Below are 57,671 nucleotides of genomic sequence, written 5' to 3'. Positions count from 1 at the left end.
GCCTTTTCCCTTGAAATTAAGTTGTACTTACGTTGAAGAGTTAATGCCTCAAGCCTTGAAGCACGAGAATTTCCTCCTCCCCCCTCATCAAAAGTTGCCAGAATCTTCTCAATGAAATAAAACTTTTTGTTTGCCTTTTTATACCTTAGCATAAGATCATAGTCTGCAACATAAGTATATTTCTCGTCAAATGCTCCTAGCTCCTCATATGTTTTTTTGCGCACAAAGCATGTCGGATGCTCTATCATTCCTTTATAAAGATTCTCAGAGGAAGTTCCCGTAATGCGTGTAGTTTTTTGATTTGAGATATGCTTTAGTAATCCATGGTAAATATCATAGTCTGGATATTTAATGGATATCTGGCTTATCGTTTCTATTGTCCATGGAAAGTATTGGTCATCGCTGTTGAGAATACCGATAATATTCCCAGAGGCCTTTTTAATTCCTTTATTCATAGCATTGTAAATTCCATGGTCTGGTTCGCTGACCCATTGGAGTCTTATATTAGCATCCTTGAATTTCGGCAGATACCTTTTGATAATATCTATCGTTCCGTCTGTAGAAGCTCCGTCTATGACAATGTATTCAAAGTCTTTGTTACTTTGATTAAGTAAAGACTCAAATGTTCTGGAAATTGTCTTGCTGCTATTATAGCAGACAGTGATAACTGATATCATTATATTTTTTGTTTTTTCAATACAGTCATGAACATATTTTCATATTGTGAGCATGATGCTTTTATTGAGAAGTCCATGCTTCGTCTGAGAATATCTTTTGCTTTATTGTTATTATATGTTTCTATGGAATATTTTATTCCTTTCGCAACGGATTCGGCGTCCCTCATTTTTACAAGTTCACCATATCGCCCATTGTCAAGAATTTCTCTTGGACCGACAGGACAATCGGTTGAGACAACCGGCATGCCAGTGTTCATTGCCTCTACCAGAACATTCCCAAACGATTCATAATCAGAGGTCAAAACAAAGATGTCATATTGCATAAATGCAGGAATAAGATGCTTTATAAAGCCAGGGAAGCGGACTTGTTCTCTCATACCAAGTTCCTCTGAATAGCGTTTCAGGTCGCCTAACAAGGTTCCTTTGCCATAAAAGGTTATATCAACATCTACTCCTTCATCCTTTAATTTCTTTGCCGCAGCAATTAATAATTTCTGTCTTTTTTCTTTTTCCAGTCTTCCCGCAGTGACAATTGAAACTTTATTCTGTTTTAGAATCCTAAAAAGAAAGTGGGAATCGTCTGCTGTAATAGGATTGTAAATGACTCGTTCTATGGTTTTTACCTTTTTAAATTCTCTCCTGAAATCGTCCCGTACTCCCTCAGAAACATATATCAAGCCGTCCAGCTTACTATAAATATTTGTAATATGGGGCAGCCATTTGTTAAAGACTCTTCCTTTAAATCCTGTATTGTAGACAGTAGACCATACCGTGTGTTGGGCATATAGTAGTTTACATCTTCGGTTATAAAGCTTCTTATAAAGGAGACAGACGAAAGCTTCGTCCAATATAGAGCAAAGAATGATGTCTGGCTGAATCCTTCTAAGCGTAATGATGATTTTTAGACATGAGCGCTTTATGGATGTTCTATTGAGAGAAACACATTTATAAGATGGATTTATTTCAGTAAGATCTTTGGGGATTGAATGAACAGATAATACAGTAACATCAAAAAACTCTTGATTTATGTTTTGTGCAAGTGTTGTATTTACAGATTCGACACCCCCACCAGTAAGTTCCGAAATGACAACTAACCTGATCATCCTCGTCTGCTTAAACCTTCAAAATAGGCCTTAGCCATCCCTTTTATACTATATTGCTGTATGACCGATAGACAATTGTTAGCCATACGATACCGCAGTTCTTCGTTATAGAGAACTTTCTCTAAAGAACATCTTAGTCCTTCGCCATCTCCTACTTTAAAGAGGATGCCACATTCTTTTTGTTTTAGAAGTTCCAGACTTGCTGTACATTTATCGGTTGATACAATAGGCAAGCCATTTGCCATTGCTTCATTTATGACAAGTCCCCATACGTCCCCCGAGGTTGGCATGGCGAGAACATCTGCTGCCTGATAATATTTAAAAAGAATTTCTTTTGTCTTAAAATCAATGAAATGGAAATTATTTGGCAAGTTTGGAAGATATTTCTCGTAACAACTGCCGTACGGATTTCCGCCGACAAGGAAAAAACCGACACCGGGCATTCGCCTTGATACCTCTATCAGTAACCCCCATTTTTTAAATCCCACGAGTCGTCCTACTCCTAATACTACCTTGTCATATGTTATTCCCAATTCATTTTTCAATCTGTTCTTTTCTACAGAAGATGGAATGTTGCGAAGAATATCGTCGTCATTTAATGACGTAAAAGGGTATCTGTATAGTTTGTTTTCATTTACTCCATAGTGTTTTAATATATCATCAGAGTGTGCGCTTGGCGAGAAATAAGTCTTTCCTCCACTCTTTAAATGTTTTTTTATCAGGTATTTAAATTTACATTCTTCTTTTAGTAATCCGCCATCTTCACTGAACATAAATGGAATACGTTTCAGTTTCATGTATTCTGTAGCTAAGATTCCTGTCGGTGAATAATATGCTCCAATAATTATATCATCAAAATTACCTCTCTTTATTATTCTGATTATCTCTGTTGCTATTGAGAGGTCATCTCCTATTTGTATACCTTTTAGGAAGATTCCTTTGAAGTTCAGGAAAGAATTGTCAAGCCATTCTTGTTTTCTGGTTTTTGCGTTAGAACGTTCGAATGTAACGGTAAGATCGACATACTTTCCAAGTTCATTGAAAAAACAGACTCTGTAGGGAACAGGAATGTTCGTTGTAAAGAGAACTTTTTTCTTATGTGTTGATGATTCTGCCATAGAGTTCCTTATATTTAGAGAAAACTGTGAATTTATCAAATTGCATTGCACGCTCTCTGCATGCTTTGATTGTTAATTCATTTTTGACATGACATCTTATTACCTGAAGTATACCTTTAACATCCCCTTGTTCTAATACGTAGCCTGTTTCTAATGTCAAAGACTCCGGGCTTCCCCCGGTGTTGTAGGTTATCACACTGGTGCCGCATGCCATTGCCTCTATATTGGTTGTCGGAAAGTTGTCTTCATAGGTGGGATTGATAAACACGAAAGCATTGTTATACAAGTCTACCAGCTGTTCTGCGTTTTCTGTATGTGTTATTCCCACAACGTTACCGGGTAGTTTTTTTATTAAAGACTTTGTGAGACCGACCAACACGATGACATACTCATCGCTTAAAGATTGAGATAGCTTAAGAAAATCCCCCAGTCCTTTCCTGTCAGACCATGTGGAAGCCAGGCCAAGGATAATCTTTCTGTTTCCAACTTTTATTCTTGAATAATTGCTTTTTACCCTGAACAACTTTAAATCTATACCGTTATTAATGACAATGGACGGATACTTTCGTAAGAAAGACGCCTCAACCAAGCCTTGCAGCCACTTGCTCGGAGTCACAATTGTCAGATTCCGTAGCGAACAATAATATTTCTTCTTTAGGAAATAGTTTCTTGTTGAATAATCAAAATAGGATATGGGATATTTTCCAAGTTGTGGGCAATGGTAGCACATGTCTTTCCATTTATGACATTGTATAAGGCTGAAGTGTGTACAATGTCCAGTGAAGTTCCAACAGTCATGGAAAGTCCATACAACTGGGATATTTGTTTTAGCAAGATATTTGAACAATACAGGGATATTTATATAATAGCCATGTAAGTTATGTAAGTGTATTATATCCGGCTTTATATGACGAAGCCACTTGACGAGACGGCGAGTGCCTACATACGACCCCAACCCGGTCCCATCTGCTATTCTGGACAAGATGGCATGAACATAAATATCCAGCTTATGGTCGAATTTATAATCATACTTCTTTCGGACCAAATCTCCGCGTCCATACGCAATAAAAGCCTTATATTCGCTTACTGGCAACGTATCGCATATATCTCTTGTCAGGCGCCCAATCCCTCCGGTCGAGGCCGAGGTAATTTGTACAAGTACCTTCATTATGATCTGATAACTTTCCTTAGAGCGAGTCTGATTCTATAATATATCTTATAAACAGGATTGATCCACTTGTATATACGAGTGAATGGTATTCGTCCTTCCGCATATTTTATTATAAGCCTTGTAATCCAGTATTGCCTGTCATAATTCTCCAGTGATATAACATCAAAGCTTTTTGCAAGCCAGCTCTTTTCTGGTTCTGTCAGTTGAGTTCCAAAATAAAATCTGCCGTTTCGAAGATTTTTCCATTTTCTTTCAATATAGCAATCTGGATTCTTATTTAAGATGAAAGCTGAATATGTCTCGAATTCACTGAAAGCACTAAGATTAAAAGCCTTAGTATTGATAGAGTGCAGAATCTTTTCGTAGAATACCCTCCCGGAAAGATGTTCTTTGGATTCTATTTGTGATATGATGGTCTTGACAATATCACATTTAAATATCATGTGTTCAGTAATATATGATTTATCGGTACGTGACGTGAATTCGGGAAATAGCTTTTGTATGGTTACTTGGTAATCTTCATCTCCATATTCTTTGGGAAGGTAATCGAGAAAAGGCTTTCCGTAAGAATTAAAAAAAGATAGATTTCTAAGAGGCAAGGTGTCACTGTCCCAAGAAAGGTAATAATCTGTCCCACAACGGAAAGCATAAGCAAGTTTCAGAAATTGCTGAAAATACCAGCCAGTCCTTCTGCTTGCCTTGGGATAAATACTTTCTATATCCTGCCTTACCTTATCGAACGTAAGTCCGGAAACAACCTCATTTTCATCCATAAAAGAAAGGAAATCAATACTTTCAATCTCTTTTCTGACAGACTCTGGACCAATTACAACATATTTATCAGCATGAATATGCCGGTGTATCTCGTGTATATTTTGTATTAAATCGGCAATGTCATTGGCCGCAATAGGGATAATTACTTCAAAATTCATTGTGCTTTCACAAGGTGGAGTATAATCTTTACTAATATTTTTATGTTATCCTTATTTAGAATGGATAACTTTAATCTTCTCCTGTAAAGTACCATTGCCTTTTGGATGTCATCCAATAAAAGATAAGCATATATATCTTGCTTGAGACGGGAAAGTTGTATCTGTCTGACTTTCTCTTTTGGCATGTTTTTATAAAACTGCCTTATGATTTCTGTCAACTTTAGAGTGCCTAACGGTTTATGCTTGTTTGTCGAGACTCTTGTTCCGGCGTGCCAGTTGATATCCAACAAAATCTCATGTACATAAGCAAAGGTTGGCATGATTTTGAATAAGTTGATGAAGAAAAGATGTTCTTGGGAGGACTCTATTGTTTGCCAACCTCCACTTTTTACACATGCTTCTTTTCTGACCAACGCAACACTTGTGGTGCAGATGTTACAATTTAATTCAGAGAAGAAAATATCGTGAGGATTATACTCGGGCTTCTCTATTCTCAGTATTTTCCCGTCCGCATCTTTTATTGCGGCCAAACATCCCACGCATGCCAACGTTTCTCTTGTTTTCTCAAGAATGGCAACTTGCTTCTCTATCTTTGTCGGATACAAACAGTCGTCATCATCCAGAAAGTTAACGTATTCGCCCTTAGCTTCCCTTAATCCCCTGTTTCTGGTATAACTTCCACCATGATTACCGATAGTAGGCAGATAATGTATCTTTCCTTTGTAAGATTCAATTACCTGTAGGGTCTCCATTTCTTCATTACTGTCTATATCATTGTCACTGACAACAATAATTTCGACATCCTTATAGGTCTGTGCCAGACAGCTGTCAATAGCTTTGGATAGTAAATGAGGTCTTTTATAGGTTGGTATGATGATGCTGATGAGCATGGAATTTGTGAGATTTATTTTTTCTTGGTTTTCTTGTTTCCTGTTTGTCCATTAGGCTGAAACAGAAGACTAATAGGATAAGTTGGTCAGAGAAGTTTGTTAAAGCGTTGAATGGAGCTAATATGACGATAATTGTGAGTATAGCAAAAAATAAGGGCTTTGGATTATGCTTTAGTATGCTACCATATTTAGCTATAAGGTAGCTGTATACAATAATCCCCAGAATACCAAAGGAAGCAACAAATCCGACGACGCCGACATCTGCGATGTATAACCGGTTCTGTATCCCATCATAAGAGAGTATATTCAGACTTCCTTCTTGTAGACCAATTCCCACAAAAGGATGTTGTAGAAAGAGTGTCCAGTAATAATGATAGGCGTATAGTCGCTGAATGGAGGATGCTTCATTGGCAGACAAACTGGTTGAAACGGTATTATATATGTAGTCGTACAGTTGGATGACAGAATAGGGAATGGAGATTATGACAATAAAAATAACGATGGCATTTGTCCATTTCCTCCTATTCTGATAAATTCTAACTATTAAATAAACAGATAAGCAAATGATGATAGAACTGTTGATGGAACGTGTCTGGCACACGAAGATTATGGCAGATAATACTATCAGAAACTGTATATATTTAAGAATTCTGTTTTTTTTCTCCTTGTGGAAAAGTCTGTCAAATTGTAATATCGCAGAGAACACTAACAAATGTAATCCTACCAAGGCTCTCATTCCATAATACCTTTCATTGGTTTCTATGTTTAACCAATGGAAGTTAAGAAAAGATTGTCCTAATAGTATAATGGAAAGAATAGTAGCCATTATATTTATAGGATTCTTGATAATGCTATCACCATATCTCTGCCTGAGTTTAGTAAGAGGAAAATATAACAAGAAGGTGCTTAGCAATAACATATAGCCCTTTAAAATATTACTTAGGGGCATCACGTTGTATATCATCTGATAGAGCATTGAAATGATATAACAAAGCATGAACAGTAAGATGGGACTGTTAAAAGCAAATTTGCATTTCTTTTTCCTTTGCGATAATACAATGAAAAGTACCAAGAATATGTATATAACTACTGAATATGGACTGATAATAATATAAAAGAAATTATTAACACACCATAATATCAAGCACAGTATTAACGTGTATATAAGCTTGCTCATATTACAAACCGATCGTAGACTTTATGCAAGGATTTTTCTATTTGGCCCATAGTCCACGGTCTTTCTTTTCCAAGATTTTGGAAAGTTGTATCTTCCCAAATATTGCTTGTATGATATATACAATGGTTGGCAACAGGATTATTCCGTTTATTCCCCAATGCTTACTTGCATATACCATGGTAGACCAAGAAGAAATTGCGAATATAACGTATATTATTGTTTGTATTCTGATTTTCCCTATTCCATTGATGAGATACATATAGATTGTTCCAATACTTTGCGAAGAAATGAACAAGCAAACAGATACAGATATCAAGAAGGGGACGTGTACGGATTTGCCTATCCAGATATGATACACGAAAGGGGATATGGCAAGTAGAATAAATTCTGCAAGGATACTGATAAGCCAAACCCTTTCCAGTTTCTTTACCGCAGATCTCATCCATTTGTAGTCTTGTTTGGTAAATGCATCTGTAAAAGCAGACCAAAAAGGGGTTATGACTATAATAATCAACATATATAGAATATTGAAATATCGCGACGCAATGTTATATTGGGTTACACCAATAGGACCGATCTCTTTGGCTATCACGATATTTATAATCTGGAAAATTGCTATTAAGCAGATGTAGATGAGAAAAAATTGAATTCCTAAACTTAAAATGTCTTTAATAAGGGAAAATCTTATCAAAGAAAGTCTTGGACGAATATTATGGTATCGAGAATACTTAAAAGCAAGAATAGAGGTTATCAGCATTAGTATACAAGGAACTCCCGAATAGAATAAGGCAAGGTTCAGTAGGCTTCCGGAAGAAACCTTGGTCAATATAAAGATTACCAAGAGAGATAAAAGTTGTCCTCCTCCCTGTATCATCGAGTTTAAGCCAGGCTTTTGATCAGCTATCAGCATGGTTCCAAAAATATTCGTAACCATATTCAAGCAAAAGAAAAAACACAAAATAGAGAATATTGAATGAAGTTCTTTCTGATAAACTTGACTGATTCTTAGGAAGGATGCCCAGTTCACAAAATTATTTAGTACAAGTACAACAAAGAATACACATACTAAAATAGCGGTTATACAAAAGTAAGTTGTGCTTAAATATTTTGTTGCAAGTAAATCGTCGCCATCAGCTCTTGCTTTTGTGAACCTATTTCGGAAGCCATTCCCCAGACCAAGGTCAAAATAACTTATCCACCCTATGACCGACGACAAAGTAAGCCATACACCATATTGAGTCGGATTGACATAATTGATAGTAAGTGGGATTATAAGTAAAGAACTTAAAATACTGATGGCTTTTGCCGCAAAAGAGAGGAGAATATTCTTTAAAGCCTCCTTCGACCTTGAAGACTTGTCATTTAGTATTTCCTTAAACTTTAATGGTATCTGCTCAGAATCTTTTATTTTAAACATAAATAAGCTTTACTTTATTCTTCGTTTTTTACTCTACCCACAAAAAATGAAGAACGCCACCTTATTCCACAAAACTTTAAATCGGGTAATTGACATGATGAATATACAAATAAACTCTAAGAGCCTCAATTCTTTTGGAGATTAATTTACCCGTCATTTTACTTAGCATGAATGTCCTACCTTCACCTGTCTTTATTGTTGCAATGCCCTGTGTATGATTTGAACAACTCTTCTGGCTTTCTTCTCCTGTGTCATACCAATTCCCCCTGTTTTCCCACGAGGCGCAAGGCCTTGGGTGGAATATACGTAGTGCATACGGCAGCGACGTTTTCAATCAATACTACCACACACTTATCTTTGAAAGGACGGGCATAATAGCCTTGGACGCCGGCAAATGGGCCTGACACGATTTCGACGAGATCGCCTTTCTTGATGTCGGCTTGCTTGTCGTAACCAACGAATTTGCAGTGTTGATTTTGACAGACGGTGATAAAGTCTTCCATCAATCGGTCGCTGATAACAATCGGTTGGTGATGACTCATCGTGTCCATACGAAACTTAAACGGCATGTCAAGCTGCTCAAGCGTTTGTTTCTCGGCTTTAAGCCGGTCATACGTGGACTTTACAAATAAATAGTTGGAGATGACGGGAACTGTTACCAGACGCTTCTTGCCTGCAATAATACGGTAGGTGTGTTGCATGGGAACGAAACACGCGATTCCTTTTGACTCAAAGTATTGCTTGATCTTTAGCTCTCTACGATAATTAGGAGAGAGCAGGAACCAATGTATCTCGTTGTTGGAAAATAGCACGAAGTATTTGTGTAATAGGTAATTCCGGGGTAAATCGATAGTTAACTCTATTCTTAACTTCCGATCTCACGGGTCGCCTCTTGGCAATGATCTCATCTTTCGCAGCCGCAGTATGCATTGAACGGTGATTCATTCTATAACTTACTTTTCAAAAGTATGACGATTTCATCGCTTACTTTCTGCAAAGGTAGTTAATATTCTGGAAATGGCAACCGTATATGTGATTAATTTGTTTAACTTTGCATACAAAACCTAATCATTATGAACTGTAAATTAATTATTTCAATGTTATTTGTTGCTTGTTTGGGAGGGGCTTGTCCGGCCTTATCGTATGCCCAGCAAGCGACCGCTAATGAAGTTATCGTTTTTAATAATGCCGAGAGTCCCATACCTTATCGTATTCCGGCTATTGCGCAGACCCGTCGGGGTACGCTCTTAGCCGCGTGCGACTACCGTGTCAGCAAGACAGATATTGGCTGGGGTAATCAGAATGGCTTGTTTCAAGTTAATGTTGTGATGCGCTCCAGCGATGATCATGGACTTACTTGGTCGGACACGGTATGCGTGGCCAGGGGCAATGAGCATGCTGTCGAGCGGCGTCGCATCGCTTATGGCGATCCGAGCTTAGTGGCCGACCGCACGTCAGACGAGGTGTTGCTACATTGTGTGGCAGGCAATGTCGGCTATCAGCGTGCCACTCGTCGTGATCCGCAGCACGCTGTGTTTTTCCGCAGTATGGATGGTGGCAAGACATGGGACGATGGTACCGATCTGACAGAGATGATCTATGGTTTCTACGATGGTAAACTGCCTGGTAGTGGACAGGCCGATGGCATATTTCTCACGTCGGGGCGTATCATGCAAAGTCGCTATGTTAAAGTGGGAAAATACTACCGCCTCTACATTGCTCACCCGTTGCGGCAGCAGGGTAGGGATCGTATCGGCACGTATGTTATCTATTCCGACGACTTTGGTCGTTCGTGGCAGGTGTTGGGCGGAGCAACGATGGTGGCTCCTTCAACGGCCCAAGACGAGTCGAAAGTAGAAGAACTGCCTAATGGTGATGTACTGTTGAGTTGTCGTGAACTCACGGGCGGCCGCAAATTCAATGTCTTCAGTTATACGAATGCTCGCAAAGCGATTGGGCGCTGGGGACAGGAAGTCATGCCTGATAATATGACGGCGCATGAGGTGAATGCTTGTAATGGTGAGATTCTAATGTTGCAGGTCCGGAAAGTAGCTACGGGAAAGCGGGTATGGCTGGCCTTGCAGTCAGTACCTCTCAGTGCCAATCGTGACAGCGTAGGTTTCTTTTATAAAGAGGTTCCAAGTGGCAAACGCATGTCCGACACGCAGACTTGGAAACACGGTTGGCAAAGAGGCCTTCGTCTTACTGATCGGTCCTCGTGTTATTCTACGATGGTCAGAATGGATAATGGGCGTCTCGCCTTCCTTTATGAGCGCGATGGCCGGAACGGTGGTTACGATATCGTCTACCGAAGTCTATCAGTAAGTGAAATAACAGGAGGAAAGTATGAATGAACGCAAAATGCGTAATGCTTATTTCACATTCAACGTCATGACAAACGGATTCTGACGCGTGAAGGCGTGCCACGTTTCACGGCCTTCCCCGTTGGGATTTCCGTTCTTGCAAAAGTTAGTCCAGTAGTCCATTATTTCGTCTGCTAGCCGATAGTCGGCACTCGTGAAGGGGCGCCAGCAACGGTTGAGCGTGTGGAACATGTACCAAAGTTCGGCCGAGTGGAAGGCTCCATCGGTCGAGCCGGGTAGCTTTCGGGCAAAAAGATACTGGTAGATGTTATGGGTATGAATGGAGTCTCGAGCATAGCAGAAGGCGTCTACGGCCTTGTTCATTGGTACGATGTCGTCTACGGTACACCCTATCATGTAGTCGATGTCGGCCACATGGCCTTGTTTCACAGCCGAGTCGAAGTTTTCGGGCAGTGCCACGCCATCGGTATGCGGCGATGCCACACCCCAGGCCGCTATTTTTAGCAGTTCTTCGGGACGGGCGGCACGCAGCTGTCCGATAGTGGTGTAGCCGTGTTTCTCCATGAGCAGCCGTCCACGTTCGTCCACAATCTTATTGTCTCCGTCAGGCTCGATGAATTTGCCCATTCCCCCGCCGCTCTGAATAATGCAACGGCGAATCAGTCGGCGCGACATAGGCGAAATGACCAGATTCTTTACGCTGGCGGCACCTGCGCTTTGTCCCATCACCGTAATGTTGTCGGGGTCGCCGCCAAACTGAGCAATGTTATCGTGCACCCACCGTAGAGCCATGATTTGGTCGTATGTGCCGTAATTGCCCGAAGTTCCGTCAGCGCTTTCGGCCGAAAGTGCCGGATGGGCCAAGAACCCTAAGAGTCCCAGTCGGTAGTTGATTGTGACGAGAATGACACCCCGCATGGCCCAGGCGTCGCCGTCCATCGTGATTTCGTGGCCGTAACCGTTGATGTAACCTCCTCCGTGCACCCAAAAGGCTACGGGCAATTTGGCGTCCGGCTTCCCGGCTGTGGCTGCTGGTGCCCATACGTTGAGATAGAGGCAATCCTCACTCATGGGGTCCTGTCCGTTTTGATAAAACTCTTTCCAGTAAAATGAACCGTGTTGCTGGCCGCTCTGCCACGAGATATTGCCAAAATGGTCGGCAATCTTTATTCCTTTCCAGGGTTTGACCGGTTGCGGCCGGCGCCAGCGAAGTACGCCCACGGGGGGCGTAGCATAGGGAATGCCCTTGTACACATTGATTCCCGGTGCGGCCGAAGCCACTCCTTGAAGTTTTCCACCGGTTACGCTCAACACCGGATTTTGGGCCTGCATGGAGGCCGTCGCGAAAAGAAAGAGCGTCATGAGCAAATGCGATATTTTCACCATTCTGAATTTTATTTGGATGCGGTTTGGATAGATTTTCATATTGTTAGAAATGGGCCGCTCCCTCCAGGAGAGATAAAGGCCGCGGCCCGTTGACACAATGAAGCCGTAAAGACAATTATAGTCTGACGCAGCTCAATAACCCTTGTTTTGCTTCATGTTCTTGTTGAGTTTAATCTCTTGGTCGGGGATGGGCAGCATTTCGTTCTTGTCACTCTTGAAACCGGCGTCGGGATTGGCATATTCTACTATTTTTCGGCCGTTGAAGCCCGGCATTTCCTTACCCTTACCGTTTAATCTGCCTGCCGCGTCGCCCCAGCGCACGAGGTCCATCCACCGTGTTCCCAGCCCCCAGAGTTCCAATCGCTTTTCGGTTTTTATGTCATCCATGGTCAAGTCGGTCTTTACCGGCAGCTTGGCACGTTGACGAATAGCATTGAGTGCTTTTAGGGCCTCGGGTTTGTCGCCCGCTTGCAGGTTGGCCTCGGCGGCCAGCAGCAAAACTTCGGCATACGACATCCACAAACGGTTGACCGTGGGGAAGAGCCCAAAGATAATGAAGTCTGTGTTGAGCATACGCTGCTTCCAGTTGAAATAGCCCTCGTTGCCGTGCAGCGTCTTACCCAATGCCAGGGTGATGCCCATGTCCGCGATTTGCCTTACGGTCTTGATCGACTGATTCAAGCGGTAGCCGTCTGTTCCTTCCTCCTTGACAAAAGCGTTGTAGAGGTCTTCCGTAGGATTGAAAAATCCGTAAGAGGAATTAGAGACATTGGTTATTTGCGAATCGGTAGCGTTCCAATTGAAGAACTCACCGCGGAAACCGCGATAGATGTAATAGAGCGATAGTATCTGTGTGTAGTTTGCGTAGTCGGCTACGGCATTCCATTCCAACACATGTTCGGCGTCGAAGTCGGCACCAGCATGCAGTAAGTTTTCATAAGGCATGGTGGTGTTGAGGCGATAGAGTCCGGAGTTGATCACCTCGTTGAGGTTTTGTGCCGCTTCCGTGTAGTTCTCCGCGAACACCAGAACCTTGCCCAAGAAAGCTTGCGCAGCTTCTTTCGAAATGCGCGCCAGCTTGGTGTCGAGAGCCGTTTTTCGACTTAAGGATTCGGAACCGATGGCAGCTTTCAAGTCGGCGGCCGCCTGTGTGTAGAGTTGCTCACGCGTACTGTTGGTTTTGGCATATTCCGAAGGTTCGAGCAGGTGGTCGACTACGGGCGCTGTTCCGAAGTAAGCACCGAGATAGAAATGCGCCAGACCACGGAAGAAATAGGCTTCGGCCTGGTCGCGTTTCTTCACGGGCGTATCGTAACGCTCGAATTTTTGCAACATGAGGTTGGCATGGTAAATCATGGTGTAGAGCCCTTCGTAGGTCTGCTGGATCAGTTCATTGGTACTGCCGAAAGTATAGTCGCCGATCGTTTCACGTTGGGCGTTGTCATTGCGGTTGCCACCGCCGCACCATACGTCGTCGGAAAGCAGGTCGTCGATAGCCTTTATGGGCTCGAAGATGGTTCCCAGGTCGGTGTAGCAGGCGGTGATGGCCTGCTCGGCGTCGTTGTCCGTCTTGTAGAAGTCGTCTGTCGATCCGAGGTTGCCCAGCTTTTCTATATTGAGATCGTCACTGCATGCCGAGAAAGTGAGACAAGTGAGCAGTGCGAGGGCACAAACAAATATCTTTTTCATTGTCGTATGTCTTTTAGAATGTTAGGTTTACGCCAAGAACTACTTTCTTGGACACAGGGTAAGTGCAAACGTCTACGCCCTGCCCCGGGCCTGTACCGGCTGAACTTGCTTCAGGGTCGAAGCCCGAATACTTGGTAAAGGTAAAGAAGTCTTCCAACGAAACGTACAGGCGAAGGTTGTCTACGAAAGCCTTCTTGGTGAGATTCTTTGGTAAGGTGTAGCCCAGCTGAATTTGTTTGATCTTGAAATAAGAGCCGTCTTTGACCATGGCGCTGGAGAGGGTGTATTTCGAGATGTTGGCATTGGCGGCCGGCCGTGTCGCTGTTGTGTTTGTCGGAGTCCAGCGGTCGTCATACCATTCGCTCTTGATGCGGTTTCCGCTGGTGCGATCGGAGGAGAACAAGCTCTGGTAAATGTCGTTGCCGGCTACGCCCGAGCCGAAGATAATCGCGTCGAAACCTTTCCATGAAGCGTCGAGCGTAATACCGTAGGTGACGGTAGGGATGGCCGAACCGATATTGGTACGGTCTTCTGTCGTAATCTGGCCGTCGTTAGTAAGGTCTTCAAACATAGGCTCGCCGTTGGCAGGATCGACACCCTTGAATTTATAACCGTAGAAATGCCATACCTCGGAGCCTTCCTCAAAGATTGTCAACGGGTCGTTCAGACGAGTATAACCGGAGATATAGTCGATTCCCTTGCTCAGATAAGTCACCTTATTTTTCAGCGTAGAGAAATTGCCGCGCACTCCATACCTGAGCTTACCTACATGATCGCGCCATCCAAGTTCTACTTCAAGTCCTTTGTTGGATACGGCCCCCGCGTTCATTGGCGAGAAAGTTCCTCCCGCAATCAATGAAGGCTTGAGACCGGTGACAAGCAAATCGTCGGTCTTCTTGGAGTACCAGTCTACGGTGAGAGACAGACGTCCCTTGAAGAAGCGGGCGTCCAGACCCAGGTCGAACTGCGTCGAAGTTTCCCAGGTGAGTTTATCGTTACCCATGGAGGTGGGAACGGAGCCGGTAACGTACTGCGGATTGGTGTCATCTCCGAAGGCATACTTGTTGCCGCCGGCCATTGTCGTGGCGTAAAGATAATTATTCAGAGCGCCGATGGAGCCGTTCTTGCCCCAGCTGACGCGTATTTTCAGATACTCGAACCACGCCGGTATACGCTTCCAGAAGTTTTCCTGCGAGGCCACCCAGGCCAAGGAGGTTGCCGGAAAATATCCCCAGCGGTTGGTCATGGGAAGTTTGGAGAGGTCGAAAGCGTCGGCACGGAGCGAGAACTGGAAGAGGTATTTGTTGTCGTAGCCATAGGTAACGCGGCCGAAATACGACTCGCTTGTATTGACGGCGCGTACGCCGCCGTTGGTCCTTTGGGCTGAGGCGCTGGCAAAATCGAGCCATCCGAAGAGTGAGGGATCGTCTTTCATCAAAACTCCCTCTCCGCTGTTCTTGTCAGCCTGTAGGCCACCGGTAGTAAAGGTCGACGTGTTTCGGGTGAAGGAGTGACCGACCATAGCGGTGATGTCGTGCCTACGGTCGATGTTAAGCACATAATTCAAGTAGTTGTCCCACTGATAATCGGTGCCGTCGCGGTTGGTCTGCGAGAAGCTGGACTGTAAGGCGTAACGCTGCGCGCTGGCGTAATAAGGATAACTGTACTGCGTGCTGTTACCGGAACTGAGAAAGTAGCCGAACTTACTTGTAAAGACGAGTCCTTTCACGGGTGTGAATTCCAAGGCGAAGTTGCCGTTCACGCGGTTAAAACGGCGGTTTTGGACATTCGAGGCATTATAAGCCAACGGATTGGAGAAGGTGTAGAAGTTGGATACGGAGTAGTAGTTGCCTTTTCCGTCGCGCATGATGTTTTTGCCACTGTCAATCAATGCCTTCATGCTTGAAGGAAGATTGTCAGGCGAATACGAAACGGGGGTGAGCGGATCCATAAGGAAAGCGTCGTTTAATGCCTCTGAGACGACACCGCGCATCTTGCTTTTGCTGAGGTTGGCGTTACCCATTATTTTCAGCCAAGGCTTGATTTTATAGTCTACTTTTATCTGTCCGTTCAAGCGAGAGAACGTGTCGGAATTACCTTTCAGCATGCCGTCGTTGGTTAGATAACCGGCTGAGACATATATGGAGCCGCGATCGCCGGCATTCGAAAAAGAGAGATTGTGTTTCAGCATCGTCGTAGGCTCATACACTTCACCGAGCCAGTCTGTATTGGTCTTGCCGTCCCAAAACGCGTCTACCGTCGCTTGAGAGAAACTTCCCGCTTCAACCATAAATTCGGCATACTCTCTGGCATTCATCATTTTGGGCTTGTGAGCCAGCGAGTTGCTGGAATATTGAAAGTCATAGCTGACGTGTCCCCAATTGTCGCTACTCCTTATGCCGCTCTTGGTCGTTATCAAAACGACACCATTACCGGCCTGGGCACCGTAAATGGCCGCACTGGCCGCGTCTTTGAGTACTTCCATGGAAGCGATGTCGTTGATGTCGATGCTGCTGATATCACCCATGATGATGCCGTCCACCACATATAGAGGTGACATGTCTGAATTGGACGAATAACCGCGGACACGAATTGAGGGAACAGAACCGGGCATTCCCGAAGTCGTTACGACCTGAACGCCGGAAGTCTTGCCTTGCAGCGCCTCTTCGGCACTGGTCAGCGTGCGGTTGGCTACATCCTCATCTTTTACTTTTGAGATAGCTCCCGTTACGTTGCTTTTCTTTTGTACGCCGTAACCGACCACGACAACGTCATCGAGCGTTTTGGCGTCTTCCGCCATTTTGACGTTCATAGTACCATTGTTGGCGGTCAACGCCTTCGTCAGAAAGCCGACATAAGAAAACTCAATGACGGCACCTTTGCGTGTGTTGAGTGTATAATTTCCGTCCAGGTCCGTGATAGTGCCGTTGTTCGTCCCCTTTTCGACGACACTGACGCCTATCATCGGCTCATTGTCTGTGTCGACAACTTTGCCCGTAACCTTAAAATTACCTTGGGCTAACATGCCGGTCGTGCTCATTATCAAGAATAGCAGCAGGGCCGGAAACCTACATTTTTTAGATTGTTCCATAAAAATAAGCGGATAGAAGTATTAATAAAATGGTATGTAAGATAATCAAAAGCATGGCTTACTTTGGCTTTTGCGGACACTGACGCGCAATCTTGATGAGTTTTGTATCGTGGTTGTAGCGCATCGCGCAGGTGTTGTCAAACAAAAGGGTTGCTCCCTTCGTGCCGGTATAGGGCTCCCAGGCGGGAAGATCATGTGCCGTGGGTTTCCCTGTCTTGGCAAAGTTGATCCAGGCCCGACTCATTTTCTTGGCCAAAGCCCGTGCCTGTAAGCCGTTGCCGGTCATTCCGGCTTGCAATGCCGTGTTATCGAACACGAACGGAATTTCCATGCAGTGAGTGGCACGCCAAATACCGTTCATGGCGGGCGACTGCCACGTAAAGAGATACATGTAGACTGGCGCTCCGTGTTGTGCCTCCTTCAGCCGTGCCTGTTCTATCGCCATCGGGCGGAATGTCAAATCGATATCCAGCAGATCGTTGGGTTTATAGCCGGGATAGGCTTCGCCAAATGCTTTTAGGTAATCGTCGGTGAGATTGCCGTAGCGTTGTCTCACCTGTTTCATGACGGCTTCTTCCGGTAAGTTGCGCAACGCCGGCACATAAGCGCTGGCACAGAATTCATTCAGTGTCGTTCCTATAATAATAGGTATGTCCTTGCTCTGTGCGGGAGCAGCGGGCGAGAACGGGTGCTGAGGCAGTATGTCGCCGTCAACGACAGGGCCCCAGCCGAAGATGAAGCCTTTCCATCCTCTTTTCAAGGCTTCGGCTTTCTCTTCCTTTATTGCCTCTTCTCCGGCGGCGAGAAGCCTTTCGTAGGGAATTTCGGCAATGCGGCCGATATTCGATGCGTTGAGTTCCAGTTTCTTTACCACGTCAATACCTATTCTACGCGAGTATTCCCGATCCATACACTTCAGTTGCGATCCGCTTTCAATGATGGCTTTGTGAAACAGTCCTTTGGCCGCAGGCATTGCCAGTAATGTCGAAACCTTACCGCCGCCGCCCGACTGTCCGAAGATAGTCACGTTGTCAGGGTCGCCTCCGAAGCTCCGGATATTATCTTTTATCCATCGTAGCGATTCGACGAGGTCAAGCAGCCCGGCGTTTCCCGACTTTCCGTACTTCTCACCGAACGCCGACAGGTCGAGAAAACCTAACACGTTGAGTCGATGATTGACCGTTACGACAACCACGTCGCCCTCCCGAGCGAGATTCGTACCGTCGTATGCGGGCAATTCCTGCCCCGAGCCGGCGGCAAAACCACCGCCATGCAGCCAAACCATGACGGGGCGCTTCTTGTGGTCGCCCAGTCCGCGTGTCCATATATTCAGCCGCAGACAGTCCTCTCCGGCATGTCCGTCGTTCCAGTTGAAAGCGAAGGCGGCCTCGTCACTTTGCCATCCTGTGCGTATAGCCTGCGGGCACGTGGGACCATAAGCCCTGCAACTGCGTATGCCCGTCCAGACATCAGGCGCCTCGGGTGCCATAAAGCGCCGAGCCTTGGCATAAGGAATGCCTTTGAATATGTTGACGCCTGCGGTCCGATAGCCTGCCAGTCTGCCTTGTTTCACGGTAGCGACAACGGTCGTTGAGTCGGCAACTACTTCTTCGTTCATGCAGTCGGCGGCGAACCGTCTTTCTTTTGCAAGGCGGTTGCAGGCACATAGACAGGGCAACACGGCCAGTGCCGCAAAAATAATTACTTTGGTTTTCATAAGAAGGAGATTGATGGTTTATTTCTTGTCGGCAAAGTTAGCGTGATTAAAGCTCCGGGGCTTGCACCCGCATTCTTTTCATTTTCGTTTTTATTCATCTTGACTTTCGCAGGTGTACAAAGATTTGTCGATTTGTTCAAAACATGCTCCGCGGCAAGCGATTTGTCTGAAATATGCTTACCTTTGACTTTATATAATCCATCATCAGCATGAAAATCTCTTCTCACAGCTTTCGCGATTCTCTGTTTTTCGTGTGTTTTTTAACTTTGTTGTATGCCTGTCGCAGCCAACACCAGCAAGACGACAGGAAAAAGAAACGCAATCCCCTGATAGCTGATAACATCTCCAACCACCATATCAACGCCTTTGCGGAAGATGGCAAAGGTCACGTCTGGATAGCAACTTTCCGTGGACTCAACAAGTTTGACGGTCATCAGTATCAGCAATATTTCTGCAACGACGACAGCATGGGGCTACCCGACAATCAGGTTCGCGACCTGTTGGTCGATCGTCAGAATCGGTTGTGGGTGGCTTGTCTCAACGGCGTATGTCGTCGTACCGACCAAGACAACTTCGTCCGGATACCTTTCGGAGGCGAGGCCGGCAACTGCAACAACCTGGCGCAGGACAGCCGTGGCCGCATTTTTATATGTAACTCGTGCGGCGTGATGGTTTTCAATGCTGAAAGGCAGTGTTTTGAGATGGTCATCGACGCCAATCGGGTGAAAGGCGCTTTCATGCGGCTTGTCATTGATAAGAACGACAACCTATGGGTGGCCGCCGAAAGCGGACTTTACGGCTTCGACGGCGACTTTCGCAACATTGCTTTCGAAAGGCTGTCGTTCTACAGTTCCGACTCCAACGTCCACTATCTCGACGACTCCGGCATCCTCTGGCTTTGTCTCCGCCAGGGAATCGCTCTCTACAACACTCGCGCCCGCCGTCTGGAGCAGTTGCCCTCTGTATTGCGGACCAACATTGACATCAGTCGTAGCCGTACGCTCTGCGTCTATCCCTACGACGTCGCCGGCATTCTGATATCGACCGGGGCGGGCAAGACGTATCTGTATCATAGGAGGAAAGACACGCTGATAGCTCCGGATAGCCCCGATTTTCCTGTCAAGGTAGGCCGGTTCTGGCCCACTTGTATGTTTCGCGACTCACGCGACAACCTTTGGATGGGGTCGACAGACGAAGGGTATATCGTCAACTACCGCGATCACAAACTCTTCAATAGCAACAGTCATCTGCACGACTACATCGGTCAGCAGCCCGTACTGTCCTTGGCCACCGACGGTCAGCGCCATCTGTGGGTGTTGGCCAAACACAGCGGACTCGTTCATTACGATATTCAGACCAAGAAAGCAAGTCCCGTGAACCTTCTTTCCCTGCACGATGACAGTCCCTACTTCCTTTTCGCCGACCGTCAGGACAATCTTTGGATTACCACCGGCAAGGGCGTCTTGAAGTGTAAGGTCAATGGTAGTTCGGTCAGTGTCGTCCGCGAATATCCAGGTGGGCTGCAGCTTGACATGACACAGGATGGTCACGGCGACGTGTGGAGCGTCGGTCTGGGCAATCGGGTTACGCGATACGACTCCGGCAGCGCAGCTTTCGACCGACTGACTGTCGGCACGGCCTTATTCTCGCCCGCCATTTTGACCCAGAGCGACGGCCGTGTGCTCGTGGCCGGTTTCATGGGCGACATCAAGGCTATCTGTCCGGACGATATGGCCGTAACCGATTTTCCCATTGACAGGGAGGATATGAAAAAGTGTATGCGCCGTCCGACATTCATTCCCACTGACTTGTATCAGGACATGGAAGGGCTTATCTGGATAGGTACCGACAGCAATGGTCTGCTCCGCTACAATCCTCGGACCCGCCAGCTCGACGCTATCGACGGTATATCCTGCTCGGACGTGGCCGCTATCATTGAGGATAACCAGGGCAATCTGTGGGTCAGTACCATGTACGGACTCAACAAATACGATCGTACCGTCAACAAAGTGACGCAGTTCTACGTCTCTGACGGTATTGGTGGCAATCAGTTCTACGACCGTGCGGCCTGCCGGCTGGCCGATGGGACGCTCGTCTTCGGCGGTACTCACGGTATTACCACCTTCAATCCCATCGACATCACTACCCGCCGCAACCTGCCTTTGGTGTTTGAGACGCTGAAGGTACACAATCGGCAAGTGCATGCCTACTCCGACGAGTGTATCGACAAGAGCATGGACAACAACCCCGAGATTCGTCTGAGCCACGATCAGAACAGTTTTTCCATATCCTACGCGGCCATCGACTACAGCGAATACGAGCGCGTACATTATTTCTACAAGCTCGAAGGCATAGACAGTTACTGGAACGACGCAGGCACCAGCCACGAGGCGTCCTACGCTAACCTGCCCGCCGGCCGTTATACGTTTCGTGTGAAGGTGGCCAACAACGACCGCGAAAAGCCCATTTCCGAGAATGCCATCGAAATCCATGTCGCTCCCATGCCGCTCAACTCGTGGTGGGCCTGGCTCGTCTATATTGTTCTGGCGGCCGTCATCCTGCGCTTCACGCTCCGAATACGCCGTCGCATCGAGGCCGACAAGCGGGCTGTGCGGCAGGAGAAGATGGAGAAGGAGCAGGAACAGCGAGTCAATAGGATGAACATGAGTTTCTTTGCCAATATCTCTCACGAGTTTCGTACACCGCTCACGATGATCGCGGGGCCCATTGACATGCTCGGCGAAAGTGCCGGTCTGAAGGACGACGACCGCCACCTGCTACTCATCGTCCGACACAGTATTCAGCGTATGCTGCGGCTGGTCAACCAGGTGATGGACTTCAGTAAGCTCGATCAGGATGCGCTGAAACTCAATGTGAGACGGATGGACGTCACGGCGCTGATGAACCGCATTTGCGACATCTTTCTCTTCAATGCTCATGAGAAAGGAATCAATATGCAGAAACATGGTCTTGACGACTGTCTGCTGACGTGGGTGGACGCCGACAAGCTCGATAAAATCGTGAGCAACCTACTCTCCAACGCCATGAAATTCACGCCCCAAGGCGGACAAATCGACGTGACACTCGATGTGGACGACGGTTTTGTGAAGATTGTCGTGGCCGATACGGGTAAGGGTATTCCCTCCGGAGAACTCGAAAACATCTTCCGGCGCTTCTATCAACTTGACAACCAAGCCACCGGCACACTCAACTGGGGTACCGGCATCGGACTCTATTATGCCCGAAAGCTGGCTCAGCTGCACCACGGCAGCCTGACGGCCGGCAATCGAGACGGCGGGCACGGTGCCGTCTTCACACTGTTGTTGCCCGTGGACGACCGGGCATATACCGAGGACGAGCGCAAGGTGCAGACCGAAGTGCAGGAGAAGCGCTATCCCATCGACGCTCGGCGGCCTGTTATTGTCGACGACGCGGGTGACGAAAAGGCGCAGATACTGGTGGTAGATGACGATACGGACGTGGTGAACTATCTGCAAACGCTATTGTCACCCCACTATCGCATTATCTATCGCTTCGACGCGGAGAGCGCGTTCAAGGCTTTGGGGGAGGAAAATCCCAGCCTCGTGCTGAGCGACGTGGTCATGCCGGGCATGGACGGCTACGAGTTTTGCCGACGGGTGAAGACCGATGCGCAGCTGTGCCACATTCCTGTGGTGCTCGTCACGGCCAAGACGACGGTCGAGGATCAGATAGAGGGGCTCGACACGGGAGCCGATGCCTATGTCACGAAGCCCTTCGAGCCCAAACTGCTGTTGGCACTTATCAAGTCGCAGCTGCAAAACCGAAAGAAAATACACGCCCTGCTCAACCGGTCGACACAGACCGGCACCGACGTCGAGGAGGCGCTGGCCCCGCAAGATCGGCGTTTCATGAAAGAGCTCTACGAAGTGATGGAGTCCGAACTCTCCAATTCGGATATCGATATCACCCGTGTCACGGAGATGATGCACATGTCGCGCACCAAGTTCTATTATAAGATGAAGGGGCTTACGGGCGAGAAACCGGCCGTTTTCTTCCGTACCTACAAGCTCAACCGTGCGGCGGAATTGCTGCGCGAGGGGACTTACAACATATCGGAAATATCCGACATGACGGGATTCAGCTCGCTTTCCTACTTTTCGACGGCCTTTAAGCGTCAATTTGGCGTGACGCCCAGCGAATATAAATAAGCGGCGGAAATTCAGAAAAATCTTTACAGCAAGTCGCTGATGGCTGCGTTATTTCAAAATGACCGGCGTTTGATTCGAAAAACGCCGATTATTTTCTTTTTTCATAAATTGCTGTCTATCAGTGACTTCTCATTTCCTATTTCCCATTTCTTCTTCTTTTTTGCCCCGATAACCCTGTATTTTGACCATTTTCGTCGTGTTTTCAGGGGCTCAAAGCAGCCTTTTGAGCGTGCAAAAGGATAGCTTTCGCCTTACAGAAGCACTGCTTTCACCGGCCGAGAGGCCCCCTTTCGGTCTTTCATTGTCTGAAAACAGGCTTATTGTCTTCTGGATGAAGGAGTTTGGAAGTGTTAAAAAACACTCTTGTTTCTTGACGCTTGTCGCATCTTTTCTAAAACATTTGAACAATATCGAAAGTGGTTTTGAACAAATGAAAAACAGAAAAGAATTCCTGTAAAAGGGCAAATGGGCGCAAAGCTATAACTTTGCGGTTGTTATCAAAACAATCTATTGACATGAGACGAATTGAATTTATCAGGTTTCTAACTTTTATTTTCTTAGCACAGGTCAGCCTGGCGTCATGGGCGCAGCAAGCGCTCACGTGGGGACAGAACCGGTTGGTGTCGCCGCAAGTGAATCAAGACAATACCGTTACCTTCCGACTGTTGGCTCCGGAGGCCCAAAAGGTGCAGGTGACAGGCGACTTCCTGCCGACACGGAAGACGCAGACACCGAATGGAGCGTACGACGCTCCGGGCGTGGCGGACATGACGAAGGACGCCAAAGGCGTATGGTCGTTCACTTCTACCGCGCTTTCGCCAGAGCTTTACACCTATAATATAATAGTGGATGGCGTGCAGGTAACTGATCCTCTGAACGTTTATTCTATCCGTGACATTACGAGCGTCTTCAACGTTTTCATGATTGACGGCGGCAAGGATGGTCTTTATCAGGTGAGCAAGGTACCCCATGGCACCGTTTCGAAGGTATGGTATGACAGTCCGACGGCCGGGCTGCTCCGTCGTTGCACGGTTTATACGCCCGCCGGTTATGAGACCGGAGCAGAGAAATACCCCGTACTTTATCTGCTGCATGGTATTGGCGGTGACGAAAACGCGTGGAGTGAACTGGGGCGGGCAGCTCAAATCATGGATAATCTGATAGCGCAAGGTAAGGCAAAGCCTATGATTGTGGTCATGACCAATGGCAATATCTCGCAGGAAGCATGCCCGGGTGAAACGTCGGAAGGCTTCAAGGTGCCCAGCATGATGTTGCCCAAGACGATGGACGGGCACTTCGAACAGGCTTTTCCCGACATCATCAAGTTTGTGGAAAATACCTATCGTGTGGAGAAAGACAAGGGCCACCGTGCCATTGCCGGTCTTTCCATGGGCGGTTTCCACTCCTTGTTCATCTCTATCAACAATCCTGACACCTTTGATTACGTAGGTCTATTCTCCGCAGCGGTCGACCGAGGACAGCAAGGCGGTATTCAATCCATCTACGAGGACCGCAATCGGAAAATAGATCGGCTGTTCGCCAAGCGCCCGAAACTGTTCTGGATAGGCATGGGAAAGACCGATTTCCTTTACAAGAGCAACAAGGATCTCCGTGATTACCTGGATTCCAAGGGCTATAAGTACACTTATTTGGAAACCGAAGGCGGTCATGTCTGGCGCAACTGGCGTATCTATCTAAGTGAATTTGTTCCTCAATTGTTTAAATAATCATACAAAAGTTAGATTATGAAGATAAGTAACATGATGATCTGTGTCGTGGCCTTATTGTGTGGGCACGGCGCAAAGGCAGTATCACAGCCCCGCTTGCGTAGCGACAATATCGAGCAAGTGGTGAAAGAGATGACGCTGGAAGAGAAGTGTCACCTGGTTTTAGGCTGCGGGATGGGCTTTGGGCGTGAAGTGAAGTTCCCCGGAACGGCCGGCAGCACTTATGCCATTCCTCGCTTAGGCATACCTTCTACCTATTGTGCCGACAGCAATCAAGGACTTCGCATGAGCGCCCATCGCGACTATGACAGTCGCGACTACTACTGCACGGACTATATGACGAGTATCGCCTTGGCATCCACGTGGGATAAGCAGGCTGCTTATCTGGTGGGAAAGGGTATCGGCAACGAGACGAAAGAGTATGGACTCGACTGGATTCTGGCTCCCAGCATGAACCTGATGCGCAATGTGCTGTGTGGGCGTAACCACGAATACTACTCGGAAGACCCTTATCTCTCGGGAACGATAGCCGCCTATTACGTGAAAGGCATACAGAGTGAGGGTACGGCGGCTTGCGTCAAGCATTTCGCGGCCAACAGTCAGGAGACTAACCGTAATGCCAACGATAGCAGGATGAGTCGGCGCGCGCTGCGTGAACTGTATCTTAGAGGGTTTGAACTGGCTGTGCGGTTGGGTAATCCTTGGACGGTGATGACGGCTTACAACAGTATTAATGGTAGGCTTACGTGCGAAGATGGCGACCTGACCGAGACAATTCTGCGCAAGGAATGGGGCTTCGACGGTCTTGTCGTGTCAGACTGGAATGCCGGCAAAGACGCTACACTTTCGATGTTGGCCGGTAACGATATGCTGCAACCGGGGCAGGACCGCCAGTTCGACAAGTTGATGGAAGACGCCAAGAACGGCAGACTCCCCATGGCAGTGCTCGACCGCAACGTAGAACGTATTCTGCGGTTTGTCGTAAGGAGTCATAGTTTCGCGAACTATCCCTATTCCAACGAGCCTAATCTCAAGCAGCATGCCGTTGACGACCGTGTCATAGGCGCGGAAGGTATGGTGTTGTTGGAAAATAAAGGCGCGCTTCCTTTGGCTTCCGGCTGCCAGGTCGCCCTCTTCGGCAGTACCGGTTACGAGATTATTCCGGGCGGAACGGGATTTGGCGGAACGATGGTGGGTCGCTATACCGTGTCATTGGTGGAAGGATTGCGCAATGCCGGTATGACAGTTTACAAACCATTGCTCGACCAATACAGGCAACATGTCGCCGCAGAGCAGAAGCGGCTTTATCCCAATGGCCTGCCATCGTTCGCGCTCCGTCCGCTCAACCGGGCTGAGGAAATCGTCATGACCGACCTGCAAGTGGCCGAAACGGCTGCCAACACCGACGTGGGCGTGGTCGTCATTGGGCGAAAGAGTGGAGAAGCCGCCGATCGTACGCGGGACGAATTTAACCTGTATGAGAAGGAACTGACGATGATCAGACAGGTGAGTGAGGCCTATCACGAGGCCGGAAAGAAGGTCGTCGTGTTGCTCAATGTATGCGGTCCGGTGGAGACCGCTTCGTGGAAAAGTTTGGTTGACGGTCTTCTCTGTACCTGGCAGAGTGGCGAACAGGTGGGCAACAGTATTGCCGACATCCTCTCGGGCAAGGTAAACCCGTCGGGTCGTCTGCCCGTCACCTTCCAAAACAAATACGGTGATGCCGCTTCCGACCGCAACTTCCCCGCAGACGTGAAAGACACGAAAGACCTGGCCACGATGTACATGTGGGGCAACGACAAGCAGAATACCGATCGTGAACCCAAAGCCAATATTGACTTTACCGATTACGATGAGGATATCTACGTGGGGTACCGCTATTTCGACAGTTTCAACAAACCGGTAAGCTACCCCTTTGGCTATGGGTTGAGTTATACGACGTTCGCCTATGAGAACGCGAAAATAGACAGAGAGGGAGAAAAATACATAGTCACGGTAGACGTAGTGAACATGGGCGACAGGGCCGGCCGGAATGTCGTGGAGCTCTTTGTGGCAGCCCCGAGAAACAAACGGCTCGGCAAACCGGCCAAAGAACTGAGGAATTATACCAAAACCGGTTTGATTCAGCCCGGCCGACGTGAGACCGTGAAGCTTGAGGTTGAGGCACGCGACCTGGCCTCTTTCAACGAGAAAGAATCGGCATGGGTAGTCGACGCAGGTGTTTATCACTTCCTGATAGCCTCTTCTGCCAATCATATAGAGAAGGCTTTATCGGCCAAGGTTGACGGTATGAAAACCAAAGTCAACGACGTGATGAAGCCGACCGTTAAACTTAATCTTCTTCATCGCTAAGCTATGAACAGGAAATTCTTCATTACAAGCATGCTGGCACTGGCAACTCTTCCATTGTCAGCCCAGTGGATACGTACGTCTACACCCAATGATACGCTCCGCTCTGTGCGCTCGTTGGGCAACGGTAACGTTGTTTTGAGTATTTATGCGCCAGAAGCCAAGACGGTTTCAATAGGCGGCGACATCATGCCGTGGGGCAAGAAGTTAGACGTGCGACGGGCCGATAACGGTGTATGGTCGGTAGTGGTGCCCGAGGTGAAAGACGGCGTCTATCGTTACCACTTCGTGGTGGATGGCGTTAACGTGTACGATCCCAAGTCGCCGACGGCAGGAGAAACATCAGCCTTGGCCTTCATCGGCAGCGGCAAGGAGTTTTACGCAATGAAGCAAGTTCCACATGGTGCCGTGGCCCGGCGTTATTATGAATCGAAAAATCTCAAGATGACACGCCGTCTGCATGTATGGACACCAGCCGGATATGAGAAATCTACTGACAAGCTGCCTGTCCTTTACCTGATTCATGGCGGTGGTGATACCGACAACGCATGGCCCGGTGTGGGGGCGGCAGGCTTCATTCTCGATAACCTGCTGGCCGAAGACAAGATAAAACCCATGATTGTGGTCATGCCCAATGGCAGTATTCCCACCCAAGACCTTGAAGGAGAGGTTCCTCTCTTCGAGGAAGATTTGGTGAAGAGCGTCATCCCTTTCATCGAAAGCAACTATCGTGTGATGGCCGATAAGGACCATCGTGCCATGGCCGGCCTTTCCATGGGTGGCATGGAAACGCTGGAGACTATGCTGAAGGATTACGATAAGTTTGCCTATTTCTGGGTGTTAAGTTCCGGTTGGTTTGCTAATAACAAGCAAGCCTATGCCAATTATCAGCAGCAGCTCAACAACATCAGTCGGAACTTTAATAAGGGCGTGCGCCAATTAGTCTTCACGCAGGGCGGCCCCGAAGACATAGCCTATCGGAATGGTAAGGCCATGCTCCGTTTGTTTGACAAGGCCGGTATCAAATACGAATATACCGAAGCCCCCGGAGGACACACCTGGTACACATGGCGCAACAACCTTTATCAATTGGCTCAGCGTATTTTCAAATAAACGTGTTCTGTTATAATAAATAAGTACATTTAACACCCCTTTCGCAAGCTGCAGGTGCGCTTTCATGAGGTTTTTCATGGCAGCCGTAGTAGCCTTGTTAGTGAAATTTCCATAAAATGATACGACCAATGAAAACAAAAGACTTATTTCCCATTGCTTTGGCCACGGCCCTTGTCATGTCGTGCGCATCCCAGGACAAGACTATTGACAAACAAGACGTGCTCCGGAAGCTATCGCTGGAAGACAAAGCTCATTTCGTAATTGGTACGGGCATGCCAGGCATGAGTGGCGATCATGCCGTCATCGGCGCGACGAAGTCGCTCGTGCCCGGCGCGGCCGGAACTACTTATCCGCTCGACTCGCTGGGCATACCGGCCATCGTGCTGGCCGACGGACCGGCCGGACTGCGTGTCGATGCCCATCGCAAGGGCGACAAAAGAACCTACTTCTGTACCCATTTTCCCATCGGTACGCTACTGGCATCTACCTGGAACCGGCAGCTTGTGGAGGAAGTGGGTAAGGCCATGGGGGAGGAAGTGAAAGAATATGGCGTCGATGTATTGCTGGCTCCTGCCGTCAACATCCACCGCAATCCGCTCAACGGCCGTAACTTCGAGTACTATAGCGAAGATCCCGTGGTGGCCGGAAAGATAGCGGCAGCCTATATTCGCGGCATTCAAAGCAACGGCGTGGGCACCAGTGTCAAGCACTTCGCTTTCAACAACCAGGAGACCAACCGCATGAATAACGACGCTCGCATTTCGCAGCGTGCCATTCGCGAAATCTATCTCAAGCCATTTGAGATTGCGGTGAAGGAAGCCCACCCTTGGACGGTCATGTCTTCTTACAACAAAATCAACGGTATCTACACCTCCGAGAGTAAGGACTTGCTTACCACCATTCTGCGTGACGAGTGGGGGTATGAGGGAACTGTCATGACAGATTGGTTCGGAGGTAAGGACGGAGCCGCGCAGGTGTGGGCCGGCAACGACATGTTGCAACCAGGCAAGGCCGAGCAGTTCATGTCGATTGTCGATGGTGTGAAGAGCGGTAGGCTGAAAGAAGCCGACCTCGATCGCAATATCATCCGCATTCTGAACCTCATCGAAAAGACGCCAAGTTATCAGGGCTACCAACCCAGCAACAAACCCGACCTCCAAGGACACGCTGCCGTAACACGGCAAAGTGCCGTCGAGGGAATGGTGTTGCTCAAAAATGAGGATAGTACCTTGCCCCTTGCTTCCAAGGCTACCGATATCGAGGTGGCGCTCTACGGCTGTACCGGCTATGATTTCATTGCCGGCGGCACCGGTTCGGGCAACGTGAACCATGCTTACGTGGTGTCGTTGCTCGATGGCTTGAAGAAGGCGGGCTATCGGGTGAATGAAGATTTGCATAAGCAATATGCCAAGTACATCACTCAACGGAAAGCGGAGATTGAGAAGCAACAGAATGCTGCCGCGAAGAAAGACAAGAAGAAGGCTATGCTGGCGAAGTTCATGCCCACACCGCGGCCTGTGGAAATGAGTATGGAGGCACGGCAACTCGAGCGGCAGGCGAGACTTTCCGATGTGGCCATCGTCACCTTGGGTCGCATCAGCGGTGAGTTTGTCGACCGCAAGATGGCCGATTTCAACCTTTCTACGGAAGAGCGACGCCTCGTCTCGCAGGTTTGTGAAGCCTATCATAAGGTCGGCAAGAAGGTCGTTGTGCTGCTCAATGTAGGCGGCGTCATTGAGACGGCTTCTTGGAAAGACCTGCCCGACGCCATCCTCTGCGCCTGGCAGGCCGGTCAGGAGAGCGGTAACTCGGTGGCTGACGTCCTCAGTGGCAAAGTTTCACCGTCGGGCAAGCTCACGATGACATGGCCCGTCAACTTCGCCGACGCCTATTCTTCACGCAATTTCCCCATCGATAAAGCTCCCGATCTGAGTCTTACCAATCAGGGCAAGGCCGGCAACGGCGAGAAAGACGTGGACTACACCGACTATGAAGAGGACATCTACGTGGGCTATCGCTATTTCGATAGCTTTGATAAAGCCGTGTCCTATCCCTTCGGCTACGGTCTGAGCTACACCAAGTTTGACTATACCGACGCCAAGATAAATGCCAAGGACGACGTCATTAATGTGACGGTCAGCGTAAAGAATGTGGGCAAGGCCGATGGTAAGGAGATTGTAGAACTCTATGTGGCAGCTCCCGACAGTAAACGACTCAACAAGCCGGCCAAGGAACTCAAGGCCTTTGCCAAGACCAAGAGCCTGAAACCGGGTGAGGCCGAAACCCTTACGCTGACCGTGAAGACGGCCGACCTGGCTTCGTTCGACGCCGACACCTCGGTCTGGAGGGTGGACGCCGGTAAGTATCAACTGCTCGTCGGCGCTTCGTCACGCGACATCAAGACCACGCTGCCGATCGACGTAAAGGCGCGAGAGACCAAGGTTCACAGCGTACTGCGACCCATGGAACGATTCAATATATTGAAGAGAATGTGAAGTGGAGAATGAGGAATGCGCCCCGTGAAATGTCAAGTGATTGGTATCAATGCTTTGTGAAAATACAAAATCCCCGGCGATTGATAAAAAATCGCCGGGGATTTCGTATTCCGTATCGTATCGCCAGGCTCCTACGAGTTCAGATATTTCTGAACACGGGCGTAGAGCAACACGTAGTGGGCTTTGGTTTCGTTAGAACGCGTGGTGGCGATGCGCTCTTCGAGTAGCTTTTTGAGTTTCAGCGCGTAGTGGAAGATATATTCCGACGTGCGGTCGATGGTGGCCGTCCACATCGTTTCGGGTTCGCCATAACCCTTTCCGAAACCCAGGAACGACACGTTCTCATGCGTGTCTTGCAGTGCGCGCATCTTTCCCACCTGCTTCACCTCGTCTATGTTGGCCTTCAGTTTCTCTACATAAATCTTTTGGAGGGCGATGTCGTCTTCGTCTAACGCCTCGTTACCCGCGATGGTTTTCGCCCAAACGTTTTGGTAGATGTCCTCGCAATATTCCAAAGGCGAGTAAGACGTGGAGTCCATGTAGAAGCTCAATGCCAGGCGGGGCGTGGCGGAGAGTGCCATTTCTTACACGCCGTTGGCCAATGTCTTGTAGGGATGGTTGCTGAGTTGGGGCAGGCGGTTCTCTATTTCGGCTACGCCGCGTTTGCCGAAACGGCGTGCTTCATTGAGCATCCATAAGGCCGCGGCACGCTGTTGGGCCTTGGGCACCACCCGATAGCGCGGCAAGCCCGACGTCTCCGTTGTCTGATAGAGGCGTATGCCGCTGACGTTGGCGTAGACGTTGCGCACGTAGCCATAGGATTGCGAAACCATCTGGCGGTAAAGTTCGGCCTTTCTCGTGCCGTCGTCTCCATCGGGAATCCACTTGTCGAAGTGGCTCAGAATATAGCTTAGGTTCTTCAATCCGTAGTCGCTCGACTTGATTGGGTCGTCGCCCAGGTCTTCTTCGATGGCCGAGGGGTCGTATCTGAAGCCCGATTGTTGCAGTCCGTAGCGGTACATAGGGTCGCCGGCATGCGCTTCTATCAGTCTGTTCAAAGGTTTCACATCATCCTTATACCCCTTGGAGTTGGGGAAAACGCGATACGCCCACTCCAAGGCGTAATAGTCGTATACACCCAGGAACGGCGGCGTTAGTGCCACGCCTTTGTCTGAGGGCTGTGCCACGTAGTTGAAGCGGGCATAGTCCATGATGGAGGGCGTTGTGCCATACTTCTGCGTGAAGCTTGCGGAGCGGAGCGAATCGGTGGGGATGGCGGCCGAAGCTGCCATGTTGTGCATAAAGCCGAGGGTGTGGCCTATCTCGTGCGCGATGATGTATTCGAGCGTCGACGACACGATGCTGTCGGGCATGGAGGTGGTTCGGGCTGCCGTGTCGAGCTGTGCCGTCTGCACAAACCGCCAATTGTTGATGGTGTTGATGACGTCGTTGTAGACCAAGACCGTGACCGTTACGATTTCTCCCGTGCGCGGGTCCACCCACGAAGGGCCCATGGCGTTCTCCACGGCCACAGGCAGATAGCGCACGCAGGAGTAGAGAAAGTTGTCGGGATCGAAAGACGGGTCGTCTGTTGGGAAGTCTTTCACTTGTATGACGTCCTTAAATCCGATACGTTCAAACGCCTTGTTCCAGCGCAGGATGCCAGCCTTGATGGCGCTTTTCCAAAGCTCGGAGAACGTATTCTCCACATAATAAACGATGGGTTTGACGGGTTCGGTGGGCTTACCGGCAAAGTAGGCTGCCGTGTCTTTGGGCTCTATCCGCCAGCGGTTCACAAAACTAACGCGCTCCAGCAGACCTTCGTTAACAATCGACTTGGGCGTTAAGAACATCCCAATGCGCGTGTCGCTAAGGCGCGGCGTCATGGGCTTGTCGGGCAAGAGTGCCAGCGTGAAGGTTACGCCGATGGAAACGGGATGGTTGGCCACAGCCACTTTCCCGCTGTTGCCGCTCATGTTGGTGATGTAATTGCGCTCCATCTTCACGCAGGCGTTTGTAGGGAACGACTTGAGTGCCGTTATTCTCGACCAGTCGGGCTTCAAGTCGGCGTCCACCCGATAAGGTCCCGCAACCTTGGCGATGACGGGGAAGTAGCGGTTTTCTTTCAGAAAGAACGACGAGGCATCGAAAAGCACACCACCCGTTGCCTTGTTGCGTGCCTTGATGGGGAAGGAGAAGAAGTCGAGGTTGCCGTAATTTGTGACTTCCGTTTGGCGTGCGTCGCCGCACGGAAGAGGGTCGGCCATCTCGCTGTTGATGGCTTGCATCACTATGGAGCTGTCTTTCTGCACGAAGCGTACATGTACGAGCGAGCCACTTTTCATTCCCAGTTCGGCGAATTGCGGGCTCGACACCGACGAGACTGTGGCCCCAATGAGCATATCGCGCCCCAAGGAAGCGGGCGGCAGTTCGATGAGAAGTTTCCCATCGGTTTTATATAGCGAGATGAAAGGGCCTTTGGCCGAGTAGGTTTTGTTGTCGGAAAGCGCGCGTTCGTAAGCGTCTTTCTTCACTGTGGGCACGCTCTTTTTCTTCTTTTTGAAGAAGGGGAACGCGGGACTTGACAAGGAATGGCCCAGCAAAACGAGGGCTATGACGGCGAACCGGCATGCCTGGTTGAATGGAAAACCGCCGTGTTTCATTTCTTCACCTCCATTGTTTTGTTAATCTTGAAGAGCAACATTTCGTAATGGCTCCGCGCTTCTGCGGGCAGGTTGGCCTTCAAACATTTCTGCAAGGCTGGCTGCAACTTCAGCAAACAGTTGTAGAAATAAAGCTCAGACTTGTCGGCGATGTTGATATCCACACTCGGAGCGAGGCTCATTCCCGGCGTTCCAAATCCCGGCGTTGCGCTGTCGGTGGGGGCGGACAGGGCCGAACGCGGTGAAGCAGCCGAAGAAGAGCCGTTGCCCGTTGCTTTGGATACGGCCGCCTGTGCGTAATTGACGAAAGTGCGCTGCAAAACTCGCTCGCCCTGCGACGGTACACGAAGCTGTTCGACACTAGCGAACAACTCCTTGTACACGTCGTCGAAGTATTCTTTCTGCGTATAGCCGCTAGGAAGAAGATAGGAAGACACGCCGACACGTGTGCGGGCGGCGAGGATGTCGTAGGCCATGAACTCAAGCGTCTGGTCGTAATAGCTCACCGCCATAAAGCCTTTGCGCTCGAAAGGGCGGTTGGCATATCGGGTGAAGTTGACAGCCTGACGGAGACTCCACAGCAAAGAACGCCGTTGCAGGTCTTTGGGCACTACCTGATAGCGGGGTATGCCCGAGGAAACTTTCATGTCGTTGAGGTAAATTCCGCCCACATTGCTGACCACTTGCTTGAAAAGCGCATAATGAGATTGTGCGATGCTGAGGTAGAGTTTTTCCTTCATGCGGCTGTCTTCGTCGTTCTTTATCCAGCGCGACAAGCCGCTTTCAACCGCGCGCAGGTTGCGGATGGCCAGGTTGGCCGATGCGATGGCATCGTTGCCCAACGCTCCGGCTTGCACGCGCGGGTCCCATTGGGCGTTGCGGTTCGCGTAATATCTGAGGCGGGGACTTTTCACTTTGCCGTCGACAAAGGCCTCCAAAGTCTGTTTCTCCTCGTTCATCGAAACGCGGTCGGTATCGAAATAGCGGTAGTTCCAGTTGATGGTGAAGTAGTCGTACATGCCTAAACCCGTGTGCGACATAGCCACCCCGCGGTCGGAAGGCTGCGCAACGTAGTTGTAGTGCGTGTCGTCCATCACGCTAGGGGCCAGCCCCATGGTGTTTGTGAAACGGGCGTTGCGAAGCGAGTCGGTGGGGTAAGTGGCAGAAGCCCCGAGGTTGTCCAGCAGCCCCAGCATGTGGCCGGCCTCTCTCGTTACCAGCATTGAAAGACCTTCGGCAAACTTTTCGGCCGACAGACGGTTGGAACGTACCGACGGGGCGACAGCGGCCGTCTCTACGAACCGCCATTTGTGGAGCAGGGTCTCTATGTTTGAGTAGACGAACATCGAGGCGTTCATAATCTCTCCCGTATTGGGATTGACACGGACATCGCTTGTCGGCTCGGCCGAAGAACCGTTAGGTATGTAGCGGATGCACGAATAGCGGATGTTGTCGGGGTCGAAATCATCCTGCTTCTTCGGAAAGTCTACCACTTCGATGGCATGCCGGAAGCCTATCTTCTCGAAGGGCTTGTTCCAACGCAAGAGCCCTTCGCGGATGGGTTGTTTCCATGTTTCGGGAAAGGCATCGTCCAAGTAGAAACGTATGGGGGCGACAGGCTCGCAGAGTTTTCCTTTTGCGTATGCCTTCTTGTCTTTGGGAACGAGGTTCCACCGGTGCGAATAAAAGATGCGCCGGCTTTTCTCTCCCTCTTGCGGAATGGCCAAGCGAACGGAGAAGTCCACGCCGATGCGCGAGTCCATGATGCGGGGGCGCATCACACTTTGCGGCAAGAGCGTTACGCTATAGTTCACTCCCACCGTCGTCGGACGTTCTCCGCCGATGGGCATCGACATCAACGAAGTGGCGATGGTATAGGTGAAGTCGTCTGTAACGGTTAGGTTGGTGTCGAAGCTCTTGATGCCGCGGATGAACGAAAGCTCGGGTTTGGGTGTTGCTTTCAGCGTGTAGTTGCCATTATGCGTGGGCATAACGGGCAGCAGGTTGGTGGGTTTGCCAAGCAGCGACGTGACATCGAACACCACCGATGTGCTGTCGTTGTTATAGGCCAGGATGTTAAATCCCTGCCAAATGGCGTCGCGATAGTTCAGCGACAGGGCCTCTTCCAAGTTTGCCGAGGTGGCGTTCTCTTGGAAAAGAACGTTGTTTGGGGTCTTCATCACCACCGCACTGTCTTGTATGTCGAAGTAGAACAGGATGGGATTGAAGTTGCGTGCGCCCACCGTGACATTCGACGGGTCGGTAGTCGAGGCTATTGTTCCGCCCAAAAGCATTTGCTTCTTGAGAAGCTTGCGCGGCAACTCGAAGTAGAGTTTGTTGTCCATCTTGTGCAAGGTGATGAATTTGCTGCGCGCCGTCTCGGTCTTCTTGTCCTTAAACAGTTTGTCGTACTTCGTTTCCTTTTTCGGTTTGGCGGGCGTCTTGAGCTTGTCGTCGGCCCTTGCGACAGAGGTCTGCAGAAGCATGAGCAGCGCCAACGCGCCCCCGAAAGCATATTTTGCAAATGAAAGGTTCATTTTCGTTATTTGTGAGATTAATTTCGATAGAGTGCTTTTACTATTCGCCCCGTGATGTTTGGCCTGGACCACCGCAACGAATTGGTTTGAACATCGTAGCAGTAAAGGCTTCCGGGCATCGCCGCAGCGGCATTGTTAGTGGCGACGTAGAGCAGGTTGTCATCGTCGGAGAACACCATGTCGGCTATCACTTCCGAGCTATCGCCCACCGTGAACAGGGGCGATGTGGCGAAAGCGCTCCCCGCAAGCACGTTATGCGCGTAGACGGCGTTGCCGGCAGAATAGTAAATCAGGTTTTTGCTGCCCGCCGTGCGCACAACGGAACCGTTGGCAATTCCTGACGACGAAGGCATTTCCACGCGGTAAAGCACGTTGGGGGCGATGCGCCGGCTGGCATCTGTCGAGAAATAGCCCGGGAAGAGGTGGGTGAGATAGAACTTTCCCGTGGCTTTGTTGCAAGTGATGAGTGCCAGATAGCGCAACCTGTCGACGCCACCCATGCCTACTAGCGTGTCGCCCGTGAAGGTTCCGTTGAGGATTTGCAAGGGCACGGCCGTCGTCTCGATGCCATTTGCCAGCAAGGCACCTTGGGCGTTGTCGAAGTAGGCGTCGGCATGCGCGTAGAACAAGTCGTTTCTCCACCACGGCGTCATGGCGTCGGCCAGTTGCGTGGTGTAAGAAACCGCGTTGTTGAACTTGGCACTTTGCGCCACGAGGTTGTTGGAGTTAAGCGCCAGCGAATAGAGCGACTTGTTGATAAACACCATGGATTGGGGTGTCCCGACGTCGGAACTGCGCACAATTTGCGTCACTTTCCCAGTCGTAGAGGTTCTGAAGATGGAAATCATCTGGTAGCCGTCCAACTGATAAATCGTGGAGGGATTGCCCGCAGCCAATACCAGCACGTCGTTGGCACGGCCGCCAATGGTGCGGTTCCACGCCATGGAACGAGGCTCGCCGAAGCTGATGTCGGGATTGTTGGTTGCCAAGACGTCTAGCTCGGAACGCTTCTTCGACTCCTCGGAGGGAACGTAAGTGACGATGGCATGGTGGTTGTTCTCGGCCAAGAGATACACGCCTTGCGTGTAAGCGAACTCTACATTCAACGCGAACTCATACACTTGGATGTTTCTCCCGTTGGTAATCTTCAAGCGGCAGGGGTAAGTGCCAGAAGTCTTACAGACGTACTCCAAACGCGGTTGGTCGGATATTTTCTGATGGTTCACTTCCCATTCGTAAGCAACGGGCAGCTGCTCGTTGGTCTGCACCACTGTCGGAGCCAGCCTGAGCGTGTCGCCCTGGTTCAGTGTATAGGTGTTGTCGAAAGGGGTTTGCAAGCTCAACTGCGACACGTTGTCGCTTCCTGACGTGGAGTCGTCTTGGATGCACGAGCTCAATAAGAGCCCGAACAATCCTGCTAAACATAAGTATTTTTTCATTGTCAACATCTCTTGATTTGTAATTAACGATGAGCGCATCGTGTTATTCGGGGTGCTCCCTGAAATAAGCAATCACTTTCTGAACGTTACGGTACAGCTGCGCCATGCCCGTCCTGTTCATAGCTCGTTCGATTTCCCGAGGGTCGGAGTTGTAAAAAGACAACAGCATGCGATATTTCGCGGGCGTATAGGGTGGCATTCCAAAATAGGCAACCAGATAGCTGTCCCACCATGACGGTTTGGTTAGCACGTTGTTGTAGGTGATGCTCACCTTCGTCTTGTCGGGAAAGCGCAGGCCCAGGTCGGCCGTGGGCTGCAGGCGCAACGACAAACGAATGCTGTCGTTGTGTGTGTCGCTTAGGTTCTCGCGTATGAGCACTACGGGAAAGACGACTGAGCCGCTGTCTGCGGGTATCACCGGGTCGTTGTCTAACGGCTGATAATGAATGCCTTCCTTGGCCGTACTCGAAGGGTCTGCAACCACCTTGAAGTGCTGTGGCTCCTTTTTCAGTCTTCCGGCCAGCATCACTCTCACGTTGACCGTGTAGGTAGTCATGCTCGACGGCTGTGTTCCGAACGAGTAGTCGAAAAGCGTATCGGCGGCATTCTCTATATCGAAATACACCTGGTTCTTCTCATTGTATTCGCCGTTCTTGGAATACTCGCCGTCATAGTCGATGGAAGAACATGCCTGCCAGAGCGTCATGGCCAGGCCCAGGACAAATATTTTATGGATGATTTTATACATGTTGTGTGCGTTTGGGTTATTTATTGCCATATTCTATCTCACGATCGGGCCATGGCAGATTGAAAATCTCGTCGGAAGGCTGGTAGGTGTTGACATTCCTGAAGTCGGTGAAGCTGCGGTTATAATGCTTCAGCGCATAGAAAGTCTGGCCCATTCCAGGAAATTCACGCGTCCTTTCGCGTGCCATCTCTTGGATGAACAAGTCTTTCGTCGCCACTTTGGCCGGGTCGACGGCAGTCAGTCCGCGGCTCCTTCTTACCTGATTCAGCAGGCTGACGGCTTCTGTAGGATTACCGTCGTAGACGCTTTCACTCAAGATGTAATACATCTCGGGCAGACTGATCAGCACAAACCCCTTCAAAGCCTTGGATGAAACCTCTGCGTCATTTTGTAAAAGACGCACGAAGCTGAACGTATAGGTACTGCCCGAAGCGTTCTCTCGGAAGAAGGCGCTATAGCGAAGGTCGGAACTTAAAGCCGTGAAAGAGGCGGTTTCGTAGAGCTCGCGCAAGTCTCTTCGCGCCTCCACAAAGTTTCCCCTGCCCGTGGTACGAAGGAAAGCCGAGCGGAGGGCGTCTGCTTTCGAATTGTTATATAAGCCGAAAATTATTTCCTTTTCGGCAGGAAAGCGCATCACACGGTCGATGGTGGTGCCGGTGTTTAACTGAAACAAGTTGTTTGCCGCAATCACTTCGCGTGCGTATCGTGCCGCTTCAGTATAGTTCCCCATGGCATAATATACACGGGCTTTGGTGGCTTTTACGACGTATTTGTTGAACAGCATCACACGGCCTTTGCGGTAATCGCGCTGGTAATCACCGTCGAAGCTGATGTCGTTGTCGTCTACAAGCAGAGAGTCGGCCGTGTCCAAATCGCGGAGAATAAGGCGATAGGTCTCGAAGAGCGTGTATTTCGGCTTGTTTTTCAAGTCGAAAGTGGTGGCGTAGGGCAAGCCCTGTGTGGCCGCGTCGCTCCGGGTATAGTCGTTGCAGAACAGGCGTGCGATGTCAAAGTGCAGGAAAGCACGCAGCCCATAGCACTCGCCTTTCATCCATCTGATTTCCGTCGGTGCGAAATTCGCACGGTCGGCATGTTCCAACACATTATTAATATAAGAGATGGCCTGATACTGGTTCGACCAGATCTTGTCAATCGCGCTGCGCGCCTGCTGATACCTGTAGTCGTAATGGTTGAAATGATAGGCAAGTTCTTGAATGTTGTCATAGCCGAATTGCTGGCCGATTTCGTCTACAAGCCCCCATGAGAGGTTCTCGCCGTAGAGGTCGCCGGTGGCCATTTTGCCGTAGATACCAAACATGGCGTCCTCAAATCCCGTCAAGTCTTGGAACATCTTGTCTTGCTCCAGCTGTCCTTTGGGCTGTACGTCTAAGAAGTCGTTGCATGAAGCGAGCAGCGCAACCGACATGGCCAGACACGTGTATTTAAATATATTCTTCATCGTTATCCTTTATTATAATGAAAAGCGTAATGAAAACTCTATACTCCTATCGTATGGATAGGACAAGCCGCGCTCTCGTTTGGCTGTAGAGATATAGAAGAGGTCGTTTGTCAGCAACTCTAAGTACATGCGTTTCAGGCCGTACTTTTGAATCAGTGTCACCGGAACCTCATAAGACAGCGCCAGGCTGCTCATGCGCAGATAGTTGTTTTTCTGTATGAAGCGCGACGTCTGGTTGGGCGTCGTGGTGTCGTCGATGCGCTTATACTTGGCTATTGTGCCCATTTCTTTCCAATGGTCGCTCAACACTCTCCTGTCGGCATTATACCTTGGGTCGGCTCCTTCTACCTTCGAGGCCAGAGTCTCGTTGTACAAAGAACCGCCGAACGAATACTGGAACGACGCGCTCAGAGCGAAGTTGCGGATAGGTGAGATAGGAGTTTACGGCTCCGATGCCATAGGGATTGGTGTCGCCGAAAATCACTTTGTCGTTGGGATCGTACACGAATGTGTAGCTACCGTCGCGCTTAATGTATATCTCCTGGCCCGTAACGGGGTCGATACCTGCCGACGGAACCACCTTGATGGCTGTCAAAGACTGGCCTTCCTCGTATATGGGAAGCGGAGCCACGCCGCCCTTTTCGAGGTTTATCTCATTCTGTTCGCGCAGCGCGTTGCTGATTTTTTTGATTTTGTTCTTGTTGTACGAATAGGTGAAACCCAGCGACCATTGCCAGTCTTTATTTTGAATGGGGATGGTGCGAACGCGCATTTCAAAGCCTTTGTTCTCCACTTCTCCTATTATTCTCGCGCGAGGTAGCCACACCGACCGACGGCGCTTTGGTGATGTCGAGAAGCAAGTTGTCGGTGTTCTTGATATAATAGTCTGCCGAGAGGTCCAGTCTTCCACGGAAAGCCGTAAAGTCTACACCGATGTTGGTGCTTAATGTACGTTCCCATTTCAGGTCGGGATTGCCGATGGTTATCGGCGTGGCGCCGGTGCCCTTACCGTAATTGTAGTTGCTGTTATAGCTGTAGGTCGTTAGCGCCTGGTAGGGGTTGAAGCTGATGTTGCCGAGATATCCTATGCTGGCACGGAGTTTCAAGAGCTGGATGGGCTTTCCTTTCATGAATGTTTCGTTGTGCAGGTTCCATCCGCCGCCCACGCTCCAGAAAGGAGCGAAGCGGCTGTTCTTGCCGAACTTTGACGAACCTTCATAACGGTAAATCAAATCGAGGAAATACTTGTTGTCCCATATCGTGTTGGCATTGACGAAGAAGCCCACGCCTGTTGAACGGGTGTCGGAACCCGTTGGGCGTCCCGTCAAGTCGTATGAGGTCGCAAATCCCGGATGACCGAGCTTGTCGGAATAGAACCCTATCGATCTATACCCGGCCGCATCGATGGAAGAAGACTCGATGCTGCTACCGCCCATTGCCGTGAGAAAGAGCTTTTTCATGAAGTAATTGTTGTAAGACAGCATCATTTTACCCTGGTAAGTGGTGGTGTTCACCCAACTGTCCGTCAACGAGCCACGTTGGTCTGACGACTTGGAACGTATCTCATTATAAGAGAATGGCGAAACGAAGCGTCGCGAGTCTTGCTTGCTCCGTTCGACGGAGAAGTCGCCGTCCAAACGGAATTTCTCGCCAAACCACACCTGTACGTTCGTTGTGTTGAGGAAGTCGAAGGTGTTGCTCTTGCCGTAGCTGCCCAAGGATGCCTCGTAAAGAGGGTTCGCCATATCATGATAGAAAGACATCCGCAACTCTCCCTCCGCGTCGTACGGGTTCTCGTAAGGGTTCTGTTGCACCCATGTAGAGAAGTCGCCGTAAGGCGAATTGTTGCTGGTTATCGAGGAGACGGTGGCTGTATTCGATACGAAGAATTTGCCCGACACGTTGTAAGACAATTTGAAGTTCGTCGAAAGGCGTGTGCGGTCAGAACCTTTCATTACGCCGGCGTCCTTACCGTAGCGCACGCCCAGGTTGTATTTGGCCCGCTCGTCACCGCCATCTATGCTCACACTGTGCGATTGCGAAATGGCATTGCGAAGGGGGGTTGACAGCCAATCGGTGTCAACGCCCCGCTGCACCTCGTTGAACAACCGTGCGTATTCTCGGTCTAAGGTATATTGACGGGAGGGGTCGCTGTCGGTAAACAGGCCTGCCAGGCGCTCGTATTCCAGCTTTTGGCTGGCGTTGAGCAAATGATAATCGTGCAAGTCTGGGGTAGAGAGACGGAGTGTTCCGCTGTAGTTGAGTTTCAGTTTGCCACCCTTCAAAGCCTTTGTGGTAATGACGATGACACCCGCCGAAGCTTTGGCGCCATACAGGGCGGAGGCCGAAGCGTCCTTGAGTACCGTCACCGATTCGATGTCGTTCATATCCATGTCGTAGACATACTCTGCCGAGACCTGAGAACCGTCTACCACGAATACGGGCATATTGGCCTGTCCTTCGAAAGTCGCACGGCCACGGATGTTGATGTCGGCCAGTTTATTGGGGTCCGAACCGGTCAGGTTGTCTTCCAAAACGACCATGCCTGGCACGAAAGCCGACAGGCTTTGCAACACGTTCTTGGTGCCCATGTTCATCAGTTGCTCGCGGTTAACCGCAACCTGTGCGCCCGTGAATGAATTCTTATTCTTCGTTACATAGCCTGTTACCACTACTTCCTGAATCTCTCGTGTGTCCTCCCGCATGACGAAATTGGCCGAAGAACCATTCCTTACTGTTTTTGTCACCGTGCGATAGCCGATGGACGAAACAGTGATATGGGCTTCTTTCTTATCGGTTTGAATCTGATATTCGCCATTGATGTCGGTGACGTAGCCGCCATTCACGCCTTCTACGCGAATGATGGCACCGATCAGAGGTTCGCCGTGCTCATCCGTCACCTGCCCGTAAATGCCGGTTTTGCGTTGGGCGGGTTCTTTTTTAGCCAGCCTCAGCGCATTGCCTTCCAAGCTGTAGGATAACGGAAGCTGATTGCTCAATGTCAACAGCAAACTCGATAACGACTGATTGCGCACATCAAATGTGATGCCTTTAAGGGTTTTCACGTCGTTATCGTCATACGAAATGGTCAGCCCTGTCTGTTTGGCTACCTCCGTTGCAAACTCTTCTATGGTGGCATTGTGCAGTGAAAGGGTTACTTTCGCTTCGTTTGCCTCCTGAGCGAGCGCGGGAAGACATAGGGGACCGCTGCATAGGATGTTCAGGAAAAGGACAATCCACATGCGTTGGATGAATTTTATCTTCTGCATCTTTCTCTTATAATTATGGAGATTTTAATTTGAAAACAATAGTTCTCCTATTGAAAGCAACGTGCGTTGATAGCGCTTTTCTTTCAGGGAGAGCTATTGATAGCTGATGAAAACAATCTTTCTTTCTGTAAGTAAAATTTATTTAGTTGTTTAAAAGTATCACATATTTCGTGTGAATGGCTGAAAAATTATAAAACAAATATGATAATTCGTGCATTTTCTTTCAATAAAATTGAATTATCCTGTCATTTTTTTAAATATATCAATTGTAGCATAGTTAAAAGTGGCCGATAATCCTCTATATCGAAGTCTATGACACCTACAGATGGCCTGTGTTGATTGTAAATTTGGAGATATAATAAAAAAGGTATAAATCACGTGACTTGCTGATTTACACCCTTGTTTGCGGAGAGAGAGGGATAAAGAATATAATACAAAATCATTTAACTTCATTATCAAATAATATCAAAACATCTTGAAAATCAACTCCTTGTTGATATGTTTTGAAAATATATTGTTTTCTTGATAATGATAGTTCCAATAATCCGCCTCCAAAAGTGGGTCAAGCGGTGGGTCAAGAATAAGGAGTTCAAAAATTCCTTCACTAATATAATTCGCCCAATCATTAAAAAAAATATTTTTACAAAACCATTTTTCAGCCAAAAAGTGGGTCAAAAGATAGGTAAAAGATGATGGATTTGATTAACTTTGAAATAAAAGTTATCAGATATGATCATCAAGCGAACGATTAAATTCTCTATCCAAAACCAGCGTAATGCTGGAAGCAGACTTCGTATGCGTGTTTCGTACAATGGTTGCAGGGTGGATTTTCAGACAGGAATCGTTTTGAACAAGGAGTATTGGGACGATGTGCAACAGCGTGTATTACCCTTAAACTCTAATGTTGCCATGGCTACTGACCGAAATGATCAACTTTTGCAGATGTTGACAGATATGATAGCAGTATTTCGAGAATACGAACTACGAAATGTGGTACCGACAGTACCTGAACTTCGTAAATCTTTCGCTAAGCAACGTTCCTCTCACACACAAACTGCACAGCAGAACAAGAATAAAGATAGAACTCTAATTGTTCAACAAGTGGATAAAAAAAGGAACGGGACGAAAGATAAGGGCTTATGGAAGTATTTTGATGAATTTGTCAAAGTCAATGGAAAACTGAATGACTGGACTTCTGCAACCCACGAAAAATTTGCTGCCCTTCGGAATCATCTATTTACTTTCGACAAAAAGCTCACCTTTGACAAGTTTGATGAAGATGGCATAGCCAACTTTATTGATTATCTTGGCAAAAAAGGTATGAAAAACAGCACCATCAACAAGCAACTCGGTTTCTTGCGGTGGTTCTTGCGTTGGTGCTACGAAAAAGGCTATCATACAAACCATACATTTGAATACTACAAGCCAAAGTTGAAAAATGCGACCAAACGTGTTGTGTTCTTGACAGCAGAAGAACTGAATACGCTTGAAACATTTCAAATACCTGACAAGTATGTAGCCCTCGGTCCTGTACGTGATGTATTTCTCTTCACTTGCTACACTGGCTTACGTTACTCGGATGCTTGCAACCTTACATGGGATGATATACATAATGGAAAGATAGAGATAGTAACCGTCAAGACTTCTGATCGTCTTCTCATAGAAATCAATTCAAAGGCACAAGCTATACTGGATAAGTATGCCGAAATACATTTTCCTAACAAGAAGGTTTTGCCGGTAGTAAGTAATCAAAAGATGAACAAACACCTGCATACACTTTGTAAGTTGGCAGGCATAGATGAATCTATCAAATCAACCCACTATGAGGGAAATAAGCGAGTCGACGAAGTACACCCCAAATATGAGCTTATCGGTACACACTGCGGACGACGTACTTTCATTTGCACAGCTTTAGCTAAAGGCATCCCCCCCAGTGTTGTAATGAAGTGGACTGGTCATAGTGACTATAAAGCGATGAAACCTTATATTGATATAGCGGACGAAGTGAAGTCTGAATATATGAAGCAGTTCGATAATTAAAAATCAGAAGGTAAGATACCTTGTATGAAATAAAATTTATTATCTTTGTAATGTCGTTTCGAGACACTTTAATACATTTGTCGAATAAGTGGATAGCTTTCCTCCCGACATCCTTTAATACAATTTTCGCTACGACAAATGACTCTCAAGCCAAAAGGTCATCATTATGTTTTAACGTATTAAAGTGTAAAATATGGAACTATCAGAAGCATTCTTACAAACACCATTGGCGGAATTATCCGTAAAGGATTTCGTTAATCTTATGAAGGAATATCGACCCAGCGCAGATACAGCATCAGAACACCTGTTCGATGAAGATGTGTGGTTATCAGGATATAAGAACCTTGCAAAGTATTTGCATTGTAGTGTACCAACTGTATGCCGCCTTGTGAAGAGTGGCAAGCTCGATCCTGCTATCAGGAAAATTGGTGCTACCTACTGGTTTGACAAAAGCATGATATACAATTTATTAAAACCCCAAAATCATGAGTAGAAATACATCTACGGCAATCTATAAACAAGACAAGCCATATCCTCTCGTTTCTTTCGAGGGAAAATTATATCTACAAGTTGGAGTTCTGTTCGTAGTTACGGATGAAGACTCCGATGAAATTGTGGATGGAAAGAAAGTATTAGGCTATCACCGTAGTCAAGAAGCATATCCAATCATTGCCACATCGACAGAAGATATAGGTAGAACTATCTGTACTGAAACAACAGGGTGTATGGGGTGTAACCATATTCACGAAGGCGAGAAGGTTAACCTGACCAGCCTATACTATTATTTTGAGAATAATTTCTATTCAAGGGTACATATAGATGATAAAACAGACGAGATTGATTATGCACCACCATTTAGTCCTCTTTCCACTGCATTTGCTTTTCAAGAGTATGGTTGCATTATACTGCCCCCAGCAGATGACATCATAAAAATATATTTATTCATCACGTATCATGAGCCAGATAAGTATTATCTTGAAACAGATGAACAACCTTGTTTTTTCTGTGTTCCCTTGCTGGATGTTTACTCCACCGCTAAAAAGTTCTTGAGCATAATCAAAGATTATAGCGACATAGTAGGAAAGAAACTAAAATTTGTTTTTACTTGTAACGAGAAGTATCTTTTTTCTTTTCCATCGTACCAAGCAAGAGATAATTACATAAAGGAGCTGAATGAGTATATTCAAGCAGGATGGACTGCGGATTAGTTTGAATAAACAAATAAAGGGATAAGATATGACAAAAGTAGAAATTACAGAATGGGGCGAACTTAACATTATAGAGAAACTTCTGTCTGATTATACACTGCATACATCAGAAAGGAAAGATCCTCGTGTCATCCATGCAAGAACTTTGTTAGACCGTGTTCGCCCAGCACTTGTTGAAGCAACAACAAAATTATAAAATTATGCCCATCAAACTCGAAAACAGGAAGCTATATCCCAAGAACTGGAAAAAGATTAGGGAGAAAATATTAGAACGTGCTGGAGACAGGTGTGAGTTCTGTGGTGTGGGAAACCATACCTTTCGCTACAACGAGCGAACTGGTCGTTTGGCACGTGTTGTTCTTACAATAGCTCATCTTGACCACACTCCAGAGCATTGTAGTCCCGATAACCTCCGTGCTTTATGTCAGCATTGTCATAATCGATATGATGCAGTGCATAGAGTAAAAACAAGTAAAAACAATAAAAACAAATGACACCAATAATCCCTTAATATAAATTATCACAAATAGAAAGGAATAGTATGACTGAAAAAATACATGTAGAATTTTGTGTCGACCTTAATGGTGACGCCAGTGGTGAAACTTATAAAATGAAGCGTGAAATGGATTTCAGACCTTGCGTCGGAGATTTGGTCTACATTTGGGATTTGACAGATGATCCTTTTGTTGTTGATCATATTGTTCTTGACTTTCCTGATGACAATGATGAACACAGGAATGGTATAACAGCGTGGTTGAAACCACAACTATAAATCTTCTTTAAAACATAAATAACTCTTCAATAATAACAACATTATATGGTGGAACATTCTATTATAAAGTTAGATCGTCCTTACCCAATAGTCCTATATCGGGGCAGCTTTTATTTGCAAGTAGGCAGCTTGTTTATTATTACAGACATGAAAGACGGTATAAACGCTTCCTGCCGTAAGTGTCAGATACCCGTGCAAAATGTATATCCAGTAATATCAGATGAAGGAGGACAGTTTGGAATGAAAACGTGTGAGCAAACTATGGAAGATACCATTTTTCTTTGCAGAGAGAAGGAAGTTGTTCCGTTTAACAAGCTAGCCCTATGGCTTTCATGGGATTTCATAGATACTTATGGTGATCCAGACTTGGAGACAGTAAAAAAATGCCCTACAATCCCAATGAACTACAGGCTCATTGAGGAGGTAACAAAGTATGGATGTAAGATAACAAAAGTAGATTTTCCTCAACATGGATTTGTCATTGATCTGCATCTTGAAAAGGATAATGTAGGTAACTATTACTTTAAGACATGGGAAGATAGTCAATTCTTCTTTTACGCAAAATATTTTGACTCGGTAAAAAAGGTTGCAGAATATCTATTACCAGGAATTGAGATTTATAGCAAATACATTATGCCAGTGGATTTTGAATGGAACTTTACCATAGATGACAAAGACTTTCAGCCACTATTCAATGAATTGAACAAATATATCAAAGAACAACTTTCAGATGGCATCGACCAGTGGAGAAAACGGTGGTATGAAGAAATATTATAAGAAAAACAAATAAAGTATTATAAACTAAACATTTTATTGTATCTTTGCACCGCAAAAGATACATTATGACAAAATTCACCAAAGCCAACTGGATGACCAGATCACTGCAAGAGAAACTGAATGTAGTGGGAGAGCAATTCCGCCTTGCCCGATTACGAAGAGATCTGACAATGGATCAGGTTGCACAACGTGCGCAATGCACAAGGCTTACTCTCTCACGTTTAGAAAAAGGAGAGCCTACGGTTTCTCTTGGTGTTGTTATGAGAGTACTCAATGCTCTGCAGCTTGAAGAGGATATACTCCATTTGGCTAAAGACGATAAGTTGGGGCACATGGTACAGGACCTAGGTATTAAGAATAAGAAACGAGCTTCAAAAAGATAACACATGGAAAAAATAGATGTGATAGCCAGTTTCGACTGGATGGATAAGGAAGAGAAAGTAGGCATTCTTGGGCATGAATACCTAAGAGGCTCTGACGTATTTTCTTTTGAGTTTAATAAAAACTGGCTCAAAACCTTTCCTAAAATTGACTTTGGGAAAGACCTCCGCCCATATCCTGGGGTACAATATAGCCGAGATAACCACATCTTCGGTTGTTTTTCTGATGCTCTCCCTGACAGATGGGGGCGGCGACTGATAGACTTGCGTACTTCACTAGAAACAGAAGGGAAAGCAAGCCATACCTTATCTGATTGGGACTATCTCAAAGGCGTGGAAGATGAGCTGCGTATGGGTGGGTTTCGCTTTCAGGACCCAGATAGCGGAGCATTTATCAGCTCTACGCCTGGTTACAGCGTTCCGCCTGCCATACACATTGATGAACTTTTACAAGCTGCTAAGGAGATTGAGAAAAGTGAGTATAAGCATTTAGAGCCTGAAAAGAAATGGGTACAAAGGCTTTTCCAACCTGGTTCCTCAATGGGTGGAGCACGTCCAAAAGCTTGTGTGCAAAGTGGCAATCATCTTTATCTTGCCAAATTCCCTTCCATCAATGATGACATCAACGTATCTCGATGGGAACACTTCGCGCATCTGATGGCTAAAGAATGTGGTATCAATGTAGCAGAAACAAAAGTAATAAAGGCAGGCACAGGTCAGGATATACTTCTATCTAAGAGGTTTGACAGAACCGCAGAAAACAAGAGAATCCACATGGCATCTTCTCTTACCGTTCTTGGACTCACTGATGGCGACGGACAAAGAACAGGAAAAGGCTATTTGGATATTGTGGACTTTATCGTTTCAGGAGGTGGCAACTACATAGAGACTAATTTAGAAGAGCTATATAAGCGAGTAGCCTTTAATATCTGCATTGGTAATACCGACGATCACTTTAGAAATCATTCGTTCCTGCTTGGTAAGGAAGGCTGGGAATTGTCCCCTGCTTACGACATAAACCCAACGAACGGTATGTTTCAGGCATTGCTTATTGATGCCAATTCGAACGATAGTTCTCTCAATAGTCTTTATAATGCCCATGAGTTTTATATGTTGGATGAAACGACAGCAAGAGGTATTATCAAGGACGTAACAAGAAACATGAAGTACTGGGAGAATATGGCAGAGGACATAGGACTTCCCCGACGAGAAATCACACACTTTACGAATCGTTTTGAACAAGGTATGGAATTTCAATATGGGGCAGGACTTTGTCGGTGAGGTTAAACGATGGAGATATTTCATACATTTTCCCTTTAGTTTATACAGTATAAGAGCATAAATAATGTTTTTATGTTTACCATAAAGGCAAAACAACAAACACCCATAAAAACAAAATATATGTATTACAAATAAGCATAAAATTTTCCAAACAAGATTTTTATTTTTATGTAAAACAAAAAATAAACGCATTTTCCTTGCAACTTAGACAGATTTTACCTATCTTTGCACTATCATATTAATTGCTCTCCCCCATTGTTCGGGTGTTAAGGCAGACTTGTACTGTTGTGAGCGAATTACATGTTATGGGGTCCCTCTCCAATGGACGTTTGTCCAAGTGACCTACCAAACTATGGAGATTGTTGTTTTAGCAGGTTTTTCTTAAAACCGCAACAATCACGCCCTGTTAGGGGCATAGTTTAGTAACGTGTATTTAAATATGATAAAAATGAAGAAACATTATTTTATGGTTGTTGCAATGGCAGTGAATCTGTCTTTGCCTGTGTTTTTTATCTCGTGCGGCTCAAATAGTTCCGATGATGGCATTGAGGCTATTGATTCCAAAAACTCTGTCATCAGAATGGAAATCTCTATGTCAGGTGACTATGCCAAGTTCGATCCGTTCCTTTCCTTTAATGTCTGGGACTTGAAAGGTAAAGGCAAGGATATTCACACCTCGACAGGTAAGGATGTGAATATGATTTGGGAGCAACACTATGAGAAGAGTCCGTTTTCCACTGCATCTGCTCAAATTAAAGGATCTTATTCGTCATTTTCCGCCTCACTTATTCTTACCAATTCTGACAGACAGGAGGGTAAAGTAAGTGTCCATGCCAAGGTGTACAAAGACGAGAAGGTTATCCGTAACCAAACAACAAACATCGACGTGCAGCCCTCTGATCTGTCTATCAGTATCGGCTATGTGCCAGAGCAAGGTTTTACCAAAATCAATTAGGAGGACTGACGATGGAACAACAAGAAAACAGAATAGTCCTGTTTGCCAATCAAAAAGGAGGAGTCGGTAAGACTACGCTATGTGGCTTGTTTGCGAACTATCTTTCTGTTGACAGAAAGGTGCCATTACTTGTTATTGATGCCGACCCACAACAGACTTTTTCGGGTCGTCGTAAGGACGATTTGCGCAGACAGGAAGATGTACCTTATGTAGTACAGTCTATGACCATTAAGAGTCCTGAAAATACTCGCACCATCATGCAGAATTTGCGTACACTGCCAGGCACAACAGTGATCGACACACCGGGTAGCTTAACCCAGGACGGTATGCTCCAGCTCTTGATTAATGCTGATTACATTATCTGCCCATATCACTATGACCTCAATACGATAGATTCCACTCGTGCTTTTATCCTTACGGTATTCCGTTTGCGTCAAGCTCACCCACAAATCAAGGCAGAATTCATTTTCGTCTGCAACAAATACGATGTGCGAGTAGGCAAAAACAGCGAACTGAAAGCATGGAAGATCGTGGATGAATACTTTCAGAAGTTTGGCATTCTTGCTCCTCGTGTTGGCAGTTATGCCGACTTGGAACGATACAACACCATTGGCAACAATGATAAGGTGGCAAAACACACCAAACGTTGCTTCGATTTTATTTACAAGACCATATATAATATAGCAGACAATGACTAAGTACAAATCAGATATAGCTGACTCTGCATCGAATATGATGCAATTGCCAGGCACATTAGAAGGGATGCTCCAGGATATTCATGGGCAAAAGGAAGTTTCTTCGCTACAAGAAGAGAGTAAGGAAACCGAAACTCTTACTAAACCTGCTCCTGTTCCAGTAGCACCGAAAAGGACTAAAAAACAAAAGCTGACGAAAGCTCTGCCACCAGCTCCGGTTTCGGTAATGGTAGATGGTGATGCGCTTTGGACTGCCTTCTGTAGCCAGTGCGAAGAAGAGGACAACTCACCTAAGATAGTAGGGAAAGATGGCAATATGACTCTTTGTAAAGTAAATAAGGATATTCTTGCAACATTTCGTAAATATGCGGTCGGGGGATATTCCACTCAAACCATCATCAATGCTATTCTTCACAGTTTCGTACTGCACTACAAAAAAGAATTCAGTCAATATAAGGTTACAGGTAAGTCCTTATTATAACATCGAGAATGCTTAGCAAGTACTTTCATCATCTTGGCAAAAAAGCTGTTTCCAAATGCATCAAATGGCTTATAATTACGGTCATTGCGTGCATCACATGGATAGGCGTCATTGGTGATCAGGTCAAATCGACAGGTCATCGACTGTACGAACAGGGACAGCAACTCTACATGGAGAGTACTAAACAGCCTTTGTCTCCTGCTAAGACAGACAGTGTACTTGGCAAGCATATAGAAAAAAATAAACGCTATGAGTAGAATTGCAACTATATGGAATGCCGACAAGATAAAATTCTTGGTCGAGAACTATGCACATGTAAGTAATCGCAAGTTGGCAAATACCCTTGGAGTATCTATCCCTTATGTGAAGATTAAAGCTCGTGAACTGGGATTAAAGAAAGAGTGTGCTAAACGAAAGATATTCCCATCTTTGGAGGCAAATATTCTTAGAATGAGCGAAAATTGTTCGTATCGAACGATTGCCGACAAGTTGAACATATCGGTTTCTTCTGTACATTGTGCCATCAACGATGCAGCTACAAAAGGTTTCCAAAAACGTAGTCGTGAGAAAACTTGTAAGATAATGTCTGAAGCAAGGGTCCGTCTCATCAAGAAAGAGCGGGCAAGAGCCGTCTTTGGTCTCAATCAGAAAACAAAGATAAAACTCTTCCCCAATAAAAAGAAATATCATATGCGAGATCGTCTGAAAAGATGCAGATATGAAGTTGATCACAATGGTACGGATGTATATATTGATGATGAGACACGCCGTCATGCCAATATCGAGGCAGAGGCACAGAAAATGGGATTCACTATACAACTCCCCTTCATAGTATATTATCCATTAGAATTTGTTACAGAGAACGGTGAAGCAGAAGATCAAATATTCACCGAGCTTAGAAGAAAGAATATTCATGGTTAATAAATTAAAACAAACAATTATGTCACAATGCAAAGGTAAGGTCATCGCCATAGGCGAGACCAGAACTGGCGAAAGTCAGAGAGGAAAGTGGGCTTCCCAGCAATGGGTGGTCGAGGAACAAGGTCAGCAATACCCTGAACATTGGGTGCTTGAGACTTTTGGCGAAGAGAATATCAATAAATACGACCTTCATGTTGGCGATATGGTAGACGTGAAATACAACGCACGCTACACTGAGAAGAATGGTAGCTACTATCCTTCGAACCGTCCATGGGAGGTGGTGAAGGAGCAACAGCAAGCCTAACCAACGAAAGCAAATAAATGATAGATACGGACAGCACGAAAAGTGTTGTCCGTTTTCTTTCTGTTGCATTATGTAGATAATTAAACCATTTAACCACAGAAAAAGCCATGAACAAGTTAGTTTTTTCCCTTAGTAGTATAAATACTACAAATTTTATTGTATTTTGACTCTAATCCCATACTTTTGTAATCGTTTTTGCAAAGACCTTTATTTGAACTTTGAAATTTTGCAAAAAACAAAGAAATCTAAAATTTATTTGTGTCTATGTTTGGAACATTCATGACCGTTATCATTATTGGATATATTGGCTATTATGGATATAATATTGTCCATGATCTCTACTTTGACAAGTCAGGTGAAGTTGTTGCCGTTGCTCACGTTGAGGAGCAGGAGGTGGACATCAAGGACGAATTAGGCAGTTTCACCCAATACGATGCCGACGAAGACCGAAAGATTGCTGACCAAAAGAAGAAAGAAACCCCAGCTGCCGATGTAAAGGCTGCAGAGGAGAGTGGATCAGTCTTCTCTCAAAAGTCTGTTATGCTCAATCCTGATGCTCCAGTTATTATGACAGGAGGGATAGATGCTGACCAATTGCCAAATCTTGTAGATTCTTTGGAAAACACAGAGAAGGCACTTGTGCTTTTTGATGTAGGCACTTCTTTTGTTGTCATTGGTAACGATACCGATAAGCTATACCTTACGCTTGGATGGGAAATTACCGATTTCTCTGATGGAGATAGCATCTATTCGTATATGATTATTTCTCCCTACGGAGCAAAGATATTGCAGAAACTACGACTCAATGTAGAATATTACAATGCAGGAAATCTTCCACAAATCAGTGTTCAACCTCCAGTAACTATCCAACAGATACTGGACTATCTACGAATGGTTGTCGGTCAGGAAAGTCTGACCTATCCCATTATAACAGCTCCTATTACAATAGAGGAAGTCGGATTTATCAGAGAGATACGTATTACTTCACTTATCATTGATGCAAAATCTGTTTCTGTGCGCATCGACAATACTGAACTGATAGAATTAGTCAAAGAGCATGAATGGAATTTCAGTCATACAGGGCTTACTCTGTTAGACAATTTATCAGGAGTAGTAGAGCCCCAGCTTCCTTATATGGTAAACCTTATACAAGCCCAGTCACAAACCCTTAGAAATCAAAGAATACATAATACGGCATTGTATAAGCTTTTTCTTGATAAGAAATGTGTTGTCTCGTCAGACACCATTATTTTTATTCAAGTAGAAGATTCTTACCTAACTTTTGACGATGATGCCATTGACGTTGTTACCTTTCAGAAGGAGGTACTGTTATATGAGTGTAGCTTATTTGGCTTGCGTGGTCGAACCGTTGCATTATTGTCTCGTCCCCAACTCGAAATATTGAGAGATACCCATTCTCTATTAGTAGTGAATAGTCCGAAAGATATTCCACTATATAAGTTAGGGTTGCAAGAAAGTTTTCTTAACCTGAAATTTAATTATGAACTTTCTTATTCTGATGTAGTTATTCGCAAGCAGAAAAGTGGTGAATACGTCATTTCAGCAAGCTATAATAGTTATCCTCTACCCGAATATCCAATTCACAATACCATTGGAGGATATTTCTGTACTCTACCATCTTGCAAAGAACGCAGTGCCATACTATCATCACTCGCTCATCGCACCTACGATACCCTGATTTCATCAGTTTTTGACTCCAGTGAATGAAATAGTTGACAAATAATAATAAAAATCCACATCATAGCCTTATCTTTGTAGTCATTAATCAAAAGTTATAAATTATGTTTTATCGGTACTGCCTGCTAATCCTATCAGTCCTGTTTTCGTGTACAGCCTTTGCACAAGAAAATACTGTCAATAAGCCACAAGAGCCTATCCTTGGTTACTATCATTTGGGAATGAACTTTGATGAGTATTGGGATCAAACACAAAAAATGAAAGAGGCTACAGAGGTAACGGACTCCAGTTCCTTGCTGTCGAAATATCTTATTTCCATCAATGGTATTACTTTCGATGTTGCTGACCTTATTTCTCCTGCTGCAGGTATTGGAGGGACTGACTATGATAATTATACGAAAGAAACATTCCCACTTTTCTTTACAGGCCAGACCTATTCTCTTGAAAACAATTTAGTTTCTGTTACTATCAAAACCCCATATTATGATATCAATGATAACCTATGTTATATGCCAGCTGGCTTATATGAACAACAGCATTTACCCAAGAATCAATGTATGTTTGATGTATATAACATTGAACTCCATAACCAACTGGTTAGCCTAACAGAGACTTTAGAATCCTATCTATCCAAAAAGTATGGCACACCAACCAAAGAATACCCCATAGCTAAATTACAGCCTCTGCGCAAAAAAGAATTGTTTCGTCAATTACCTGTTTGTTGGTTCAACTTATGCTATTCAGGTGCAATCTTGCCAAAAGCAGAATGGCAAACAGGGAATATGAAGGTTATAATGGGAATAACCAATTCTGCCACCATCTTCATATCTTTCTTAGACGAAACGCTGTTATCTCATCAAAACCTTGACAGAATTTTTGCACCAGCAGACCAATCAAGACCTATAGTCGAATGGTAGTTCTTGTTTATCGCTTAAATCTTCTTTCATCATCTATATCATCCCAGTTGCTTCCTCCTCCAACTTCCCACTCACGGTTAGAATGATGATCAGAGCCAGTCGGACGTAACAGATTCTCTGTATTGATATGTTGGGAATTTGTTTGTTGTGGGTTTGTCGGCTGTACCTTCGCAACCGTCCCTCTCTCATGCTTCATCAATGGGGATAAGTCTATATTCGTATCTCGTAGATTAACGATTGTGGAATTACCCATATCAACAGCATATACCGATTCCTCTTTCCTGAATATAAGGATCTTGGCATTATGCAAGTCATCATATAAGTGTCCTTTTTCCGCCGTACCCAAAATCTCCCGGATTTGATTAACGGTACCATCTATCTTTTCTTTATTTTTATCAGGATTTATCTGAATAACACTTTCATCTTCGATATGCCCAAACTTGCATAGGATAGTCCTCTCTTCTTCGGTCGCTGGATTGAATTCTTGAATCCATTGCCTCCTAAAATTCTTGCGTAAAATAGAAAAATCTTTCTCTTCAACGGCAATCGAAATTTTGCGCTGCTTATCTCTGATATATCCATCATGATAGATATTCACTTTATATTTCCACCATAGCGACTTATTTACTTTACCAATAGTAAGTTTATCGTTTTCCTCAATCAACTTATGTACAAACTCTAAAATAGTCTTTTCACGTTCTCCGACTGATATATTCTCCTGTTGCTTAAACGCAAGCAAAGTCTTAATATCTAAGACTTCACTACCTTTATACACAGCCTTGTTTTTGTGATCCACCACCATATATCCATAGGGAGCATCTTTTTTTCCTACAAAGACAAGCGATATACCCAATTTCTTTTTCAGCATCTTATTGAGATCTTCTTTGTTAGAAGTCAGTTCCTTGTATTTTAAAAGAATAGCCTTTAGTCTTTTGCGCTGCTTACTACTTTCTTCTTTTGTTTTCTTCGTTATAGCCAACTCTATATCCTTGATGGAAATATTATCCAGGACAGTACCTCCTTTTTTAATATTGAGTTTGTCATCTTCCACATAACTCTCATATCCATTACTTTCCAAAATAGCCTGAAATTGTCCCAACGTAGCAAATGAGTATTCCTTAGCCTTTTGAATGATACCCTTCACTTCACGTTTTGGCTCAATTCCTATAATTTTATTGATGATAACCTGTGAGCGTAACCGCTCGTTGTCATGCTCTATCTTCTTGCCTTGTGGATTCACTCTACTTGTAACAATATGGATATGGTTATTACCTGTATCATGGTGTGCATAGATTAAGACAGGTTGCCCCTTGGTGGCATAACCCATTTCTTTCAAATACTGATGCGCAATATCAAGTAGTTGATCATGTGTATATTCTTGCTTCTTGCATGAGATAGAAACATGAAACTGGGTATTCTTTATGTTCTGATTGATAGACGAATACTTAATCAGATATTCCTGCAGATTGGCAGCAGTTATGTTTCCTGTCTTTTGAAGATAGTCAAAATTAGAAATCTCTAAGAGTTCGGCTGTACCCTTAGACACCTTTCTTTCGTTATAATTGACAGCATTAAATGTGCTGCTTGAATGGAGAATAGTTGCTATCATTGCACTTTAATTGATGTAAAGATAGCTTCGCTAAAAATGACCAAGGAGACTTTCTGCCACACTGCACTGGTCAATAAATTAAAGTGCATCGAAACTATGCTGCAAATATAGCATTTTTAGTTGAATTTTAGTTCGATAGGCTCGCCTAAAATTTGTATCTTTGGTTAGGAATTTCAAAAAACATCGCATGAAAGAAGACAAAAGAATAAATCGTATCAATCTCCACCTAAACAATAAAGAGTTGGAATTATTCAAGAATAAAGCAAAAAATTACAACCAAATGGCAGCTATGATTCGTGATGCGGTAGCTCAATTTAATGATAAAGGCACAGTAAAACGTATTGAATCTCTGAACAAATTAGCTGATTTGATAACCGAATTTAATCACGAAATATCTAAGCAAGGAATAAATCTTAATCAAATTACCAAACGTGCAAATGAACTAATTTACAAAGGAGAATTAGGCAAGGAATACTACGAAGAGATTATTCTCCCTCATGTCTCTGATCTAAAAAAAATGATGAACAACATAAAAAAACAGCAATCTGACATCTTCAAAAGATTGCTGGAAATCTAAAAAAGGCATCATTTTTTGTCCTAATATCGGAGTTGCGACGATATTTCTCCCACTTCTGTGGGCAAGTAACCTTTATGTGCTGATTTGAAAAATAGGCGCCTAAAGGTACAACTTGCTACACATTTTCTATGCCTTATTTCTATCCATTTGTCCACAGGATTTACGTCTCATTTTCACCAATCCTCTCTGATTTCGTCTTGGAAACTTAGATTACATCCGTTTAGCCTATATGTTTTTATGTTTACCATAAAAGCAAAATAACAAACAACCATAAAAACAAGATATATGCTTTACAAACAATTATGAAGTTTACAAATCATAAAAGCAAAATAGCAAACAACCATAAAAACAAGATATATGCTTTACAAACAATTT

General features: G+C 46.3%; 42 protein-coding genes and 2 pseudogenes (1 of these 44 only partly in view). 22 read left to right on the top strand and 22 right to left on the bottom strand.

Features of this window, described 5'->3' with window-relative positions:
* The 9 genes from JHU38_RS03660 to JHU38_RS03620 form a co-directional block, all read right to left on the bottom strand.
* Positions 1-677 carry the 5' portion of a glycosyltransferase family 2 protein gene (locus JHU38_RS03660; RefSeq protein WP_107581033.1) on the bottom strand. Its footprint begins 37 nt before the window's first position, so only the first 677 of its 714 coding nucleotides appear in the window; its start codon is at positions 675-677; its stop codon lies off the left edge, out of view.
* The gene (locus JHU38_RS03655; RefSeq protein WP_107581032.1) at positions 677-1,780 is read right to left on the bottom strand and encodes a glycosyltransferase; all 1,104 of its coding nucleotides are present in this window, start codon (positions 1,778-1,780) and stop codon (positions 677-679) included. The genes JHU38_RS03660 and JHU38_RS03655 overlap by 1 nt, the downstream gene beginning before the upstream one ends.
* Positions 1,777-2,898: a glycosyltransferase family 4 protein gene (locus JHU38_RS03650; protein ID WP_107581031.1), complete on the bottom strand. Its 1,122-nt coding sequence runs from the start codon at positions 2,896-2,898 to the stop codon at positions 1,777-1,779. Before JHU38_RS03650 ends, JHU38_RS03655 begins: the two co-directional genes overlap by 4 nt.
* On the bottom strand, positions 2,876-4,066 hold the full coding sequence (locus tag JHU38_RS03645; protein WP_107581030.1) for a glycosyltransferase: 1,191 nt from the start codon (positions 4,064-4,066) through the stop codon (positions 2,876-2,878). The genes JHU38_RS03650 and JHU38_RS03645 overlap by 23 nt, the downstream gene beginning before the upstream one ends.
* A complete protein-coding gene (locus tag JHU38_RS03640) occupies positions 4,066-5,001 on the bottom strand; it encodes a DUF6492 family protein (protein ID WP_107581029.1) in 936 nt (311 codons plus the stop codon). The genes JHU38_RS03645 and JHU38_RS03640 overlap by 1 nt, the downstream gene beginning before the upstream one ends.
* On the bottom strand, positions 4,998-5,891 hold the full coding sequence (locus JHU38_RS03635; RefSeq protein WP_107581028.1) for a glycosyltransferase family 2 protein: 894 nt from the start codon (positions 5,889-5,891) through the stop codon (positions 4,998-5,000). Before JHU38_RS03635 ends, JHU38_RS03640 begins: the two co-directional genes overlap by 4 nt.
* A complete protein-coding gene (locus tag JHU38_RS12585) occupies positions 5,860-6,627 on the bottom strand; it encodes an O-antigen ligase family protein (protein ID WP_369917237.1) in 768 nt (255 codons plus the stop codon). Before JHU38_RS12585 ends, JHU38_RS03635 begins: the two co-directional genes overlap by 32 nt.
* A gap of 478 nt (positions 6,628-7,105) precedes the next feature.
* Positions 7,106-8,485, bottom strand: coding sequence for a lipopolysaccharide biosynthesis protein (locus tag JHU38_RS03625; RefSeq protein WP_232369824.1), 1,380 nt, complete (start codon positions 8,483-8,485; stop codon positions 7,106-7,108).
* A 251-nt stretch (positions 8,486-8,736) separates the two neighbouring features.
* Positions 8,737-9,297: a UpxY family transcription antiterminator gene (locus JHU38_RS03620; protein WP_158267261.1), complete on the bottom strand. Its 561-nt coding sequence runs from the start codon at positions 9,295-9,297 to the stop codon at positions 8,737-8,739.
* A gap of 261 nt (positions 9,298-9,558) precedes the next feature.
* Here JHU38_RS03620 and JHU38_RS03615 point away from each other — a divergent pair, with 261 nt between their 5' ends.
* Positions 9,559-10,839 (top strand): sialidase family protein, encoded by a 1,281-nt coding sequence (locus JHU38_RS03615; RefSeq protein ID WP_107581025.1) that lies wholly within the window; start codon positions 9,559-9,561, stop codon positions 10,837-10,839.
* Between the two features lie 18 nt (positions 10,840-10,857).
* On the opposite strand, the gene JHU38_RS03610 is transcribed toward JHU38_RS03615, so the two are convergent.
* From JHU38_RS03610 to JHU38_RS03590, 5 genes are all read right to left on the bottom strand, one after another.
* Positions 10,858-12,234 (bottom strand): carboxylesterase/lipase family protein, encoded by a 1,377-nt coding sequence (locus JHU38_RS03610; protein WP_107581024.1) that lies wholly within the window; start codon positions 12,232-12,234, stop codon positions 10,858-10,860.
* Between the two features lie 93 nt (positions 12,235-12,327).
* Positions 12,328-13,884 carry a RagB/SusD family nutrient uptake outer membrane protein gene (locus tag JHU38_RS03605; protein ID WP_107581023.1) on the bottom strand — a complete coding sequence of 519 codons (1,557 nt, stop codon included), beginning with the start codon at positions 13,882-13,884 and terminating at the stop codon, positions 12,328-12,330.
* A 13-nt stretch (positions 13,885-13,897) separates the two neighbouring features.
* Positions 13,898-16,975 (bottom strand): SusC/RagA family TonB-linked outer membrane protein, encoded by a 3,078-nt coding sequence (locus JHU38_RS03600; protein WP_107581022.1) that lies wholly within the window; start codon positions 16,973-16,975, stop codon positions 13,898-13,900.
* 58 nt (positions 16,976-17,033) lie between these two features.
* Complete coding sequence (locus tag JHU38_RS03595; protein WP_107581021.1) at positions 17,034-18,692, bottom strand: carboxylesterase/lipase family protein; 1,659 nt, start codon at positions 18,690-18,692, stop codon at positions 17,034-17,036.
* The gene (locus JHU38_RS03590; protein WP_146156970.1) at positions 18,689-18,919 is read right to left on the bottom strand and encodes a hypothetical protein; all 231 of its coding nucleotides are present in this window, start codon (positions 18,917-18,919) and stop codon (positions 18,689-18,691) included. The genes JHU38_RS03595 and JHU38_RS03590 overlap by 4 nt, the downstream gene beginning before the upstream one ends.
* Here JHU38_RS03590 and JHU38_RS03585 point away from each other — a divergent pair.
* The 5 genes from JHU38_RS03585 to JHU38_RS03565 all read left to right on the top strand — a co-directional run bounded on the left by JHU38_RS03585 (position 18,902) and on the right by JHU38_RS03565 (position 30,566).
* Complete coding sequence (locus JHU38_RS03585; RefSeq protein ID WP_107581020.1) at positions 18,902-22,882, top strand: two-component regulator propeller domain-containing protein; 3,981 nt, start codon at positions 18,902-18,904, stop codon at positions 22,880-22,882. The two genes, JHU38_RS03590 and JHU38_RS03585, sit on opposite strands and share 18 nt — an antisense overlap.
* A 515-nt stretch (positions 22,883-23,397) precedes the next feature.
* On the top strand, positions 23,398-24,609 hold the full coding sequence (locus JHU38_RS03580) for an esterase (protein ID WP_107581018.1): 1,212 nt from the start codon (positions 23,398-23,400) through the stop codon (positions 24,607-24,609).
* Between the two features lie 33 nt (positions 24,610-24,642).
* Positions 24,643-26,961, top strand: coding sequence for a glycoside hydrolase family 3 N-terminal domain-containing protein (locus JHU38_RS03575; protein ID WP_369917235.1), 2,319 nt, complete (start codon positions 24,643-24,645; stop codon positions 26,959-26,961).
* Between the two features lie 3 nt (positions 26,962-26,964).
* Complete coding sequence (locus JHU38_RS03570; protein ID WP_107581017.1) at positions 26,965-28,071, top strand: alpha/beta hydrolase-fold protein; 1,107 nt, start codon at positions 26,965-26,967, stop codon at positions 28,069-28,071.
* Positions 28,072-28,199: 128 nt separating this feature from the next.
* Positions 28,200-30,566 carry a beta-glucosidase gene (locus tag JHU38_RS03565; RefSeq protein WP_107581016.1) on the top strand — a complete coding sequence of 789 codons (2,367 nt, stop codon included), beginning with the start codon at positions 28,200-28,202 and terminating at the stop codon, positions 30,564-30,566.
* Between the two features lie 131 nt (positions 30,567-30,697).
* On the opposite strand, the pseudogene JHU38_RS03560 reads toward JHU38_RS03565, so the two are convergent.
* From JHU38_RS03560 to JHU38_RS03535, 6 genes and pseudogenes are all read right to left on the bottom strand, one after another.
* A pseudogene (locus JHU38_RS03560) lies at positions 30,698-33,229 on the bottom strand (zinc-dependent metalloprotease).
* Positions 33,226-35,766, bottom strand: coding sequence for a zinc-dependent metalloprotease (locus JHU38_RS03555; RefSeq protein WP_107581015.1), 2,541 nt, complete (start codon positions 35,764-35,766; stop codon positions 33,226-33,228). The pseudogene JHU38_RS03560 and the gene JHU38_RS03555 overlap by 4 nt, the downstream one beginning before the upstream one ends.
* Before the next feature lie 17 nt (positions 35,767-35,783).
* Complete coding sequence (locus JHU38_RS03550; RefSeq protein ID WP_107581014.1) at positions 35,784-37,205, bottom strand: PKD-like domain-containing protein; 1,422 nt, start codon at positions 37,203-37,205, stop codon at positions 35,784-35,786.
* 43 nt (positions 37,206-37,248) lie between these two features.
* A complete protein-coding gene (locus tag JHU38_RS03545) occupies positions 37,249-37,953 on the bottom strand; it encodes a DUF4843 domain-containing protein (protein WP_107582282.1) in 705 nt (234 codons plus the stop codon).
* A gap of 16 nt (positions 37,954-37,969) precedes the next feature.
* Positions 37,970-39,412: a RagB/SusD family nutrient uptake outer membrane protein gene (locus JHU38_RS03540; protein ID WP_107581013.1), complete on the bottom strand. Its 1,443-nt coding sequence runs from the start codon at positions 39,410-39,412 to the stop codon at positions 37,970-37,972.
* A 12-nt stretch (positions 39,413-39,424) separates the two neighbouring features.
* Positions 39,425-42,681 (bottom strand): annotated as a pseudogene (locus JHU38_RS03535) (SusC/RagA family TonB-linked outer membrane protein).
* 729 nt (positions 42,682-43,410) lie between these two features.
* Between JHU38_RS03535 and JHU38_RS03530 the strand changes: the two are divergent.
* The 4 genes from JHU38_RS03530 to JHU38_RS03515 all read left to right on the top strand — a co-directional run bounded on the left by JHU38_RS03530 (position 43,411) and on the right by JHU38_RS03515 (position 46,125).
* Positions 43,411-44,721 (top strand): site-specific integrase, encoded by a 1,311-nt coding sequence (locus JHU38_RS03530; RefSeq protein WP_107581011.1) that lies wholly within the window; start codon positions 43,411-43,413, stop codon positions 44,719-44,721.
* 193 nt (positions 44,722-44,914) lie between these two features.
* Positions 44,915-45,214 (top strand): DUF3853 family protein, encoded by a 300-nt coding sequence (locus JHU38_RS03525; protein ID WP_107581010.1) that lies wholly within the window; start codon positions 44,915-44,917, stop codon positions 45,212-45,214.
* Positions 45,207-45,929: a hypothetical protein gene (locus JHU38_RS03520; RefSeq protein ID WP_107581009.1), complete on the top strand. Its 723-nt coding sequence runs from the start codon at positions 45,207-45,209 to the stop codon at positions 45,927-45,929. Before JHU38_RS03525 ends, JHU38_RS03520 begins: the two co-directional genes overlap by 8 nt.
* 28 nt (positions 45,930-45,957) lie before the next feature.
* Complete coding sequence (locus JHU38_RS03515; RefSeq protein WP_199222634.1) at positions 45,958-46,125, top strand: hypothetical protein; 168 nt, start codon at positions 45,958-45,960, stop codon at positions 46,123-46,125.
* A 70-nt stretch (positions 46,126-46,195) separates the two neighbouring features.
* On the opposite strand, the gene JHU38_RS12495 is transcribed toward JHU38_RS03515, so the two are convergent.
* Positions 46,196-46,324 (bottom strand): hypothetical protein, encoded by a 129-nt coding sequence (locus tag JHU38_RS12495; protein WP_255414278.1) that lies wholly within the window; start codon positions 46,322-46,324, stop codon positions 46,196-46,198.
* 146 nt (positions 46,325-46,470) lie between these two features.
* On the opposite strand from JHU38_RS12495, the gene JHU38_RS03510 reads away from it, so the two are divergent.
* The 11 genes from JHU38_RS03510 (at position 46,471) to JHU38_RS03455 (ending at position 55,110) form a co-directional block, all read left to right on the top strand.
* Positions 46,471-46,701 carry a hypothetical protein gene (locus JHU38_RS03510; protein ID WP_107581007.1) on the top strand — a complete coding sequence of 77 codons (231 nt, stop codon included), beginning with the start codon at positions 46,471-46,473 and terminating at the stop codon, positions 46,699-46,701.
* A 147-nt stretch (positions 46,702-46,848) separates the two neighbouring features.
* Complete coding sequence (locus tag JHU38_RS03505) at positions 46,849-47,478, top strand: hypothetical protein (RefSeq protein WP_107581006.1); 630 nt, start codon at positions 46,849-46,851, stop codon at positions 47,476-47,478.
* A gap of 65 nt (positions 47,479-47,543) precedes the next feature.
* Complete coding sequence (locus JHU38_RS03500; protein WP_107581005.1) at positions 47,544-47,861, top strand: helix-turn-helix domain-containing protein; 318 nt, start codon at positions 47,544-47,546, stop codon at positions 47,859-47,861.
* 3 nt (positions 47,862-47,864) lie between these two features.
* Positions 47,865-49,139: a type II toxin-antitoxin system HipA family toxin gene (locus JHU38_RS03495; protein ID WP_107581004.1), complete on the top strand. Its 1,275-nt coding sequence runs from the start codon at positions 47,865-47,867 to the stop codon at positions 49,137-49,139.
* 448 nt (positions 49,140-49,587) lie between these two features.
* The gene (locus JHU38_RS03490) at positions 49,588-50,094 is read left to right on the top strand and encodes a hypothetical protein (protein WP_232369823.1); all 507 of its coding nucleotides are present in this window, start codon (positions 49,588-49,590) and stop codon (positions 50,092-50,094) included.
* Between the two features lie 11 nt (positions 50,095-50,105).
* On the top strand, positions 50,106-50,792 hold the full coding sequence (locus JHU38_RS03485; RefSeq protein ID WP_107581002.1) for a ParA family protein: 687 nt from the start codon (positions 50,106-50,108) through the stop codon (positions 50,790-50,792).
* Entirely contained in the window at positions 50,785-51,270 is a 486-nt protein-coding gene (locus tag JHU38_RS03480; protein WP_107581001.1) for a hypothetical protein, read from the top strand. Before JHU38_RS03485 ends, JHU38_RS03480 begins: the two co-directional genes overlap by 8 nt.
* Positions 51,271-51,519: 249 nt before the next feature.
* On the top strand, positions 51,520-52,191 hold the full coding sequence (locus tag JHU38_RS03475) for a hypothetical protein (RefSeq protein ID WP_107580999.1): 672 nt from the start codon (positions 51,520-51,522) through the stop codon (positions 52,189-52,191).
* Positions 52,192-52,210: 19 nt separating this feature from the next.
* Positions 52,211-52,495 (top strand): DUF3127 domain-containing protein, encoded by a 285-nt coding sequence (locus tag JHU38_RS03470; RefSeq protein WP_107580998.1) that lies wholly within the window; start codon positions 52,211-52,213, stop codon positions 52,493-52,495.
* A 264-nt stretch (positions 52,496-52,759) separates the two neighbouring features.
* Positions 52,760-54,223 carry a hypothetical protein gene (locus JHU38_RS03460; protein ID WP_107580997.1) on the top strand — a complete coding sequence of 488 codons (1,464 nt, stop codon included), beginning with the start codon at positions 52,760-52,762 and terminating at the stop codon, positions 54,221-54,223.
* Positions 54,224-54,414: 191 nt separating this feature from the next.
* The gene (locus JHU38_RS03455) at positions 54,415-55,110 is read left to right on the top strand and encodes a hypothetical protein (RefSeq protein ID WP_232369822.1); all 696 of its coding nucleotides are present in this window, start codon (positions 54,415-54,417) and stop codon (positions 55,108-55,110) included.
* Positions 55,111-55,117: 7 nt separating this feature from the next.
* Here JHU38_RS03455 and JHU38_RS03450 read toward each other — a convergent pair whose 3' ends face one another.
* Positions 55,118-56,719 (bottom strand): relaxase/mobilization nuclease domain-containing protein, encoded by a 1,602-nt coding sequence (locus JHU38_RS03450; RefSeq protein WP_107580995.1) that lies wholly within the window; start codon positions 56,717-56,719, stop codon positions 55,118-55,120.
* 187 nt (positions 56,720-56,906) lie between these two features.
* On the opposite strand from JHU38_RS03450, the gene JHU38_RS03445 reads away from it, so the two are divergent.
* On the top strand, positions 56,907-57,296 hold the full coding sequence (locus JHU38_RS03445; protein ID WP_107580994.1) for a mobilization protein: 390 nt from the start codon (positions 56,907-56,909) through the stop codon (positions 57,294-57,296).
* Positions 57,297-57,671: the final 375 nt, after the last annotated feature.

The sequence above is a fragment of the Prevotella illustrans genome, assembly GCF_017426725.1.
Lineage (GTDB): Bacteria > Bacteroidota > Bacteroidia > Bacteroidales > Bacteroidaceae > Prevotella > Prevotella illustrans.
Note: the sequence above shows the minus strand (reverse complement) of the source record. Positions and strands in the feature narration are given on the sequence as shown.

Bases quoted from the DNA above. Each gene is read 5' to 3' on its own strand.
- JHU38_RS03525 (WP_107581010.1), top strand. From the start codon at position 44,915: ATGGAACTATCAGAAGCATTCTTACAAACACCATTGGCGGAATTATCC.
- JHU38_RS03495 (WP_107581004.1), top strand. From the start codon at position 47,865: ATGGAAAAAATAGATGTGATAGCCAGTTTCGACTGGATGGATAAGGAA.
- JHU38_RS03460 (WP_107580997.1), top strand. From the start codon at position 52,760: ATGTTTGGAACATTCATGACCGTTATCATTATTGGATATATTGGCTAT.
- JHU38_RS03625 (WP_232369824.1), bottom strand. From the start codon at position 8,485: ATGTTTAAAATAAAAGATTCTGAGCAGATACCATTAAAGTTTAAGGAA.
- JHU38_RS03580 (WP_107581018.1), top strand. From the start codon at position 23,398: ATGAGACGAATTGAATTTATCAGGTTTCTAACTTTTATTTTCTTAGCA.
- JHU38_RS03505 (WP_107581006.1), top strand. From the start codon at position 46,849: ATGAAAGACGGTATAAACGCTTCCTGCCGTAAGTGTCAGATACCCGTG.
- JHU38_RS03540 (WP_107581013.1), bottom strand. From the start codon at position 39,412: ATGAAGAATATATTTAAATACACGTGTCTGGCCATGTCGGTTGCGCTG.
- JHU38_RS03450 (WP_107580995.1), bottom strand. From the start codon at position 56,719: ATGATAGCAACTATTCTCCATTCAAGCAGCACATTTAATGCTGTCAAT.
- JHU38_RS03445 (WP_107580994.1), top strand. From the start codon at position 56,907: ATGAAAGAAGACAAAAGAATAAATCGTATCAATCTCCACCTAAACAAT.
- JHU38_RS03655 (WP_107581032.1), bottom strand. From the start codon at position 1,780: ATGATCAGGTTAGTTGTCATTTCGGAACTTACTGGTGGGGGTGTCGAA.
- JHU38_RS12495 (WP_255414278.1), bottom strand. From the start codon at position 46,324: ATGCTCTGGAGTGTGGTCAAGATGAGCTATTGTAAGAACAACACGTGC.
- JHU38_RS12585 (WP_369917237.1), bottom strand. From the start codon at position 6,627: ATGAGAGCCTTGGTAGGATTACATTTGTTAGTGTTCTCTGCGATATTA.
- JHU38_RS03475 (WP_107580999.1), top strand. From the start codon at position 51,520: ATGAGTAGAATTGCAACTATATGGAATGCCGACAAGATAAAATTCTTG.
- JHU38_RS03645 (WP_107581030.1), bottom strand. From the start codon at position 4,066: ATGAAGGTACTTGTACAAATTACCTCGGCCTCGACCGGAGGGATTGGG.
- JHU38_RS03605 (WP_107581023.1), bottom strand. From the start codon at position 13,884: ATGAAAAAGATATTTGTTTGTGCCCTCGCACTGCTCACTTGTCTCACT.
- JHU38_RS03595 (WP_107581021.1), bottom strand. From the start codon at position 18,692: ATGAAAACCAAAGTAATTATTTTTGCGGCACTGGCCGTGTTGCCCTGT.
- JHU38_RS03650 (WP_107581031.1), bottom strand. From the start codon at position 2,898: ATGGCAGAATCATCAACACATAAGAAAAAAGTTCTCTTTACAACGAAC.
- JHU38_RS03470 (WP_107580998.1), top strand. From the start codon at position 52,211: ATGTCACAATGCAAAGGTAAGGTCATCGCCATAGGCGAGACCAGAACT.
- JHU38_RS03585 (WP_107581020.1), top strand. From the start codon at position 18,902: ATGAAAATCTCTTCTCACAGCTTTCGCGATTCTCTGTTTTTCGTGTGT.
- JHU38_RS03565 (WP_107581016.1), top strand. From the start codon at position 28,200: ATGAAAACAAAAGACTTATTTCCCATTGCTTTGGCCACGGCCCTTGTC.
- JHU38_RS03615 (WP_107581025.1), top strand. From the start codon at position 9,559: ATGAACTGTAAATTAATTATTTCAATGTTATTTGTTGCTTGTTTGGGA.
- JHU38_RS03515 (WP_199222634.1), top strand. From the start codon at position 45,958: ATGACAAAAGTAGAAATTACAGAATGGGGCGAACTTAACATTATAGAG.
- JHU38_RS03550 (WP_107581014.1), bottom strand. From the start codon at position 37,205: ATGAAAAAATACTTATGTTTAGCAGGATTGTTCGGGCTCTTATTGAGC.
- JHU38_RS03600 (WP_107581022.1), bottom strand. From the start codon at position 16,975: ATGGAACAATCTAAAAAATGTAGGTTTCCGGCCCTGCTGCTATTCTTG.
- JHU38_RS03480 (WP_107581001.1), top strand. From the start codon at position 50,785: ATGACTAAGTACAAATCAGATATAGCTGACTCTGCATCGAATATGATG.
- JHU38_RS03485 (WP_107581002.1), top strand. From the start codon at position 50,106: ATGGAACAACAAGAAAACAGAATAGTCCTGTTTGCCAATCAAAAAGGA.
- JHU38_RS03610 (WP_107581024.1), bottom strand. From the start codon at position 12,234: ATGAAAATCTATCCAAACCGCATCCAAATAAAATTCAGAATGGTGAAA.
- JHU38_RS03530 (WP_107581011.1), top strand. From the start codon at position 43,411: ATGATCATCAAGCGAACGATTAAATTCTCTATCCAAAACCAGCGTAAT.
- JHU38_RS03500 (WP_107581005.1), top strand. From the start codon at position 47,544: ATGACAAAATTCACCAAAGCCAACTGGATGACCAGATCACTGCAAGAG.
- JHU38_RS03520 (WP_107581009.1), top strand. From the start codon at position 45,207: ATGAGTAGAAATACATCTACGGCAATCTATAAACAAGACAAGCCATAT.
- JHU38_RS03455 (WP_232369822.1), top strand. From the start codon at position 54,415: ATGAACTTTGATGAGTATTGGGATCAAACACAAAAAATGAAAGAGGCT.
- JHU38_RS03545 (WP_107582282.1), bottom strand. From the start codon at position 37,953: ATGTATAAAATCATCCATAAAATATTTGTCCTGGGCCTGGCCATGACG.
- JHU38_RS03510 (WP_107581007.1), top strand. From the start codon at position 46,471: ATGACTGAAAAAATACATGTAGAATTTTGTGTCGACCTTAATGGTGAC.
- JHU38_RS03575 (WP_369917235.1), top strand. From the start codon at position 24,643: ATGATGATCTGTGTCGTGGCCTTATTGTGTGGGCACGGCGCAAAGGCA.
- JHU38_RS03570 (WP_107581017.1), top strand. From the start codon at position 26,965: ATGAACAGGAAATTCTTCATTACAAGCATGCTGGCACTGGCAACTCTT.
- JHU38_RS03635 (WP_107581028.1), bottom strand. From the start codon at position 5,891: ATGCTCATCAGCATCATCATACCAACCTATAAAAGACCTCATTTACTA.
- JHU38_RS03490 (WP_232369823.1), top strand. From the start codon at position 49,588: ATGAAGAAACATTATTTTATGGTTGTTGCAATGGCAGTGAATCTGTCT.
- JHU38_RS03555 (WP_107581015.1), bottom strand. From the start codon at position 35,766: ATGAACCTTTCATTTGCAAAATATGCTTTCGGGGGCGCGTTGGCGCTG.
- JHU38_RS03640 (WP_107581029.1), bottom strand. From the start codon at position 5,001: ATGAATTTTGAAGTAATTATCCCTATTGCGGCCAATGACATTGCCGAT.